At 41.6% G+C, this 57,671-nt stretch carries 43 protein-coding genes and 6 pseudogenes (1 of these 49 only partly in view); 26 read left to right on the top strand and 23 right to left on the bottom strand.

Going from position 1 to position 57,671, the window contains the following annotated elements; all coding sequences use genetic code 11:
* The 6 genes from OCV36_RS16575 to OCV36_RS16600 all read left to right on the top strand — a co-directional run.
* A protein-coding gene (locus tag OCV36_RS16575; protein ID WP_017075312.1) for an ABC transporter substrate-binding protein crosses the window boundary here: on the top strand, positions 1 to 403 show its final stretch. The gene continues 842 nt to the left of window position 1, outside the view; the window shows 403 of its 1,245 coding nt (coding positions 843–1,245); the start codon falls outside the window, past its left edge; its stop codon occupies positions 401 to 403.
* Between the two features lie 67 nt (positions 404 to 470).
* The gene (locus OCV36_RS16580) at positions 471 to 1,457 is read left to right on the top strand and encodes a carbohydrate ABC transporter permease (protein ID WP_135458845.1); all 987 of its coding nucleotides are present in this window, start codon (positions 471 to 473) and stop codon (positions 1,455 to 1,457) included.
* A 46-nt stretch (positions 1,458 to 1,503) separates the two neighbouring features.
* Positions 1,504 to 2,352 carry a carbohydrate ABC transporter permease gene (locus OCV36_RS16585; RefSeq protein ID WP_016792728.1) on the top strand — a complete coding sequence of 283 codons (849 nt, stop codon included), beginning with the start codon at positions 1,504 to 1,506 and terminating at the stop codon, positions 2,350 to 2,352.
* A 17-nt stretch (positions 2,353 to 2,369) separates the two neighbouring features.
* Positions 2,370 to 3,719 carry a GH1 family beta-glucosidase gene (locus OCV36_RS16590; protein ID WP_135458843.1) on the top strand — a complete coding sequence of 450 codons (1,350 nt, stop codon included), beginning with the start codon at positions 2,370 to 2,372 and terminating at the stop codon, positions 3,717 to 3,719.
* Positions 3,719 to 4,810, top strand: a complete 1,092-nt coding sequence (locus tag OCV36_RS16595; RefSeq protein WP_135458841.1) for an ABC transporter ATP-binding protein — start codon at positions 3,719 to 3,721, stop codon at positions 4,808 to 4,810. The genes OCV36_RS16590 and OCV36_RS16595 overlap by 1 nt, the downstream gene beginning before the upstream one ends.
* A 125-nt stretch (positions 4,811 to 4,935) precedes the next feature.
* On the top strand, positions 4,936 to 7,350 hold the full coding sequence (locus tag OCV36_RS16600; protein WP_135458839.1) for a GH36-type glycosyl hydrolase domain-containing protein: 2,415 nt from the start codon (positions 4,936 to 4,938) through the stop codon (positions 7,348 to 7,350).
* A gap of 154 nt (positions 7,351 to 7,504) precedes the next feature.
* On the opposite strand, the gene OCV36_RS16605 is transcribed toward OCV36_RS16600, so the two are convergent.
* The gene (locus OCV36_RS16605; RefSeq protein WP_135458837.1) at positions 7,505 to 8,452 is read right to left on the bottom strand and encodes an aldose 1-epimerase; all 948 of its coding nucleotides are present in this window, start codon (positions 8,450 to 8,452) and stop codon (positions 7,505 to 7,507) included.
* Between the two features lie 64 nt (positions 8,453 to 8,516).
* Here OCV36_RS16605 and OCV36_RS16610 point away from each other — a divergent pair, with 64 nt between their 5' ends.
* The 3 genes from OCV36_RS16610 (at position 8,517) to OCV36_RS16620 (ending at position 14,217) form a co-directional block, all read left to right on the top strand.
* A complete protein-coding gene (locus OCV36_RS16610) occupies positions 8,517 to 11,591 on the top strand; it encodes a GH116 family glycosyl hydrolase (protein WP_135458836.1) in 3,075 nt (1,024 codons plus the stop codon).
* A gap of 98 nt (positions 11,592 to 11,689) precedes the next feature.
* Positions 11,690 to 12,703: a LacI family DNA-binding transcriptional regulator gene (locus OCV36_RS16615; protein ID WP_135458835.1), complete on the top strand. Its 1,014-nt coding sequence runs from the start codon at positions 11,690 to 11,692 to the stop codon at positions 12,701 to 12,703.
* A gap of 545 nt (positions 12,704 to 13,248) precedes the next feature.
* The gene (locus tag OCV36_RS16620) at positions 13,249 to 14,217 is read left to right on the top strand and encodes a nucleoside hydrolase (RefSeq protein ID WP_017075303.1); all 969 of its coding nucleotides are present in this window, start codon (positions 13,249 to 13,251) and stop codon (positions 14,215 to 14,217) included.
* A 571-nt stretch (positions 14,218 to 14,788) separates the two neighbouring features.
* Here the strand turns inward: OCV36_RS16620 and OCV36_RS16625 are convergent.
* Complete coding sequence (locus tag OCV36_RS16625) at positions 14,789 to 15,118, bottom strand: winged helix-turn-helix transcriptional regulator (RefSeq protein ID WP_029225959.1); 330 nt, start codon at positions 15,116 to 15,118, stop codon at positions 14,789 to 14,791.
* An 89-nt stretch (positions 15,119 to 15,207) separates the two neighbouring features.
* Here OCV36_RS16625 and OCV36_RS16630 point away from each other — a divergent pair, with 89 nt between their 5' ends.
* Positions 15,208 to 15,495, top strand: coding sequence for a YciI family protein (locus tag OCV36_RS16630; RefSeq protein ID WP_017107603.1), 288 nt, complete (start codon positions 15,208 to 15,210; stop codon positions 15,493 to 15,495).
* Positions 15,496 to 15,962: 467 nt separating this feature from the next.
* Here the strand turns inward: OCV36_RS16630 and OCV36_RS16635 are convergent, their stop codons facing one another.
* The gene (locus OCV36_RS16635) at positions 15,963 to 16,979 is read right to left on the bottom strand and encodes an SDR family NAD(P)-dependent oxidoreductase (RefSeq protein WP_135458834.1); all 1,017 of its coding nucleotides are present in this window, start codon (positions 16,977 to 16,979) and stop codon (positions 15,963 to 15,965) included.
* A 101-nt stretch (positions 16,980 to 17,080) separates the two neighbouring features.
* On the opposite strand from OCV36_RS16635, the gene OCV36_RS16640 reads away from it, so the two are divergent.
* The gene (locus tag OCV36_RS16640; protein WP_135458833.1) at positions 17,081 to 17,689 is read left to right on the top strand and encodes a TetR/AcrR family transcriptional regulator; all 609 of its coding nucleotides are present in this window, start codon (positions 17,081 to 17,083) and stop codon (positions 17,687 to 17,689) included.
* A gap of 74 nt (positions 17,690 to 17,763) precedes the next feature.
* Here the strand turns inward: OCV36_RS16640 and OCV36_RS16645 are convergent, their stop codons facing one another.
* Complete coding sequence (locus OCV36_RS16645) at positions 17,764 to 18,666, bottom strand: LysR family transcriptional regulator (RefSeq protein WP_135458832.1); 903 nt, start codon at positions 18,664 to 18,666, stop codon at positions 17,764 to 17,766.
* Between the two features lie 158 nt (positions 18,667 to 18,824).
* Here OCV36_RS16645 and OCV36_RS16650 point away from each other — a divergent pair, with 158 nt between their 5' ends.
* Entirely contained in the window at positions 18,825 to 19,697 is an 873-nt protein-coding gene (locus tag OCV36_RS16650) for an SDR family oxidoreductase (protein WP_135458831.1), read from the top strand.
* Positions 19,698 to 20,040: 343 nt separating this feature from the next.
* Here the strand turns inward: OCV36_RS16650 and OCV36_RS16655 are convergent, their stop codons facing one another.
* Together OCV36_RS16655 and OCV36_RS16660 are read right to left on the bottom strand one after the other, a co-directional pair.
* Positions 20,041 to 21,669 (bottom strand): ABC transporter ATP-binding protein, encoded by a 1,629-nt coding sequence (locus OCV36_RS16655; RefSeq protein ID WP_135458830.1) that lies wholly within the window; start codon positions 21,667 to 21,669, stop codon positions 20,041 to 20,043.
* A gap of 12 nt (positions 21,670 to 21,681) precedes the next feature.
* A complete protein-coding gene (locus tag OCV36_RS16660) occupies positions 21,682 to 22,176 on the bottom strand; it encodes a hypothetical protein (protein WP_017075296.1) in 495 nt (164 codons plus the stop codon).
* Positions 22,177 to 22,416: 240 nt separating this feature from the next.
* Between OCV36_RS16660 and OCV36_RS16665 the strand changes: the two genes are divergently transcribed.
* Entirely contained in the window at positions 22,417 to 24,777 is a 2,361-nt protein-coding gene (locus OCV36_RS16665; RefSeq protein WP_017075295.1) for a Lon protease family protein, read from the top strand.
* Positions 24,778 to 24,943: 166 nt separating this feature from the next.
* Here the strand turns inward: OCV36_RS16665 and OCV36_RS16670 are convergent, their stop codons facing one another.
* The gene (locus tag OCV36_RS16670; RefSeq protein ID WP_135458829.1) at positions 24,944 to 25,690 is read right to left on the bottom strand and encodes a flagellar brake protein; all 747 of its coding nucleotides are present in this window, start codon (positions 25,688 to 25,690) and stop codon (positions 24,944 to 24,946) included.
* A gap of 270 nt (positions 25,691 to 25,960) precedes the next feature.
* Here OCV36_RS16670 and OCV36_RS16675 point away from each other — a divergent pair, with 270 nt between their 5' ends.
* From OCV36_RS16675 to OCV36_RS16685, 3 genes and pseudogenes are all read left to right on the top strand, one after another.
* Positions 25,961 to 26,245 carry a GNAT family N-acetyltransferase gene (locus OCV36_RS16675; RefSeq protein WP_029225088.1) on the top strand — a complete coding sequence of 95 codons (285 nt, stop codon included), beginning with the start codon at positions 25,961 to 25,963 and terminating at the stop codon, positions 26,243 to 26,245.
* Between the two features lie 10 nt (positions 26,246 to 26,255).
* On the top strand, positions 26,256 to 27,416 hold the full coding sequence (locus OCV36_RS16680; RefSeq protein ID WP_135458827.1) for a phosphotransferase: 1,161 nt from the start codon (positions 26,256 to 26,258) through the stop codon (positions 27,414 to 27,416).
* Positions 27,406 to 28,098 (top strand): annotated as a pseudogene (locus tag OCV36_RS16685) (MFS transporter); the annotation flags it as partial. The gene OCV36_RS16680 and the pseudogene OCV36_RS16685, both read left to right, overlap by 11 nt.
* A 246-nt stretch (positions 28,099 to 28,344) precedes the next feature.
* Here the strand turns inward: OCV36_RS16685 and OCV36_RS16690 are convergent.
* Positions 28,345 to 28,953 (bottom strand): annotated as a pseudogene (locus tag OCV36_RS16690) (IS5 family transposase); the annotation flags it as partial.
* Between the two features lie 255 nt (positions 28,954 to 29,208).
* On the opposite strand from OCV36_RS16690, the gene OCV36_RS16695 reads away from it, so the two are divergent.
* A complete protein-coding gene (locus OCV36_RS16695) occupies positions 29,209 to 29,616 on the top strand; it encodes a hypothetical protein (protein ID WP_048613261.1) in 408 nt (135 codons plus the stop codon).
* Between the two features lie 129 nt (positions 29,617 to 29,745).
* A pseudogene (locus tag OCV36_RS16700) lies at positions 29,746 to 30,398 on the top strand (IS982 family transposase); the annotation flags it as partial.
* Positions 30,399 to 30,480: 82 nt separating this feature from the next.
* On the opposite strand, the gene OCV36_RS16705 reads toward OCV36_RS16700, so the two are convergent.
* Positions 30,481 to 30,825, bottom strand: coding sequence for a helix-turn-helix domain-containing protein (locus OCV36_RS16705; protein WP_048613259.1), 345 nt, complete (start codon positions 30,823 to 30,825; stop codon positions 30,481 to 30,483).
* A gap of 104 nt (positions 30,826 to 30,929) precedes the next feature.
* On the opposite strand from OCV36_RS16705, the gene OCV36_RS16710 reads away from it, so the two are divergent.
* From OCV36_RS16710 to OCV36_RS16720, 3 genes and pseudogenes are all read left to right on the top strand, one after another.
* Positions 30,930 to 31,460, top strand: a complete 531-nt coding sequence (locus OCV36_RS16710; RefSeq protein ID WP_135458874.1) for a hypothetical protein — start codon at positions 30,930 to 30,932, stop codon at positions 31,458 to 31,460.
* Positions 31,454 to 32,317: pseudogene (locus tag OCV36_RS16715) on the top strand (DEAD/DEAH box helicase); the annotation flags it as partial. The gene OCV36_RS16710 and the pseudogene OCV36_RS16715, both read left to right, overlap by 7 nt.
* 61 nt (positions 32,318 to 32,378) lie before the next feature.
* Positions 32,379 to 33,529, top strand: a protein-coding gene (locus OCV36_RS16720; RefSeq protein WP_226980827.1) for an IS3 family transposase whose coding sequence is annotated in 2 segments (ribosomal slippage) — positions 32,379 to 32,622 and positions 32,622 to 33,529 — 1,152 coding nt in all. Because the reading frame shifts where the segments join, the coding sequence is not laid out codon by codon here.
* Positions 33,530 to 33,546: 17 nt separating this feature from the next.
* On the opposite strand, the pseudogene gspS2 reads toward OCV36_RS16720, so the two are convergent.
* The 3 genes and pseudogenes from gspS2 to OCV36_RS16735 form a co-directional block, all read right to left on the bottom strand.
* Positions 33,547 to 33,804: pseudogene (gspS2, locus tag OCV36_RS16725) on the bottom strand (type II secretion system pilot lipoprotein GspS-beta); the annotation flags it as partial.
* Positions 33,761 to 34,897, bottom strand: coding sequence for an alanine/ornithine racemase family PLP-dependent enzyme (locus OCV36_RS16730; RefSeq protein ID WP_135459313.1), 1,137 nt, complete (start codon positions 34,895 to 34,897; stop codon positions 33,761 to 33,763). The gene OCV36_RS16730 and the pseudogene gspS2, both read right to left, overlap by 44 nt.
* Complete coding sequence (locus OCV36_RS16735; RefSeq protein ID WP_065681693.1) at positions 34,894 to 36,099, bottom strand: DUF1611 domain-containing protein; 1,206 nt, start codon at positions 36,097 to 36,099, stop codon at positions 34,894 to 34,896. Before OCV36_RS16735 ends, OCV36_RS16730 begins: the two co-directional genes overlap by 4 nt.
* Before the next feature lie 514 nt (positions 36,100 to 36,613).
* Here OCV36_RS16735 and OCV36_RS16740 point away from each other — a divergent pair.
* Together OCV36_RS16740 and ltrA are read left to right on the top strand one after the other, a co-directional pair.
* On the top strand, positions 36,614 to 36,757 hold the full coding sequence (locus OCV36_RS16740) for a hypothetical protein (protein WP_165910097.1): 144 nt from the start codon (positions 36,614 to 36,616) through the stop codon (positions 36,755 to 36,757).
* A 234-nt stretch (positions 36,758 to 36,991) separates the two neighbouring features.
* Positions 36,992 to 38,464: a group II intron reverse transcriptase/maturase gene (gene ltrA / locus OCV36_RS16745; protein WP_198590918.1), complete on the top strand. Its 1,473-nt coding sequence runs from the start codon at positions 36,992 to 36,994 to the stop codon at positions 38,462 to 38,464.
* 248 nt (positions 38,465 to 38,712) lie between these two features.
* Here the strand turns inward: ltrA and OCV36_RS16750 are convergent, their stop codons facing one another.
* The 4 genes from OCV36_RS16750 to OCV36_RS16765 all read right to left on the bottom strand — a co-directional run bounded on the left by OCV36_RS16750 (position 38,713) and on the right by OCV36_RS16765 (position 43,577).
* Positions 38,713 to 39,744 carry an SIR2 family protein gene (locus OCV36_RS16750; protein WP_135459306.1) on the bottom strand — a complete coding sequence of 344 codons (1,032 nt, stop codon included), beginning with the start codon at positions 39,742 to 39,744 and terminating at the stop codon, positions 38,713 to 38,715.
* Between the two features lie 204 nt (positions 39,745 to 39,948).
* Positions 39,949 to 41,757, bottom strand: coding sequence for an ATP-binding protein (locus OCV36_RS16755; RefSeq protein WP_135459308.1), 1,809 nt, complete (start codon positions 41,755 to 41,757; stop codon positions 39,949 to 39,951).
* On the bottom strand, positions 41,754 to 42,962 hold the full coding sequence (locus OCV36_RS16760) for a hypothetical protein (RefSeq protein ID WP_135459309.1): 1,209 nt from the start codon (positions 42,960 to 42,962) through the stop codon (positions 41,754 to 41,756). Before OCV36_RS16760 ends, OCV36_RS16755 begins: the two co-directional genes overlap by 4 nt.
* A gap of 45 nt (positions 42,963 to 43,007) precedes the next feature.
* Positions 43,008 to 43,577, bottom strand: coding sequence for an SLATT domain-containing protein (locus OCV36_RS16765; RefSeq protein ID WP_210114743.1), 570 nt, complete (start codon positions 43,575 to 43,577; stop codon positions 43,008 to 43,010).
* A gap of 438 nt (positions 43,578 to 44,015) precedes the next feature.
* Here OCV36_RS16765 and OCV36_RS16770 point away from each other — a divergent pair, with 438 nt between their 5' ends.
* Positions 44,016 to 44,936: an SIR2 family protein gene (locus tag OCV36_RS16770; protein ID WP_048606956.1), complete on the top strand. Its 921-nt coding sequence runs from the start codon at positions 44,016 to 44,018 to the stop codon at positions 44,934 to 44,936.
* Positions 44,929 to 47,757, top strand: coding sequence for a hypothetical protein (locus OCV36_RS16775; RefSeq protein ID WP_135459311.1), 2,829 nt, complete (start codon positions 44,929 to 44,931; stop codon positions 47,755 to 47,757). The genes OCV36_RS16770 and OCV36_RS16775 overlap by 8 nt, the downstream gene beginning before the upstream one ends.
* 274 nt (positions 47,758 to 48,031) lie before the next feature.
* On the opposite strand, the gene istB is transcribed toward OCV36_RS16775, so the two are convergent.
* The 7 genes from istB to OCV36_RS16810 all read right to left on the bottom strand — a co-directional run bounded on the left by istB (position 48,032) and on the right by OCV36_RS16810 (position 56,622).
* Positions 48,032 to 48,772, bottom strand: a complete 741-nt coding sequence (gene istB, locus OCV36_RS16780; protein ID WP_135459317.1) for an IS21-like element ISVch3 family helper ATPase IstB — start codon at positions 48,770 to 48,772, stop codon at positions 48,032 to 48,034.
* A 10-nt stretch (positions 48,773 to 48,782) separates the two neighbouring features.
* Positions 48,783 to 50,315: an IS21 family transposase gene (istA, locus tag OCV36_RS16785; protein WP_135459315.1), complete on the bottom strand. Its 1,533-nt coding sequence runs from the start codon at positions 50,313 to 50,315 to the stop codon at positions 48,783 to 48,785.
* A 661-nt stretch (positions 50,316 to 50,976) separates the two neighbouring features.
* Positions 50,977 to 51,375: a hypothetical protein gene (locus tag OCV36_RS16790; protein ID WP_048613662.1), complete on the bottom strand. Its 399-nt coding sequence runs from the start codon at positions 51,373 to 51,375 to the stop codon at positions 50,977 to 50,979.
* 25 nt (positions 51,376 to 51,400) lie between these two features.
* The gene (locus OCV36_RS16795) at positions 51,401 to 53,665 is read right to left on the bottom strand and encodes a hypothetical protein (protein WP_135456918.1); all 2,265 of its coding nucleotides are present in this window, start codon (positions 53,663 to 53,665) and stop codon (positions 51,401 to 51,403) included.
* 212 nt (positions 53,666 to 53,877) lie between these two features.
* The gene (locus OCV36_RS16800; RefSeq protein WP_135456920.1) at positions 53,878 to 54,705 is read right to left on the bottom strand and encodes a hypothetical protein; all 828 of its coding nucleotides are present in this window, start codon (positions 54,703 to 54,705) and stop codon (positions 53,878 to 53,880) included.
* A complete protein-coding gene (locus OCV36_RS16805; RefSeq protein ID WP_135456922.1) occupies positions 54,705 to 55,079 on the bottom strand; it encodes a hypothetical protein in 375 nt (124 codons plus the stop codon). The genes OCV36_RS16800 and OCV36_RS16805 overlap by 1 nt, the downstream gene beginning before the upstream one ends.
* 259 nt (positions 55,080 to 55,338) lie before the next feature.
* Entirely contained in the window at positions 55,339 to 56,622 is a 1,284-nt protein-coding gene (locus tag OCV36_RS16810) for a site-specific integrase (RefSeq protein WP_050645893.1), read from the bottom strand.
* Positions 56,623 to 56,751: 129 nt separating this feature from the next.
* Between OCV36_RS16810 and OCV36_RS16815 the strand changes: the two are divergent.
* Positions 56,752 to 57,258: pseudogene (locus OCV36_RS16815) on the top strand (MFS transporter); the annotation flags it as partial.
* Positions 57,259 to 57,671 lie beyond the last annotated feature (413 nt).

Genomic DNA, 57,671 nt, shown 5'->3' on the forward strand with positions numbered 1-57,671 from the left:
ACCTGATGGTATCTACGGCAGCTGGGGCGGTTCATTCCTTTCAATTCCAACTCAATCAGACAACCCAGATGAAGCTTGGGCTCTTATTGAATATATGACGACTGATCGTGAAGTACAGCTTAAGCACTTCGAAACGATTGCTGCATTCCCTGCAAACGTAACGACGTATGACGATGAGTTATTCCAAGAAGAGATGGAGTTCTTAGGTGGACAAAAAGCACGTCTTATCTTTGCTGAAGTAGCACAGAACATTAAGCCTGTATCTCCAGCTCAAGGCGACCACGTTGCACGTTCTATTATTTTAGAGAACGCGTTGATGGAAGTGCTTGATGAAGGTAAAGACATTAAGACAGCGCTTAAAGAAGCGGAACGTCTAATCAAGCGTCGTACCCGTAATCTTTAATTTGTTATTTTTTTAAGTAAGTGAGGAAGCGTGGATAACGCGCTTCCTTTTCTAAGAGGTCGTTACTATGAATCATACAGCGAGCACAACGATAGAACCTTCGGAGCAAAGCCTTTTTTCTCGCCTAAATTTGAAAGCGCTTTCACCGTATGGATTTCTTCTGCCGTTTCTGATCATTTTTTCTGTATTTGGGATCTTCCCGCTGTTGTTCTCTGTTTACCTGTCGTTCCACGAATGGAACCCGGTAAGAGGCATGGATGCGATGGAGTTCGTTGGTTTTGAGAACTATTACATTGCATTGACTGACCCATGGTTATGGCGTTCGTTGAAGAACACATTGTGGCTAGCGGTTACATCAGGCGTGGCTCAGCACTTGGTTGCTATTCCAGTGGCTTACATGTTGGTTTCAATGGGTGACCGTATGCGTCACTGGCTAACATCGGCATACTTTCTACCGTTTATTACATCAACGGTCGCAGCGTCACTGATTTTCTTCAATATGTATTCTCCTAACTCAGGAATTATTAACCAAACGCTAATGGCATGGGCTGATAGCACCTTGTTTGGTTGGGCATTCGCTTGGGTTAATGATTTTCAACCGATTCGCTGGTTAGACGATGCCACAATGGTGAAACCGTCTATCGCAATCATGGTTTTCTGGAAATACACCGGTTTCAACATTGTTTTGTACACCACAGGTTTGATGACGATTCCTAAAGACATTTTAGAAGCAGCTCGTATGGATGGTGCTAATGCCTTCCACCGCTTCTGGAACATCTCACTACCCATGATTCGCCCGTTTATTTTCTTTGCTATCACGATGACCATCATTGGCAACTTACAGATGTTTGAAGAACCGTTCGTCTTAACTCGTGGTACGGGTGGTACGGGTCAATCTGGTTTAACTATTTCGATGTACCTATACAAAGTCGGTTGGGAATGGTTAGAAATGGGCACAGCATCTGCTATCTCGTGGTTACTGTTTGCACTTATCGCGACTTGTACATTGGTTCAATTTTTACTCTTCGGTAAAAAAGGTTTAGGGGAACATTAAGATGTCGACATCAATTAAGACAAATACCTCACCACTAAGTGGCCTAATGCCAAGCGAACGCACCATGTACATCATGACTAAGATCTTGATGGTTATGCTCGGCATATTACTGGTTGTTTCAGCGATTATTACGGTATTCCCGTTCGTGTGGTCAGCACTGCTTTCAACACGCGATCGCTCGGAAATCTTTGGCTCGGGCATTAGCTTTGCCATTGGCGATAGCTTAGCGGTTAACTACGCAAAACTGCTGGAAATCATGCCGTTTTGGAAAGCGATGTTTAACTCTATTTACGTGGCTTTCTTAGGTACAACCATCTCTCTACTGTTTTGTAGCATGGGTGGCTACGCGTTTGCTGTATTTAAGTTCCGCGGTAAGAACGTGTTGTTTGGCATGCTGGTTGGCTCTATGGCGATTCCGCCAGTGCTTAGCTTGATTCCTTACTTCATGATCGTGAAATTCCTAGGCTTGTTAGACAACCATATGGCGGTGTGGCTGCCGTTCACAACGACACCATTTGGTATCTTCCTGATGCGTCAGCACGTGATTGCATCGATTCCTAAAGAGCTATTGGAAGCCGCAAAACTGGATGGTGCTGGTGAGTTTAGAACGTACTGGAGTGTGGTACTTCCGTTGATGAAGCCTGCATTAGCAACGCTTGCCATTGTTCAGTTCGTTTTCTTCTGGAACATGTTTATGCAGCCTCTTGTGGTACTGAACAACCCTGACAACTATGTCATTACACAAGCACTACGAAGCGTGCAAGGTATACCGAATACGCCATGGGGCGCGGTAATGCTAGGTACCACAATTTCAATTTTACCTCTCGTTATTACTTACCTGTTTGCATCGAAGCAGATGATCAGTGGTTTAACGTCCGGCGCAGTTAAAGGTTAGGTTTAAGGGTTATAACAATGAATAAATTTCAACTTCCAAGTGATTCAAAGTTACGCAGTAAGGAATTTGTATTCGGTGTCGCGACATCTTCATACCAAATTGAAGGCGGCGCAGCAGAAGGCGGTCGTACACCGTCTATCTGGGACACGTTCTGCAATAAGCCGGGTAAGGTTGATAACGGAGATAATGGTGACGTGGCGTGTGACCACTACCATTTATGGAAACAAGATATCGAGATGATTCAAGGCCTAGGCGTTGATGCTTACCGCTTGTCGATTGCGTGGTCACGTATCCTGCCACAAGACGGCGTTGTAAATCAGCAAGGCCTTGAGTTCTACGGTCAGATCATTGATGAGTGTCATGCTCGCGGCATGAAAGTGTATGTCACGCTTTATCACTGGGATCTACCGCAATACCTTGAAGACAAAGGCGGCTGGCTAAATCGCGAAACGTCGTACAAATTTGCAGAATACGCAGAAGTGGTCAGCCACTATTTCGGTGACAACATTGATGTGTACACCACGCTAAATGAACCGTTTGTATCAGCGTTCCTCGGTTACCGTTGGGGCGAGCACGCGCCTGGTATCAAGGGCGAAAAAGAGGGTTACTTAGCGTCGCATCACTTGATGTTAGGTCATGGTTTGGCGATGCCGATTCTTCGCCAGAATGCACCAAACGCTAAACACGGTGTTGTATTTAACGCGACACCGGCTTACCCGTTAACTCCGCAAGACCAAGGTGCTGCAGATTACTGTGAAGCGGAAAATTTTCACTGGTTTATTGACCCAGTATTGAAAGGTGAATATCCGCAGTTGGTGGTTGAACGCCAAGCGATGAACATGCCTATGATTCTTGAAGGTGACTTAGACATCATCAGCGCACCGGTGGACTACATCGGCATCAACTACTACACCCGTAATGTGGCTCGTTTCAATGAAAACGGTGACATTGAGTCTGTAAAACAAACTGAAGCTGAACATACCTACATTGGTTGGGAAATGTACTCGCAAGGTTTAACTGATTTGTTGGTAAGACTGGATGCTCGTTACGAAAACATGCCGCCTATCTACATCACAGAGAACGGCGCTGCGGGCGATGACCAATGCGTTGATGGTCGAGTAAATGACGAACAGCGTGTTCGCTATTTCCAAACTCACTTAGAAGCCGTGCATAACGCAGTAGAAGCTGGCGTAAAAGTCGATGGTTACTTTGCGTGGAGCCTAATGGACAACTTTGAATGGGCGTTCGGCTACTGCCAACGTTTCGGCATTGTCCACGTTGATTACCAAACCCAAAAAAGAACATTAAAACAGAGTGCTATCGCATACCAAAATATGCTTCTAGAGCGCGCTGAGGAGAACAAGTAATGGCTAAAGTTGAATTTAAGAACATCAAAAAATCATTTGGCGACGTTGAAGTTGTAAAAGAGTTTGATTTTACGGTTGAAGACGGTGAGTTCGTTGTTTTCCTTGGTCCATCTGGCTGCGGTAAATCGACAACGCTACGTATGCTTGCTGGCCTAGAGAGCATCAGCTCTGGCGACATCGTAGTTGGCGGCAAAGTGATGAACAAAGTCGACGCGAAAGACCGTGACTTGGCGATGGTATTCCAAAGCTACGCACTGTACCCACACATGACAGTGTACGAAAACATCGCATTTGCTCTAAAGCTGAAAGGCATGCCTAAAGCTGAAATCGACGTAGAAGTGCTGAAAGCAGCGAAAATGCTAGAGCTTGATCCGTTACTAAGCCGTAAGCCGAAAGAGCTTTCAGGTGGTCAGCGTCAGCGTGTTGCGATGGGCCGTGCGATGGTTCGTACTCCTAAAGTATTCTTGTTCGATGAGCCGTTATCTAATCTTGATGCAAAACTTCGTGGTGTGATGCGTGAAGAGATCAAACACCTGCACCGTGAACTAAAAACGACCACGATTTACGTAACGCACGATCAGATTGAAGCGATGACACTGGCGGATCGTATCGTGATTCTGAAAGACGGTTATGTGGCACAAGTCGGTACGCCAACTGAGGTGTTCCAACGCCCTGCGAACAAGTTTGTCGCGCAATTCATTGGTAACCCGTCAATGAATATGCTGGAAGCGAAACTGACTGAGACTGAAGGCGAGTACTTCGTTGAAATTGGCGATGTTCATATCCCACTGCCTGAGCGCTTTAAGTCTCTGGCGTCTAAGAACCTAGCGCTGCACTTTGGTGTTCGTCCAACAGACATTCACCTACGTGCCGAGCAAGTGGACCACGATCGCGTGCTGCCATTCCCTGTGAAAATCAAAGACAAGGAACTACTGGGTGCAAGCATTCTTCTGAAAACAGAAATCGGTGGTCAGCCGTTAATGGTTGAAACTCAAGCGGCTGAAGTAGACGTGAAAGAACTGACACTTTACTTGGACTTGGATGCATTCCACCTGTTTGACGCGCTAAGTGAAAACTCACTAGCGAGCTAATTCGTTAAATAAAGCGAGTTCGAGAAAGCAGATTCAAATGGCTCAGTCAGCCATCGAGCTGATATCAACCAACTTACGACAAATTGTTTTGGCTCCTCCTGATTTGGGAGGGGCTGGGGATAGTGATGATGAAATTCGGATATTTTGACGATAAAAACAAAGAATACGTAGCAACCACACCGTGTACACCGATCAAATGGTGTAACTATGTGGGCACATTAGATTTCGGTGGCATTGTAGATAGCAACGGCGGCGTGTTGTTGTGTAAAGGCGATCCGGCACTCAACCGCATCACCAAGTACATTGCTCAACTGCCAAACTCTGATTTCAAAGGCTCGACCTTATACCTTAAGGTGCGTGATCAAGCGGGTAATGTAGAAGTGTTTTCTCCTTTCTACACACCAACTCTGAAGCCATTGGATAAGTTTGAAAACCACACGGGTTTGTCTTACACCACCATTATTGCGGAAGCATTCGGTGTGCGCTGTGAAGCGACGTTCTTTGTGCCAAAAGCTGACCAAGTACTGTTGCAAGACATCAAAGTCACCAACATTTCAGACAAAGCGCTGCACGTTGATGTGGTACCTGTGTATGAGTTCACTCACTTTGATGCACTTAAGCAACTGTTAAACGCAGACTGGGTTCCACAAACTATGACGCTTAAAGCGCATCAGCAAGAGTCTGGTCATACCGTGCTTGAGCAATACGCTTTCATGAAGCGTGATTACGCGGTGAACCTGATGACAGCGGATCGCCCTGCGACTTCTTTTGACGGTGATCGCCAGTCGTTTTTAGGTAATTTGGGATACGGTACATGGGCAGCGCCAGAAGCGCTAAACAATGATGAGCTGGGTAATACTGAGTGCTTGCGTGGCGATAACATTGGCGCACTAAATCTGCGCTTGGGTTGGTTATCACCAGAGCAGACAGAACGTACGATTGTACAAATCGCACAAGAAGAGAGTGTTGAAGCGGCGCTGCCATTATTGGCTAAATACCGCGACCATTCTGTTGTCGATGCTGCGTTTAGCGAACTATCTGAACATTGGGATTCTTACCTACAAACGGTTCAGGTTGAAACGCCAGATCCTGCGATGAACTCAATGCTTAACGTACATAACCCGCGTCAGTGTCATACGACTAAGAACTGGTCTCGTTACCTGTCTTTGTATCAGCTTGGCTATGGTGCTCGTGGTATTGGTTTCCGTGACTCGTCGCAAGATACATTGGGCGTTATTACACATATGCCTGAAGAAGCGCGCGAATTTATCGAGCGTCTGCTTTCTGTTCAGAACACTAACGGTTCAGCGATGCACCAGTTCTTCCCATCGACGATGGAAGCGAACGCGGGTGATTCTCGTGAAGAAGAAGATCGCCCTGATTACTACGGAGATGATCATCTGTGGATCATCTACGCGGTGACTCAATACGTGAAAGAAACGGGCAATGCGGACTTCTTGAATAAAGAGATCCCGTTCTACCAGAAAGACAAAGACGGCAACCCTGTTGAAACCGGAACCGTTTGGAACCACCTATGTCGCTCTATTGAATTTACCTACACCAATACGGGTGAACATGGCTTACCGCTATTAGGTTTCGCTGACTGGAATGACACGGTGAACCTACCAACAGGTGCTGAGTCAATGATGGTTGCCAATATGTACGGCAAAGCACTGCTCGATATGTTGGACCTATGTGAGTTGCGTGGTGAAGCGAAACTGACGGCTAAGTTCAAGGACCAATATCAGCAGATGCAGAGCACGGTCAATGAGTGTGGTTGGGATGGCGAATGGTTCGTTCGTTACTTCGATGAGCAAGGCTTGCCAATTGGTTCTCATAAAAACGAGCAAGGTCAGATCTACACTAATGGCCAAAGCTGGCCTGTAATTTCAGGTTTCGCGACTCAAGAACGTGCAACTCAAGCTCTAGATTCTGTTTACAACAAGCTGAACACCACCAATGGCATCAAGCTTTCAACACCAGGTTACAACGGCTTTGATCCGCAGCTAGGTGGCGTTTCAACGTACCCACCGGGCGCGAAAGAGAATGGCGGCATCTTCCTGCATTCAAACCCTTGGGTAATGATTGCAGAAGCGAAAATGGGCAACGGCGAACGTGCGTATGAGTACTACCGTCAAATAAACCCAGCGTCTAAGAACGATGACATTGATACCTTTGAATCTGAGCCTTACTGCTACCCTCAAAACATCTTGGGTGACGAGCACAAGCAGTTTGGTTTAGGACGTAACGCATGGCTTTCTGGTACTTCATCTTGGACCTACGTTGCCGGTACGCAATGGATCCTGGGTGTTCGACCTGAAGTTGATGGCTTGCTGGTGGACCCTTGTATTCCGTCTGAATGGCCTGAGTTCAAAGTGCGCCGTCAGTTCCGTGGTGCGACGTACCACATTCATGTGACTAACCCAAATAATGTTTGTAATGGTGTTGCACAAATGAAGGTGAATGGTGAGGTGATTGAAGGCAACAAAGCACCGGTATTCACGTCAGGTGAGCATACCGTTGAGGTTGTTTTAGGTTAAAAAAGAGAAGGGCGCTTTATGCGCCCTTTATTGCTTCTTTAGTTTGCTTTTCTCTTCTCTCTTGTAATGCGTTCTCTTGGGGGGCTGATTTTGCATTAAGTGGTGGCTTTGCTTTCTGTATTTTGCATTCAGCGGCTGCCTTACTTTGGTTGCTTTATTGTGGTTGAAAGATGGCTTGGCATTGCCAAGTGAAGGTTTGCGATTGATTAGCCCCAAGCGTTAACAAGCCGATTTGGTTGTTGAATGCGTCTGCAGGGCAAGTCATCGGTTCTATCGCAATACTTTGCTCGCTAGCGGGCGTGTATAGCTGAACGAATGGGTAGCTTGCATCTTGTTGATAACGAAGAACAGCTGACGAATCTGAGCGTGTAAACGCAAGTTGGTTGGTAGTTGTTGAATCAAACTCAAAGCAATGGTTGAGACTTTGACTGGTGAGTGAGTCGCCTAGTGACAAACAATCAAACACTTGTTTTTCATCATTGGGTAGGTCGTCCACGTGCACGACTTCAGAGCAAGGTGACATGGTTAGTTTGCAGTGCGCCAGATCTGTGCCTAGTGAAAAATAAGGGTGCCAAGCATCACCGAACGGGAATGCAGAATCACCAAGGTTAGAAACAGTTGTTGAAGACGCGAGTTTACCCGTGATGTCGACAGTGAAGGTGACTTCAAGGTTGAAGGCAAACGGAAAACCAGGATGCAAAGACGATGTTTGATACTGCAACGTTACACTGGCTGACTCTTCATTGGCTGCGCTGTTTGTGATTGAAAAAGGTTGGTTGTAGAGCAGGCCATGTACGGCGTGATCAGACCAAGGAAAGTTAGCTGGGAGTTGATGGTTTTGGTTATCAAAACTGTAACGACCTAAGTTTAAACGGTTTGGAAAAGGGAATAATTTAGCACTGCGGGAAAAGAACGGATGTTGGTTGATCAGTTCATCATAATTCTGATAGCCACAAATAAAAGAAAATGGACTGTTATTTACGATGAATTTATTAATAACAGCGCCAAATCCATTAATTATTTGAAGTTCGATGCCATGTTGGTGATTTATTAATTTGACAGAGTCAATATTTCCAAATTTTTCATTTATAATTTTAAACATGTTGATGTCTCCATTTTTAAAAGATATTAACAAGAAAAATAAAATATTCAATGGTGGTTTTAAGATGAAGAATAAAATTCCATACACAAGCTATTCAGGAAACTCAGAACATCTGTGTAAAAAAGGGGATGCTGTAGAATTTATTCAACCTTGGTACACACCGATTTCAACCACGCCCAAAAATACTGGCATGGCGGTGGGTGGAATTGGCAATACATTTACACTGACACCAAACGGCAACACACCAAATTTCAGCTTTATTCCAGGAATATTTGTTGATTGCTCAGAGCAAGTTATTAATTTTAATGATTTTTATGCTTCAGTGATGGATGTGCCAACCATTGATACACTTCAAGTTTTTAACGAACAAGAGCTGAGTGTCCATCTGAATTTTTATCCCGCTTTGTTTGATGGGAATAAAATTGACAACAAAGAAATGTCGAATGCGATTAGCCTCATTAAAACAGCATTAAAAAATGGCAATTTTTACCAAGAAAATAAAGATAACTTTATAAAGTGGAATGTTGAGTTCTCAAATAAGACTCAATTATTGATCGAGGAAAATTCATCTTCTATTGTTTGTCAATTATATGTAGCCTTAGATTTCTTTAATGGTTTGTTAATAAATGATACAACGAGATTATTATCACTTACTGTCGATGGTAATAATGATATAGATAGTGTTAACGGAAGCGATATAGAATATAAAGCTTTGTATCCATTAGCTGAATATAAATATAATAGCTTTGATGATATTAAGATAAAGCGGAAGGTCGTCTCTCCTATCGTAAAGGAAGATAAACGCCTTTGTTCTTTGCCAATGCACTGGAATCACTTCGAACTGACCAATAATTCAGATAAAACACGAGTCGTGACCTTGGTTCAGCCTTTGCAGAACTTGATTGGCTCGACGTACCAAAAAGGTCGTGATGGCATTCAAGATTCGGCATGTACTCTGTCTCAAAACCCAATCGCTCAGCAGCATGATGCGGTTAACTTAAAGGGCGAAAGCTGCAGTTTTACTGGTGTTCAACTCTACAGCCAATCGCCTTATCAAAGTGATATTGAAGGCGAGGTGGTATTCGGTGTCCAAGCTGATAATCGACTGACTGAATCTGGCAAAGTATCGGTGTCCGTGAAACCGACGTTTTATACATCTAAAACGGCGAAACAAACCGAATTTGCACTGAAAACAGGTCGCACAAACGGTGAGTTCCAAACGGGAATATATACAGGACGTGAAGCTCTGAGCGCATTGGTTGTGGTTCAGGTTGAGCTCGAAGCCGGTGAATCTGTTGACCTACGTTTTGCACAGGTGATGGCACACAGTAAAGTCATGCTAAATGGCTGGCATTCAGACAAGGCTTACACGCAATTCTACCCGCAAGCTAAGCCTGCTTTGCCGATGCTAGAGGATGTATTACCAGAGCTAGAAACGATTGAACAACAGATCATTGAACAGCAAACAGCCTTCCTAAAACAAGCTAACACTAAGATCTCTCAGCCTGATTCCGCACTTCGCTATGCGACGATGGCAATGAACTCACTGTCTTTCTTAGCGGAATCGACGGTGTGGGACAAAGAGGATAAGTTCCTAGTCAAAGAGTGTGTCGACTACCCATTCTTTAACTCTTTGGACGTGTATTTCTACGGCTCATTCTCGCTGCTTTATCTTCTACCTGAGCTTGATGGTTGTGTGATGAAAGAGTTCTCCAAGGCCATTTTGGCGGAAGACTTCACTCAGCGTCGCTATTGGGAATATGAAGCGACACCAAACGCAGAACTTATTGATGATAAATACCAAGGTGTGCGTGCCATTCGAGGTGCGGTAATTCACGATTTGGGCAGCCCATTCGACATCCAACCTGACGCCTACAGTTGGCACAATGTGAAAGAATGGAAGGACTTAGCGCCGAAATACATCTTGATGGTGTATCGCCATTATCAAAACACCCAAGATATCTCTGTGGTTAAAGAGTGCTGGCAAGCCGTGACTGAAAGTATCGAGTTCTTATCGAATCTTGTTGCTGAAGGCGACGACTTACCGTTAACGCGAGGTACAGATGACACCTTTGACAACTTAGCTTCTCACGGTATTTCTATTTACTGCGCGAGCCTTTGGGTCGCAGGCCTACAAGCCGCAAGTGAGCTTGCAAAATTAATGGACGAAAGCGAGCGAGCCGCGGGTTACTTAGCACGTTCGAAAAAGGCGTTAGCCACGGTAGAGCAAAGCTTATGGGATGATAAAGAAGGCTACTATCATTTCTTCGTCACTCCAGTTCAAGCCAAGCACTTAACGGGACAAGGCTACCAAGTATTGGAAACCTTGGGGCTTACGTTGACTGGCGATACGATTGCCGATAAGAACATTCTGAACGACTATCTTAACCAAACAGATATTTCAATTGATGTTAGTAAGGTATCTCAAAGAGTCTCCAAGAAACATTTGTTGAGTGAGACAGCACCTCACGCCTTTACACAAGAGTACTTAGATTTAGTGCCGGACTCTGACAACAGTTTTGGTGATGCGCTGTTAGCCGACAGTTACTTAAAGCTCATTGGTCTAGAGGGCATTTTCCCAGAAGACAGAATCCAACGTGCACTAGACTATGTTTATAAGCACAACTTTGAGATCAATAGCCCTAAGTTGGGTGTTGCAAATATGACGCTGGCTGATGGTTCACCACATGAAGCATTCCAAGCTCAAGATGTGTGGATTGGCGTTCAGTTTAGTGTCGCGACTGCGTTGAACTTGGCGGGTAAATCGCAGCAAGCGGAAACCTTGATGGATACCGTGTATACCGCGCTCTATGACTATTCGAAAATTCCTTTTGCTGCGCCAGAAGGGTTCAATTGTTCAGTCTCAATTGATGAAAAAGATCTGATTGAATGTTTTAAATTGTCACAAAATGATGCGAAAAGTTGGCTTCTTGCACTTAAATTTCAAAAATGTGTTCTATCTGACGGTCGAGTGAGCCCCAGCCTGACTAAAGACAGTGATAAGTTTGTTAGTATGCTGCAAGGCAAAATCTCAGCGGAATACGCCACTGTTCTTCATAAATGGCTACTGAGTACGGGATTGAAATATACCGCAGGTCGCTACTTCAGACCGGGGATGATATTCGCCTACTTGTATTAATTTAACGACACGATTTTTCAACTAAAGCAGTGGTATGCACGTTGAAACTGATGGGGAGCTTTTGGGCTCCCCAAACGTCACTTGATTAGGGTATCGAGATGCGTACAAAAACAAAAAAAACCACCGTATACGATGTAGCGAGGCTAGCTGGAGTATCTCCAAGCACGGTTTCTCGTTTTCTTAATCGAACGACTTATGTGTCGGATGATAAGAGCCAAAATATAGAACAAGCGATCAAAGACACCGGTTATAAACCTAACTTCCAAATGCAAGAAAACATCAACCGTCGCTCACTGACGATTGGTGTATTGGTGCAACACCCTGATAGCCCTTATACCAGCCGTATTTTAAATGACATGGAGAAAACTTTGATTGCTCAAGGTTACTCTCTAGTGATTGCGACAGGGCATTGGCAGAAAAAGCTGGAATTACATGCGCTGGAGTATCTGGCGAAAAGTAATGTTGATGGCATGATCATCGTGACTGGCAGTGTGACTAAAGAAGACATAACCAAGTATGCTCAAGACATTCCTGTCGTGGCGGTAGGATACGACATTGTTGACGACAACATCCGCACGATCAACATTGATAATGTGCTTGGAGGCTATATGGCCACTTTGCATCTCCTCCAGCAAGGACATGTAAATATTGCACATATCAAAGGGCTTTCTAGTCAGCCAGATTCTGGGAGCCGCTTCGAGGGCTATAAAAAAGCACTTCAAGAAGCGGGCATAAAAGTGATGCCAAAACTGGTTAAGCAGGGTGATTTTAGTAGTGAGTCTGGCTACGAAAAAACCGTTGAATTGATCGAGTCAAAGATTCACTTTTCAGCCCTGTTTGCAGCTAATGATCAAACGGCCTATGGCGCGATTAAGGCTCTGCATGATAATGGTTATAAAGTGCCAGAAGATGTGTCGGTGATTGGGTTTGATGACTTGCCAACCTCTAACTATTTCACGCCAGCGCTAACCACCTTGAGACAGCCTATTGAAGAAATTGGAGAGGTATGTGCTCAATCGATTTTGAACCTGTTATCTGGCGAGAGGCATGAGGCTCGACTGCCACCCATTGATTTGATTGTGAGAGAGTCGACCAAGTCTTTGTATCGTTAATTTCAAGACAAGCATCAAGGTGGTGCGCCCGTGATGATTCGTATTGATATCAATGCGAACCATGGTGCAGGAATGTCGCTGAGTAAAGCTTGCTTATATTTGCGCGTTCACATTGTTCAATATGGGTCAGGTCAGCTAAAACACTTCTGCCCCATTGTTTGCTTCGACCGAATGAACACATAGCTACACCCAAGTACCACTTAACTTACTTTTCGTCATATCAGTAGTGCTCCTATATAAACGAAGCTAACACCAGAGGTAAGAAAAGAATCTATTAGGGTGGGGATTGATGCAACTATCAGTGAATAGATGTGAAGCATTTGCAAAACTGTTCAAAGAACTTTCAGTCGATTAGTTAAAGGAATTAAAATTTAACTAATTTTTCCAGAACATACGGGAAAATGATCGTAGTACAATATTCATATGAACAATTCACACCTTGAGTGTTTAAGTTAATATGCTCTCATCATGAGATTCAAGTCACGTTTATCAGTGTTTTTTCTAGGTATTGTCTACTCTTTTCAACTGTTTAATTAGAGTCTGATATGACAAAGAAAATCATCCTAGATACAGATCCGGGCATCGATGATGCAATGGCAATCTTATTTGCAGAAGCGCATCCAGATATTGAGCTTATGGGGATCACCACTGTTTATGGTAATGCGACGATAGACAACGGGACTCAAAATGCCCTTTATCTGAAGCAGAAGTTTGGAATGAAGACGCTGGTGGCTAAGGGAACGGATAAGCCCCTAATAAGAGATCCCGTTGGAGCCACTGTTGTGGTGCATGGCGAGGCTGGATTTGGATATGTGAAAGCACCAAGTTCATTAGATGTTACAGCTATTGATAAGCCGGCTTATCAGTTCATTATTGACAGTGTTCGAGCTGAGCCGGGAGAGATTACTCTTGTGGCGGTTGGTCCTCTTACTAATCTGGCACTCGCACTTGAAGCTGCTCCTGATATCGTTGACTTGGTAAAAGAAGTGGTTGTTATGGGTGGCGCGTTCGGCGAAAACGACCACAGAGGGAACGTGACACCATTTGCTGAAGCAAATATCCATGATGATCCTCACGCTGCGGATAAGGTGTTTACGGCATCATGGCCAGTAGTCATTATAGGGCTCGATGTGACGGAGGAGAGCTTTTTTACCAGTCAATACCTTGATGAGTTGCGAGATGATGCTGGAGAAGTAGGGCAGTTTATCTGGGATATCAGCCGCTACTACTTAAAGTTTTATTCTGAAAAAGTAGGAATGGAGGGTTGTCATGTTCATGATCCATCAGCTATTGCTTATGTTATCCAACCATCTCTTTTTACAAGTCGTAGTGGTCCTGTCAGGGTAGTCACAGATGGACCTGCGGAAGGAATGACTATTCAGAAAGCTGATCAACGTAACTATATGAACGATGAATGGGGCTTATTTCCAGCACAACAGGTTGGTGTTCAAGTAGATAGCGACACTCTACTCTCACTCTACAGAGAGACATTAATACACTATTCACAACAGTAATAGTTGGTTCTGTCGCAAATGTTGGGAAATGTGCGGCAGGCTCATCCTCTAGATACAATGCGTAGAAACGCTCAAAGGTAATGTCAGCTTCATCTGTTTCAATTTAAACTGATTTGCACTATTAATACAAAACACCGAGCTAAGTGTCTTTCCATACTAAAAAGTAATTTCATTTACTAAATTCGCTAGCTCATTTATGCCCCAAAGTTTGTTTCAGCTGACCTACGACTCAGTTAACTGAACCACAATTTGACTTATTTTTTCTAATATCAAGTGTATGGCTGAAGTACTGCTCAATGCTTTTTCTGATTTGAGACTTTAACCTCGCATTCTCATTTATCGTCGGATTTCGTTCATCAACTTGCTTACCATCTTTACTTTCTTTCTTCTGTGTATACACAGTCAATTAGGTTTAAATGTGGCAGGTTTTGTTGGAACTGATAGCTCGTTTTTATGTGATGGTGAAATAAAAAAACAAGGTAATATACTCTACTCTTTAATGAGTTATGGTAGGTTAATTGAAAGTTAGGCTGGCGATAAAACAAGCCGGCCTGTTATTAAGAATGTTAGGCTACTTTGATATTTTATCTTCCCAACCAGCAGCCCAATCTCTCAAAGGGTTGAGTGTCTTCATTAGGGACAATCCTAATTCTGTTAGTTTATAGCCTTCTGATGTTGTAAAAACCAATTTAGCTTCAGTCAATTGCTTAATCCTAGTGTTTAAAACAGAAGGAGACATGCCGTCACATCGTTCTTGTAATCCTCTGAAACTCAAAGGACCAGAGTTAAGTTCCCACATGATCCTCATATTCCACTTTCGGCCTAACAGATCGAATAAAGCCATGATTGCTACACCCGAGCTCGACCCTCTTACTAATTTTTTAGGTAATGGTGTTGTCATAAATGTTGCGCTTCTAAAAAAGTAGCATTATAGTCCGCTACGAAATAAGTAGCGATTTTATATTAATCTATTTGAAAAGCGAGAATTATATGTATCTAGTAGACATAACTTTTACTGACATGGAAAAAATAACGCCAGAACTAACTGATAAACATAAGAATTATCTTGAACAAGAATATAAATTAAACAAGCTGATGTTTGGCGGAAGAAAAGTACCTAGAACTGGGGGCATACTGATTTCACAACATGCGAGTGAGCGAGAGCTTGAACAAGTTTTAAACTCAGACCCATTCGTTAAAAGTGGGGCTGTAACTTATTCAATCACTGAATTTATTCCTGTAATGGCTTCTAAAGCTTATGCGGATATCGTAGCTTAACAAAAGACCATGGCGTCAATAGTTAATTTGCTGACGCTATTCTGGTCCCACATTACACCGTCTCTGAGCATCTAATTTAAGAGCACAATCATCTTTCTCATGCAGGCAATTATCGTTTAAGTGTTAAACATATTTTGCCTAATCTGAGATAAGTATTTTAAAGCAACAGACCTAACTCATTTTTGTCCAGAGGCTTCATAGACCTGAAGTTTTACTCGTGGCACTTTTCTCAAAAAGTGCCAGCTAACTCAGATCTGCCACATACCAAGCTAGAAGCCTTTGCGCACACCATTAGAATATTTAATGATGCAGCGAATCGAATACACACTCACGACTTGATGATATGGGAAAGCTATTTTTAATTTTGCTAAAAGAAACGCACAAAGCTGATAATCACTTTGGGCGTCTCAGTATGTATAGGAAAGGTCTATAGCTATCTCTTATTGAATACCCATACAGCAAGAGGATTATGACTTTTCCTGAATCTTTATAATCGATTTTGCAGCATCAAGTACAGTTTCTGAAAACGGACGAGGACTCCAGTCAAATAGCTCTCGTGCTTTACTGTTGTCGGCACCGATATTCATACCCAGTAAACCCACCATACCTTTTGCTTCATTATCAAATAGAGACATAAAACGTATTAATAGGTTTGGAGCGATGCGTGTGCTTGGGCCTTTGTAGCCATGTTCTTTGAGTATTTTTGCAATCTCTGTAAGGTGAATTGACTCTGAACGAGAAGCCACAATGCGCTGACCTGCAGCCTTAGCGTGAGTCATCGCTTGTACGTGGACGCTTGCCACATCTCGAACATCGACCAACGGTATAGCCACATTGGCGAGCATTGGAATTTTTCCACGTAGCATCTGATCAATCATTGTCATTGATTGCCCAGTAATATCGTCACCCAATGCAGGACCAAATACGCCACCAGGGTTGACCGTCACAAGCTCCAAAGCAGAATCTTGTTTTTCCATAAATTTCCATGCCGCTTGTTCTGCTAAGGTCTTGCTTTTTGCGTAGGTGCCAATGTCTCTAGAGTTGGTATTAGCCCAATCATTGGGTCCGATTGTGCCAGTCTTCATTGTTGCCATCATCGTCATCGTAGAGCTTGTTAATACCACTCTTTTTACGCCCGCCTTTTTCGCAGCACGTAATGCGCGAAGTGAACCATCGACAGCAGGCTTGATCATCTCATCTTCATGTTTTGGCTCAGCTGCTGCATATGGCGAAGCAACGTGCATAACATAGTCACACCCCTCTGCGGCGTTATCCCACCCTTTATCTGACGTAAGGTCTAGTTCAATGAATGACAATTCACTTACATCTGCAGATGCTTTCTCTAACGTATTTTTAATGCTCTCCGCTTTTTTTAAATTACGAATAGAGCCACGAACGTGAAAACCTTTATCTAAAAGTTGTTTTGCAATGTGAAGACCAATAAAGCCCGATATACCAGTAAGTAAGACGATTTGTTTTGCCATAGTAGATGCCTTTGAAGTTTCTTGTGCAATTAAGTACTGGGTGGTATCTTAATTGCGAAGCATTAAGCTGTCAATAATAAAATACCACTCGGTACTAAAATATGAATGAAGAAAAAAAAGCATCACGTGGCCGTCCTAAAAAGTTCGACCGTGATCATGTGCTAGATATCGCACAACAAAGTTATTGGAAACTCGGTATCAATCAGGTATCGATAAATGAATTGTGCAAACTGGCAGGCGTATCAAAGCCAGGTATTTATCGCGAGTTTGGTGACGAAGATGGTTTGATGCATGCTGTGCTAGAGCGTTACGACAAGACAATACTCGGCCCGATGCTCAGTTTTTTGAGTTTGGACGCCCCATTCAACGACACCCTACAAAATCTAGCATTCCACAGCACGAGTGAGGATGAAACCTCTGAAATGCCCAAAGGGTGCCTGTTTGCGAATATGAAAGAATCGCGCTTGAGTCTAGGAGAATCAACGATCGAACAAATTGATAAAACCTATGAAAATGTCGTCAAGGCGTTCGAGCAGTGGGTTGATGCGGCAAAAGAGAAAGGTGAGTTCAAAACGATTGATATGGATAGCCGATTTGCTGCTATCTATATTTATGCCCAAATAAGCTTTGCTCAATTACAGATGATGAAGGGCGAAACCAGTAACGATGTTAGGGCAATATTGCAGGTTGCTCTCTCCGTTCTTAGATAGCGAACCAATAACTTCATAAATGTTTAGCTCCTTACGATGCCCATTTATTGATGAGCATCTTGGAGTTAAACAAATTAACCATTCAACAATACTGCAATTTCTTCGCGTTTATTTTTGATAAAGTGGATGAACTCCTTAGATTTTGAAGGCAAATGTTGTTTGTCAGTGTATACCAGATATAGCTCTCTACCTCGCGGGATCCATTCCTCACACAAGCTTATTAGTCTTCCTTCGTCGATATATTGTTGAACTAATCCGGTTGGCAGATGCGCCGCTCCTGCACCTTGCAAGGCCATTTGAACGGATATGATCAGATCATCCGATAGTAAGCTGTGATCCATATTAAGATCGATAGACTCTCCCTGAAACATGAAGCGCCAAGGCAATATCAAACCATCATTGTGGTTTAGAATGCAGGGCCACTTTAACAAGTCTTCTGGTCTACTGATTAGAGGATGTTTCTCTACGAGCTGTTTATGGGCAACAAGTGAATAGTGTAATAGTGATATGGGGATCGCAATGAGTGATGAATCATTCAGTGGTCCGAGGCGAAGGGCGAAATCGGCTCGTTCTGCCGTTAAGTCTTTTGTTCGACTTGAGGAGTCAAACTCTAGTTTGATACTTGAGTATTTGTTTAAAAACTCCGAAAACAGCGGAGCAAGAAGAGAAAATACCGTTGCAGGTGCAGAAATATGTAAAGTGCCTACTGGATTCGCTTTGTGAAATGTCGCTTCATCTTTCAATTCGCGCACAGTATCAACCACTAGCTTTGCCCTGGGCAATAGGCGCTCTCCAACCTCACTAAGAGATAGCGATCTGGTGGTGCGATTAAATAATCGAACATCTAGCTCTGTTTCAAGTAGTTGAATCTTCCGACTGATGGTTGTTGTGGGTAGGTTAAGTGAACGTGCAGCTTCTGCAAAACTGCCAAGACGTGCCACCTCAATAAAAGCAACTAACTCACTGCTGTATTTCATTCTGTTCTCCCGATGATTGAGAGTGATTTATTGACCCATTTTTCGGGATTATGCTACCCGTTTATCAGCGTACTAAAAATTATCGGTTTAATCTATAGTGGTTTTATTCACGAGCAGTCGGGCTCGTTATTTCGTTATAAACCACAGGATAATTCACGATGACAATTTTAGTTATGGGCGCAACAGGCAATACAGGTTCAGCCATTGTTAATCAATTGAAAGAAAAGCAAGCAGACTTTAGTGCTATGGCGGCAACATATGAAGAGGCATCAAAACTTAATTTAGAAAAAGAACGTATTCGTATTGGAAACTTCAATGATGTCTCTTCACTGATTTCCGCGTTTAAAGATATCCAAAGAATTTATTTGTTAACGCCTATTCATCCTTCAGCAACAACTTGGGTGAAAAATGTCATTCAGGCTGCAAAAGAAGCGGGCGTAAAACACATTGTTAAGCAGTCGGGCCTGAAAGCAAGTTTAGATGCAACTTCAGAAGTGATCAGAGAGCACGCATATACGGACAACCTGATCAAAAAATCGGGTTTAGAATATACCTTGATTCAACCCAACACCTTTTTTCAAAACTTCTACGCTAACCTACCAAGCATTAACGCTGAGGGCCGTTTCTATTCATCATTAGGTGACACTGCACTTAGCCTTGTTGATATTAACGATGTCGCTGCGGTTGCAGTTGTTGCATTGACTGAAAGTGGGCATGAAAGTAAAACGCTTCATATCACTGGCTCTGAAGCTCTAACCTCATCTCAGCATGCACAGTTATTGAGTGACGCAAGTGGTAAAGATATTACTTACACTGACATCCCTGAGGCCGCTCTTGTCGGTGCATTAAAAGACGCAGGTTTAGATAACTGGCTATCAGATGCATTAGGGGGAATGATCAATTGGTTCACTCAAGGTGACTACGGCCTAACTACCAATACCATTGAGGAAGTGACGGGCCGTAAGCCTCGTACCTTCTCGGAATTTGCTCAAGAACTTTCTCACTCTATTGAAGATCCTAAACATGACTAAATCACCACCAAATGAGCGACTTTTCATATCTGTAGTTATTCACTAGTTGCCAATTTCCTATTTTCCGAAACTCATTTCTGTCCAAAAACGAGTTGAACGAAGCTGCTCGGTGACTATAACCCGACTACCAGCTAACCCTGTTTAAAGTCCGTCAATTTTAGCAAACTTTCATAATCACTGAATTGATTTTTCATATACGCCAGAAACGAAAAATGTCGCATCCATGCGACATTTCTCTTTTGGCGGCCAAACCAGTTTTTGCTATATCCATTCTAGATTTCAATCCATTAGGAGATTATTCAGAATGTAGTTATAAGACGCTGTTAATGTTGATTAGTTCCCTTTACGCTGCATTTTTTTTCGATTTATTATCCAGGTCGAACGACGCTGAGATTAATTTCTTGGTGTAGTCGTTTTTCGGGTTGTTAAAAATGTCTTCTGCTGTCCCTTCTTCCATCACTTGTCCTTTTTGCATTACCAATACACGATCCGACAGCGCTTTTACTACCGAAAGGTCGTGGCTGATGAAAAGGAAGCCGATGTTGTGCTTGGCTTGAATATCTTTCAACAGGTCGATTACCGTGAGTTGCACCGAGCGGTCGAGTGCTGAAGTGGGTTCATCGAGAAGAATGAAAGAGGGTTCAAGAATCAGCGCACGAGCAATCGCGATACGTTGTCTTTGCCCGCCAGAAAACTCATGCGGATAACGGTTAATTGAACTCTGTTCTAAGCGAACTTCAGTCAGCGCTTTACGAGCTCTTTCTAAACGTTCTTGCTTGGATAGATGAGGTTGATGCACCGTTAAGCCTTCGGTGATGATTTCCCCAACTGTCATGCGTGGTGATAAAGAACCATAAGGATCTTGGAACACCATTTGGACATCTTTCTTGAGCTTGTGACGCTCTTTATCATTTAATAAGCTAACGTCTTGGCCTTTGTAAACAATACGTCCGGTACTTGGCAGCAAGCCGATTAATGCACGTCCAAGGGTCGATTTACCTGACCCTGATTCACCCACAATGCCTAGCGTTTCGCCTTGTTTAAGATTCAACGAAATGCCTTTTACGGCTTCGAAATACTGGCTTTTACTCTTGATGAAGTGCGACTTAACTAAGAACTGAACTCGGATATCATCTGCGGACAACAACTCCGAAGCTGACTCATGGACTGGAACCTTAGCACCTGTTGGAATTGAATTGATCAACATGCGCGTGTAATCGTGTCTTGGGTTGTCGAACAAGGCTTGAGTCAATCCCTCCTCCACTAGTTCGCCTTTACACATCACCAGAACTCGGTCAGCAAAGTGTTTTACGACACCAAGATCGTGGGTGATGAACAAAATCGCCATGCCCATCTTGCTTTGGATCTCTTTGATCAAAGAAAGCACTTCAGCCTGAACCGTTACATCTAATGCTGTGGTGGGTTCGTCGGCAATCAAAATATCGGGCTCGTTAATCAGTGCCATCGCGATCATGATACGCTGCAGCTGGCCGCCCGAAAACTCGTGCGGGTATTTGCTATATGCTTGCTCTGGCATGGGTAAGTGAACCAGTTCAAATAGTTCCAGCACACGTTGTTTTGCCTTCGACTTCGATACCTTACGGTGACACATAATCGCTTCAGCCACTTGAGTCCCAACACGCAGGTATGGGTTCAACGATGTCATCGGCTCCTGAAAGATCATGCCAATCCTGTCGCCGCGAATTGACTGCATTTCTCGCTCGGTCTTTCCAAGAACCGATTGCCCCTCAAACACAATTTCAGATTGAGCATCAATAATGGCGTTGTCTGGCAGTAAACGCATGAGTGCGTTGGAAGACACTGATTTGCCAGAACCCGACTCACCAACAATGGCCAAGGTTTCACTGGAATTAAGGGTAAAACTAACCTTTTTAACCGCATCAATGATTCCATCATTGGTTCTGAAACTAACGGAAAGGTTACTGACTTTGAGAATGGCCTGGTCCGACATGATATATCCTTATCAATTTAAGACATTAGGTGAAGATTGAACTTCTGACGTAGATTTAAGCTGCCCGAAATGGTGATGAGCACGTTGAATTTGTTCAAGCTCAAGCATCCAGTGTGAGCTGCGCTGAGCACTGCAAAAAGCAATCAAGTGATTGAGTAAATCTTCACTCTGCTTCTCTAAAAGCGAATAGGTCCGTTGAATCAGTTCAGTGTTTTCGAGGGAGATGAATTGCATCAGCGCGTATGACTGGTTCAAAGTGTCGAAAGCTTTCTGTTGTTGGCCTAGACGGTTGAGAATCTCTGATTGGGCAACGCTTGCATCTCTAAGCCCTGCAAGTAAGCAAGCAAACTGGCAAGGTTTGATGTCGCTTTGATATGCAGCATCTTGGATGTGATGGGGAAGGGAAATAAGAACATCATTGTAAAGACGCTGTGCTTCTGGCCAGTGGCCTTGTTCCATTAACTGTTCAGCTTTTAGGTAGTGCATCCAGCATCGTTCAATTTCCATATCCACATCCTCAATCTATAGTATTTGGAAATGTTAATGATATTTATTATCAATTGCAAATTAAAATCATTTACATGTTAAGTTGATGAATAAAATGGTCTCTTATTAGTAAAAATGGCTCAAATTGTGTGTTATTTGTTCGGTTGAACAGCGGTGCAGCGTAAGTCACTAAATTGATAGGAAATTACATCTACACTGATTTTATCTACACCCAAGTAATGAAGGATTAAGGAGGCGGCGATGGCGATGCAAAGACTCAATACAGAACAGCTGTATAAGGTAGCCGATCTAGAAAAGCTACCCTGTAAGTCGACCAAAGAACTGGCTCCAATTGACGAAATCGTCGGGCAGGAACGGGCACAAAAGGCCGTTGAGTTCGCGATGTCAATCAAGGAAAAGGGTTACAACATTTATGCGATAGGGCGAAATGGTCTTGGTAAACGCACCATGATTTTGCGCTATCTAAACCGACACCCTCACGAAGTTAAGGAGCTTTTTGATTGGTGTTATATCGCGAACTTTGAAGACATTCGTACACCGAAGGTACTTAAGCTACCCAGTGGTGTAGGCAGCAGCTTAAAGCAAGATATTGAAAAGTTGATGCGTAAACTGCTCAAAGCTATGCCACTCGCATTCGACAATGAGATGTACTTTAGCCGCGCCGATAGACTTAAAAATCAATTGGCTGCTAAACAGCAAGCTGCACTAGAAGCGATTAGCCAAGAGGCAAAAGACAAAGGTATTAACCTGACGATTACTACTCAGGGTGATTATCAGTTTGTCGCGATGAATGGTGATGACCTTCATACCGAAGAGAGTTTTGATTTGCTTTCGCAGGAAGAACAAGATCAGTTCGACAAAACCATTGATGGGTTAGAGATTGGCTTAAGAACCATTTCTCGTGAATTGACGGAGCTTGAAGAGACCTACACAGAGAAAATCGAGAAGCTTAACGATGACACCGCGAGAGACGTAATCACTCACTTCATCAAGCAATTGAAAAAGGATTACAGTCAATATCCTGAGATCAAAAAGTACCTCACTGCGCTTCGTAAAGACATTGTTGATAACGCTGATATTTTCTTAGAGGAAAGCACGGAGCAAGCTGAAATTGCCACGGCTTCTCTTGATAAGAAAATGCCACGTCGTTATAAAGTTAACGTAATTGTCACCCAAAAAGAGCAGTCCCTGCCGATCGTGGTAGAAGAGAATCCTAACTACCATTCTTTGTTTGGGCATGTTGAAACCGCGACGTTTAAAGGCACGGTATTTACCGATTTCTCTTTGATTAGAGCGGGCAGTTTGCATCGAGCTAATGGCGGTGTATTACTGATGGATGCGGTGAAAGTACTCGAACAACCTTATGTTTGGGAAGGCCTGAAGCGCGCGCTACGTTCGCGTCAATTGAGCTTCACTTCATTAGAAAAAGAGGTAACGTTGACCGGTGCTGTTTCACTCGATCCAGAACCCATCCCATTGGATGTGAAGATCATTCTGTTTGGGGATTACCGTACTTATCAACTGTTGCAACACTACGATGCCGAGTTTGGTGAACTGTTCCGTGTAACTGCTGATTTTGAAGATGAGATGAAGCGTACTGCGGATTCTGAAATGCATTATGCGCGCTTCATTTCAAGCATCGTGCACGACAACAACATGCTGCATTGTGATCGCAAGGCGATTGCTCGCATCATTGAACACAGCTCACGTCAGGCAGGCGACCAAGGTAAATTATCGTTGCACTCAGCACACATTGCTAATCTGCTTCGTGAGTCAAACTACGTAGCGAGAGGCTCAAAATCGAACTTGATTCGTGCAACGCACGTCGACCAAGCGTTATCTAACCAACAGATGCGTGTCGGACGACTGCAAGACAGCGTAATGGAAACCTTCACTAACGGTACAACCCTGATCCATGTCGATGGTCAAGCGGTTGGTCAAGTGAACGCTCTGTCTGTGTTAAGTACGACGGATCATATGTTTGGCGCTCCGAACCGAATCACGGCTACCACGGCTTACGGTGACGGTGAAGTGATTGATATTGAAAGAAACGTAGACCTAGGTGGCAGTATTCACTCGAAAGGGGTGATGATCTTGTCTGCTTATCTTTCTTCAGTGTTTGGTAAGACAGCGAAAGTCCCGCTCACTACCAATATCACCTTCGAGCAATCGTATGGTGGTGTGGATGGTGACAGTGCGAGTATGGCTGAGTTCTGTGCGGTAGTGTCGGCATTTTCTAAACAACCAAACCGTCAAGATATCGCAATTACTGGTTCGATGAACCAATTCGGTGAATCTCAACCTATTGGTGGGGTGAACGAGAAAATTGAAGGCTTCTTTGATGTATGTGAAATCAAAGGACGTTCAAATGAACAAGGGGTGATCATCCCGCGTTCGAATGTTCATAACCTAATGCTGCGTAGTGACATCGTGAAAGCGGTTGAAAAGGGTGAGTTTAATATCTGGGCGATTGACCATGTGACAGAAGCCATTGAGCTGTTCACTGGTAAAGCAGCAGGTGAAGCTAGCGACGAGGGAAGCTACCCTATTGATACTGTCTTTGGTATTGCTCAGGCTAAATTGAATGCTCTACGTAAATAGATAAATAGATAAATAGATAAATAGATAAATAGATAAATAGATAAAGCGCAAAAGCCATCGATTTAGAGTCGATGGCTTTTTTATTTGGTGGCGACTTAGCGCGCGAATAAGCGGGTTGTACTTGGTCAGCTAACTGCATTAAATAACGATGTGGTGTTAAACGAAGTTATGCGTTTCGTAAGCAGAGCTTGGTTCCATTAAACTTCAGTTTTGCCAACAAGTGCTTAGCATTTGCTCGACCAATATCATCAAACTCCACGCCATATCGAGCGTAGTGCGTCGACTTTTGCAAGTTACAGATAATGCCTCTCAATGGTGGAATAAGTGGACCATTGTAGTTCTCAGGCGTTATCTCTATCGACACTCGGTCGGCAATTTGAATCGGACGAGAGGTTGGTGAAGTAACAAAGCGACAACCACTTTTAGATAAATCTCTTATCTCACAATTTGCTCGTTGGTCGTTGAAGATAATTCTTGAAGCTAAGTTCACTTCGTAGCGTGTTTCTTTACGCAGTTGAGTCACTTGCATCGTACTTGGTGTTGAAAGTACGAGGATAGGGAAGGGTTCACCAATTTTATGGTGAATTTGGCTCCTAAAGTGGATAAGCGCGCCTTCGCCTCGTAGGGAATAAGCACGAGCTGTCATCCAAAAACCTTCTTGAAAGAAAAAGTTCAGGTCTTCGTTAGATACCTCGGGTAACTCAACCACAATACAGTTATCACTGTGCGTACCAATAAACTTAGTGGTCGCGAGAAACTTAGTGCCAACCGGAGTCGAGACATTCAACGTCAGTTCACTGCCGTGTTCAATCATGGCCAGAGCATCAGTGCTGTTAATCGTAGAAACGGTGCGGTTACGAGGGTCTTGAAGTGCCTGATTATGCTCCAAAGGCTTCTTCAGTGGTGCGTTCATTTTGTGTTCTCCATGCGCCAACATGCGTCTGTTAGATATTGATAACTTGCTAACAAGGGGTTGTTACGTGCTAGATTTAATGTAAGTACTTTGAATTATTTATAGAGTGTTATTCTTTGCTTTTGATTTTATGTAAATCAGCGATCTCTAAAAATATCCGTTGTTTGAAGTACTTAGTTTTGTTTATATGCACTTGCGTTAGTTTATTACATGGAACTCATACTTCAAACTTTAATTGTTTGTCGTATCAATTATTTGTAGGAGTTGAGAATGAAGGCCACAAAATGGGTTCAAGACGAGAACCTGATCACAGTTGAACTCGAACCAAACCAATTTGCAGTCGTTAAGTACCAAAAACAGGGTGATGTACTCCATATAACTTCGACTCGTATCCCTGATGAACTGCAAGGTAAAGGCTTTGGCAAAGTTATGATGGAGTCTGTATTAATTGAGATTGAACAGGCGGGTTTTAAAATTGTGCCAGTGTGCAGTTATGTGGTGCACTACATGAACAGGCAAAAGCAATGGTCGCATCTTTTAGCATCTGAGGCATAAAACAGTATTTATGTCTCGAACGATAGTGTCCCAATCAATGTCATCAAAACAGCTTAACCAAACTGAAGCCAGTTCGAATAAATCACTTCCTGCCCTTTATCAAAAAATAGCGGCTTCACTGGGCTGTCATGAGGGGGTTGATGTTCAAGTCATTCAACGTTTGTGGGGCGGATATGGTGAGTTAGTTCGCTTAGTCTTTTGTTACGAAGGCCATGCTGAACTGAAGAGTGTGATTGTTAAACATGTCGCACTGCCAGATAAAGCCGAACACCCTAAAGGTTGGAACACCAAGTTATCTCATCAACGAAAGGTGCACTCTTATCAAGTGGAAACGGCTTGGTATCAGTCGTTCACTCAACAGTGGGATGAGCGTTGCCCTGTACCTGTAGGGCTGCATTGTGAGTTACAAGAGAACGAGTGGTTGATTGTGATGCAAGACTTAGCCGAAATCGGTTTTCCGTTAACTTCTCAGTTTGATGTGCTTGCTGTTTCTGACAATCTAGCAATCAAAGGTACTCAGTCTGAACTGGCGTCTGGTTACACACGAGAAGAGCAAAAACAACGCGATGCTTGCCTTAAATGGCTCGCTAATTTTCACGCAAAGCACATCAGTGACGATCAAGAACAGTCAGCCTCATTGTGGCAAGTCGGCACATACTGGCATCTAGACACACGCCCTGATGAGTTTAATGCCTTGGCTGATTTACCATTGAAGAACCAAGCCAAGCACATCGACCGTTTACTAAAAGAATGTCCGTATCCAACTTTGGTACATGGCGACGCCAAGCTTGCCAATTTCTGTTTTGATTCAGAAAGCCAAAACGCAGCTGCCGTCGATTTTCAATATGTGGGTCATGGTTGTGCGATGAAAGACGTAGCTCTGTTTATGAGCAGTGCGGTGAGGCCGCAAGATTGCGCAGAGCTTGAATCACAGATGTTAGAGATTTACTTCCGATACTTGGAAGAGGCATTGGCGTACTATCAGCCACAGCTTTCGTTTGATGACATTGAAGCTGCGTGGCGACCTATGTTTTACGTGGCGTGGGCTGATTTTCAACGTTTCGTAAAAGGTTGGAGCCCAGAGCACTGGAAGATCAACCCGTATACTGAGCAATTGACCTTACGAGTGCTCACTCAATTAGACGAACAGGAGTCCGTCAATGTTCGATAAAACCGCGAGCTGGAAAACGCCGCAAAACTTTTTATTACTGATTTCGATTGTTGTCCCTGTCGCGTTTTCAAGCTGGATGGCTCTGCTGAATAACTTCGTGATAGAGAAAGCGAACTTTGATGGCGCCGATATTGGCTTGTTGCAAAGTGTTCGTGAGATCCCTGGTTTCTTAGCGTTTACCGTGGTGTTTGTTTTGGCATTCATTCGTGAGCAACGCTTTATGTTGATATCGCTGGCGATGTTAACCGTGGGCACGGCGATTACCGGTTTATTTCCTACACTCACAGGCTTGTTACTAACTACGATTTTGATGTCGACGGGCTTTCACTATTTTGAAACGCTTAAGCAATCTTTATCTTTGCAGTGGCTGAATAAAGAAGAAGCACCAGAGATGCTGGGTAAAATGATCTCTGTGGGCGCGCTCGCGTCATTGATAACGTACGGATCTATCTGGGTGATGTTGGAACAGCTTAAGCTGGATTTCGCTTGGGTGTACGGCATTACTGGAGGCATTGGTTTTATTCTGGTTTTAGTGATGACCTTTGGCTTCCCTGAGTTTCAAACCAAGACTCAACAAAATAAGAAATTGGTGCTGAGAAAGCGTTACTGGCTCTACTACGCACTCACGTTTATGAGTGGTGCAAGAAGACAAATCTTCACGGTATTTCCAGTATTCCTAGTAAAGAGTCAATCTGAAAATTAAATTTTCCCATATCCGATTGTTAAATAAGTAATTACTGCCTTTTTTATGAGTAAATTTATTACAATATAGTTCATTTATGTAACGAATAAGATTTCACACCAGAAAAATGGGAATATATTATGTTTCAAACGTAATTATTCTTTACAAAAAAATTAGTAAAGATAGAGGCTTTGTTGCGTAATTCAGACAAGAGAGCAAATCGCCTAAAGTTGAGCTATTTTTATACAATATACTGAGTTCAAGCATACCAAGTCTTGTAAGCTTGTTGAGCGCTTTAATCATTACGTAAGTCTCACCAACCTGATCGTTGTAAATTCGGAGGCTGAGTTTTCCACCCAACAACTGTTTCACTCGATAAATTGCCGTTTATGATAGCCATACCGCTTTTTGCACTTGTTGTTCGAGCCGTAAAGTTTCTGACAACCTACCGCTAAATTGCGAGGATGACCCCGTTCCCAGAAGGCCGCCTCTTCTCGTGGCAGGATGAGCGGAACCGCTCGCTTGATTTTTGTATAGCATCATAGCAACCCTTCGTGTCATAAGCACCATCACCTGATATCTCAATGATTTTACGACGTGTCTGCTTTAGTAAGTTTGGGAGCACTTCGGCATCGGTTACGTTAGATAAACTTAGCTCTGTTGTGACGATTTCGTGGGTGCTTATATCTACTGCGATGTGCAGCTTACGCCATACTCTGCGCTTCCCGTCAGTACCATGCTTCTTCACTTTCCATTCACCTTCGCCATAAACCTTGAGACCAGTTGTATCAATGGCTAAGTGTTTATTGCTCCTTTGGTTTTAAATGAAACCTCAACTTCCTTAGCTCTACGACTTGCACCATGAGTGCTGTACACGGTTAGATCGTAACTTCCTGATTTAGTTCCATCGAATTACGCAACAAATCTCCTTCCCTTTATTGTCTTCGAAGATTTTTTTAAATTTCCTTATCAATCATTGCTTTTCGTAAGTATATGATTTTATTGATAAATTCCCCTTAAGATGGAAGTGTGCCATAAACGGTTAATGATTCTATGTGATAACTTATCTGATAGTTAAACAAAAGACGTTAGTAAGGATTGACTTGGGCCATGAACAAATATGATTTAAGTAAGCAGTTTGGTTCTATCGAAAAGACTACCAACAGTGATTTAAGTAAGCATTTCAGTTCTATCGAAAAAATTACTCGTGGCGGTTTAAGTAACCAGTTTAAGTTTATGGACAGAACTTGCCTGACTTTCAGATCTCCTTTGCCCTCCTTTCATGAGGACAATCCGATTAACATTGAATACACCGACACTAAGCAAAGGGGGGAACAAGTGAACAATACCTATAATATAAATTCAGAAGCAGTACAGGTTGGTGATCACAACATACTGGTCACAACGAGTGGTGCTCCCAAGCTTAAAAGTGTGTTAGGAAGTAATATTGTTGCGGGTATTTTGTCGGCAGTGGTTTCTACATTACTTGCATTTACATTGCAGAAATATTTAATGTGACATTTCTAATTTGGCTTTGCCATACATGAGTTAATTAATAGATTGCGAAACTAGATAAGTCGGTAACAAGCTTTTGTCGATTAGACGACACCTGTTACAAAGTGTCGTCTCTCTAAGAACCCAGAGTGCAACTTCCCAACATTGCTCAGTTACACGCGATTTTTGGAGGTCATGCCTTCAGTACTTGTACCGCTAAGCTCTTTCTTTACCCATGTTAAAGGTGAGCCGGCAGGCATTGAATTCATTGACTCTACAAGCATTAAAGTTTGTCATAATTTACGTATTCCTCGGCATAAGGTTTTCAAAGGAACAGCGGCAAGAGGTAAAGGGACAATGGGCTGGTTTTATGGATTTAAATTTCACATCATCACCAATCACCTTGGTGATATCGTTGCCGCTAAGCTAACGCCAGCTAATACTGATGAGAGAAAACCTGTCCGTGAGCTACCCAAAGGTCTGCTTGACAAGCTCTATGCAGATAAAGGCTATACCAGTAAAGCCCTTACCGACAATTTAAAAGAGGATGGAATCACCCTGATTACAACTCACCGTAAGAACATGAAGCCGAAAGTAATTGCTGCCTGGGACAGAGCGATGCTGTCCAAAAGGTTTATTATCGAGACCATCAATGAGCAATTAAAGAACATCTCTCAGATAGAGCATTCTCGCCATAGGAGCTTGCATGGATTCTTGGCGGATTGATTGCGTACTGTCTGAAGCCAGAAAAGCCATCGCTAAACATCACAAGCATTGAAAAGACAGGCTTGATGGCAATAGCTTAAACCGATCTGAGGTTAGATTACCTCAATAACAAATAGTATTTAAAAGACAAATAGAGCCATTGTTCTTTCGTGGCTCACGCAGCTAGTCCTCTTTCGGACTACTATTTTCAAATGACTCTTCAATAAGTCGCGCTGTCACCTCAAGAACCTTCTGCTTATCCGTTTCAGAGAGCTTATTTAGATTCACAGCTAACTCCGCAGAAATCTCATCTTCACAAAAGAAGTAACTCAAAGGCACACCAAGCTCATCTGCAATTGACTTTAACGTACTGATATCTGGTGTATGTTTTCCCTTTTCGTATTGATTCATTCTCGGGCTTGCGGAGCTTTCATCCATACCTATACGCACTCCCAAAGCTTTTTGGGAGAGTTTCGCTTTTTTGCGCGCTTCTTTAAGGCGCTCAGGGATTGGGTTAGTAAATGACACTTATAGTTCATGTCTCTGATCTCAAGGTAACTAAGATTTTCTTAGTTTTACTGATTTCTGTATACTAAGCAATCCTTAGTTTTTTGGTTGGTGTAATTTTGGAAATGAAACGGGCTCGAAGAATTAGTGCGGTCATGCACAAGTTGTTGATAGAAAATGGGTTAGATGGATTCACCGTGCTAGAAGCCAGAGATTTATGGCTATCCCTTGAGAATGTAGACTCCAATTCTGCCGAAGCTCGCAAAAAGGTGTACCGAGCAATTTTTCACTTTGAAAAGAAAACTTGGTTGCGGAGTGAGGGCTCTGGTCGGAAAAAACGTTACTTTAAAGCGGAACAATTTAAAGAGTTACATAACAATGTAACCACGAATAACCAAGCGGATAGAAAACCTAAAATACCCATTCAAAACTATTCCATTTTAAGTAATGAACGTAACGAATATAAGGGTGAATTGGAAATAATACTTGGGGAGATTGACGAGTATCAGTCAATCGTATCTCGATTCCCTGAGCTAGAGAATAAACTGGCCCCTTTGCATCAAGAGGCTAAAGAACGCGCCGCGATATTGCTCGGTAAAGTGAACGTTTTAACAAAGGTTCTTAATACTCTCTATGAAGGAAATGAACCGTGTTAAGGGGGTGGCAAAGTGAATGCTCTGACAGAGCGTTGGAAAAATATCAATCCAACTGCTCCCATTTTTTTTGCCAAGCTACACCTGGAGCAGGTAAGACAGTACTTGCCGCTAATATTGCGTCAAGGTTGTTACAAAGTGACATGGTAGATCTTGTATTGTGCTTCTCACCATCGTTGACGGTTTCTGATGGTATAAAAAGAACCTTTTCGTCGATACTTAAGTGTACGTTTAATGGTGGCATGGGATCTGTCGGGCAATCTTTAACATACCAATCTATCCAATTCCTCAATGACGAATTTTGGCAAACATTGCGGAATCACAGGGTCTTTGTTGTCTTTGATGAAATACACCATTGCTCTGGCTCTGAGGTTGAAAATGCGAACATTTGGGGGCAGCAAGTTCTCACTAAGATTCAAGGGCTTGCTACTTTTACCCTTGCACTTTCAGGTACACCGTGGCGTTCAGACTCTTTACCCATTGTGATGGGTGAGTACAGCGACCCAGACGGACAGCTTCTTGTCGATTACCAATACACTCTTAAACAAGCTATAGCTGATGGTGTTTGTAGAGCGCCCAAAATCGTCTTGGTTGATAATGAACACTTGTCTGTTAGTAGTAGCGAAAAAGTCGAATCCTTTTCATCAATATTAGAGATGCTTAAACAGACAAAAGCATCTTACCAGAGTGTTATTCACAACCAAGAGGCGATGGAATATCTACTCGGTTTAGGATGTGATCAGCTAGAAAAAGTACGTCTCAGATCACCCAATGCCGGTGGGCTGATTGTTGCAGCGTCGGTTCAACATGCGCAAACAATCAAAGAGATATTATCTCAAAAGTTTGGGCAAACCGTTTCTGATCCGCACCAGAAGTTTTGGACACTGAGTTAAGTGAGTACAATCACTAACGAGGTGAACAATGACAACTAAGAAAACACGAATTAAACATGCTCCTGAATTTAAAGCCGAAGCGCTTAAGTTAGCAGAGAAAGTCGGTGTCGCTGCCGCCGCACGACAGCTTTCGCTATATGAATCTCAAATTTATGGGTGGCGTAAAGCCGTCAAAAAAGATGCGAAAATCAGCGATAGAGAAAAGGAACTAGCCACTGAAAATGCCAAACTCAAACGATTATTGGCAGAGCAAGCTGAAGAGCTAGATATCGTAAAAAAGGCCGCCACCTACTTCGCGAAAAATCTAAAGTAGATTGCTATGAGTTTATGCTCGAACACCTGATGCAGTATAAGGTTGTCCGTATGGCTAAGGTGTTTGGGGTTTCTCGAAGTGGGTTTTATTATTGGATTGATAATCGGCATAAAGTCACCCAACGCAACGAACACCGAAAGCAGCTTGATAGCAAAGTTCGTGAAGTCTTTGATGATAAAAAGGAGCGTGATGGTGCAAGGCGCATTCAAAAAGAACTTGAAGAAAATGGTAATAAACACGATGTAAAAACCATCGCCGCGAGCATGAGGCGTCAGGGGTTAGTTGCGAAGGCCGCCCGTAAATTCAAATGTACGACAGACAGTAAGCATAGACTTCCTGTAGCCCCGAATTTGCTTGAGCAAGACTTTAATGCGACAGCACCAAACCAAAAATGGGCTGGAGATATCACTTATCTAGCGACAAGCGAAGGCTGGATGTATTTAGCCGTTGTTATCGACTTGTACTCACGGCAAGTAGTTGGTTGGTCAATGAGTACCAGAATGACCGCAACTCTGGTCTGTGATGCGCTATCAATGGCATTGTTCCGCAGAGGCATGCCAGAAGAAGTGATTATCCATAGTGATAGAGGTAGCCAATATTGTTCAAAAGACTACCGCGACTTAATCGCAGCTCATAATCTAAAGCAAAGTATGAGTAGGAAGGGAAATTGCTGGGACAACGCTTGTGTTGAAAGCTTTTTCCACTCAATGAAAGTAGAAGCCGTCCAATACGAGTCGATAATGACCCGAGAAGAGATGCGTCAAGCACTCTTTGAATACATCGAAGTTGATTATAATCGAACAAGAAGGCACAGTGCTCTTGGGTATCTAAGCCCAGTTAACTTTGAAAAACAATATGTCGCTTAATGCGGTGTCCAGTCTTACTGGAGCAGATCACAAAAAATAACGGCGACTTTTTCTACTAAGCGGTCCATATTCAAAGTTTTCTTTTTTACGAAAACAAGAGTGACACTATCGCCCTCTGACTGTGCATTTACGAGTGTGATTGAGCCTAACTCTTGTGGAAGTTGGCTTGAAATAACTGTCGCTCTATAATCGGCAAGTCCATTAGATTTTATTGGGCTTATCTGACAACCGTTAAGCATGACACTGACGAAGAGAATTACAGTTGTTCGTAGCATTATGCGCTCCTTCTTCCTTTCTTCTCCATTTAGGTGCCTTAAAATATTTATGGATATAACGTGAAGACATAGAAGATAAGAGCGCACTGTAATCTAAACTGAATGTGACTTTTTCCCCTACAAATAGTGGTTTCTGTGAGGATTCAAGGACAAGATGATCACTGGTTGAAGACATGATCTTAATCCCATTCGGAGCCTTAAGCCCGCTGACACAAACATCTTGGCGGCCTAATGCTAGAATAGCTTGTGAGACCTCCCCTCTATCTTGAAGGTTTTCTTTTTCACCAAAAGCATTTAACCCCCGACTCCCCCAAGGCAAAGTCGGTTTAGTCTTGGATTCAATCACTTCAGCGGTCAAAGAAACCGCATCCGTATGTAAGCCTTTGATATTTTCGTGCTCTAAAGGCTCACAGCCTAAAAAAATTGCTTCTCCTATACGAAGGTTATTTACTCGAGTTAAGCCTGTTCTCTGAAGAGCCCAGTTAACTGAAGCAGAATTACCCCCTGAAATAATTTCTAGACTGATCCCAAATGTAGCTTCAATTCCATCGGCAAGCTCAGAAAGAATATTCATATTTTGATCATCTGGAGCGACACCATACCGACAGGCCAAATTCGTACCAATTCCTTTTATCGTGATGTTTGGTAAAGAAATAACTTCTCGGATAAAATCAATAATATGATGGGGCATCACACCTTCTCTGAGATCGCCAAGCTCAACCATAATAATGATACCGTGACAGCAATTTTGTTGTTCTGCTGCATGTGAAAGCCTCTGAATCACTTCAACTTCAGAGTTTAAACTCATATCACTGTATTTTATTACGCTCGCCACTTGACTGAGCATGGGTGTACGTATCAGCATTTTAGGGATAGCAATGCCAGATTCAGTCATCTTTTGAAGATTTTCGATTCTTGAATCGGCTAACATTGTTGCGCCAGCATCAATAAGAACTTGTGCGATGATAGGGTGGCCGAGGAAGGCTTTTGTTACAGGCGTAACGGATATATTTTTCAGTGAGAGCTGAGAAATCAGGAACTGAGCGTTATGATGAACTTTCCCACAATCGATGTCTAACCTAGGGTAGTTCACCCTTTTTCGGCCAGTTTACTTGCTATTATAGGAAAGGCTGACGTTACGATGTGCAGTAGATGTTCAACAGGCTGTGACAAGACATCAGTAACCGGTAAACCAAATTCGGTAGTGTAAGTGTCTATCGCACAACGTGTTTCATCCAACGACATATCTTCATGATTCAGTGTTAGTCCAATAACATTGGTATTAGAAAACGTTTCGATAAGATTGATTTCTGAGGCAATCGAAGGCATTGGGCAATCAGGAAAATCACTACGATATAAACGTTTAGGGGCATGTTGCAGTATCACACCCGTTGGACAACTGCCACGTAAGATAAAAGCGCTGGTTGAAAACGCAGGGTGACTCAAGGCTCCTTGCCCTTCAATAATAATCAGATCCGGATTTTCTTTTTCATAGGCCTGTACAATGACAGATTCCAACTCACCGGCACAAAATTGTGAAGGAACAGCATCGAGTGCAACGCAGTATTGTGCGCCCTGCATAATGCCTGTTTGACCAGTGGCAATCAGAACGACGTTAAGGCCTTTTTTAGTCAGTTCATTCGCCAATATTGTTGCTGTTGTTCGTTTTCCTAGCGCGCAATCCGTCCCCATTACAGCAATTCTCGGACATTTAACGTTGTGTATTTTCCCGCTAAACGTTTTCAGATCGCCTTTATTTTTGGGTTTGCGAGTATCGAATATTCGAACGTTATTCTTTAAGCTGGCTTCTAAAAATAGAGGATCATCGGTTAGGAATTCATGTAAGCCATTTACGATGTTCATTCCTAGTGACATGGCATTTAAAATGATGCTTTTATCTAAGTCAGATAAAAAGCCACTTGATGGCGCAATGCCAAAAATGAAGTAATCAGGAATGCTTTCTGCGTGAATGATAGCTTCTTCAGCATTAGCAAGGATAGGTATTCCATTGGCTTTGTTATCAAGAACTTCACCAGCATCTAAGCCAGCAGACTCACTATCAATAACCGATAGAATACGATAGCTTAACGAATGCCTCACTAACCCGTTAGCGGTTTTACCATCAACTTTACCAAAATTACCTTCGCAATATATAATCGCAGAAGGGATGACAGGATTTACTTTTTGAGCAAGTGGTAACCAAGGTGCGAAATGGGGTACGTCGTTGTTGATTTCTACATTTTCAATTCTAGTGAGTTTGAAGATGTTTCTTAACTTTTGAGTTGAAATGGACATAATTAAAGCCTGCGGTGAGGCTTAGGAGGGCAACTAAGGAGTGCCGAGATGCGAGTTCGGAAAAGAAAAGAAGTCCCCACTAAGCGGTAGGGATAACAACCAAGGTAACACACTCACCAGACTTTTGTTGGTTATTATTCATACGCTTTCTAAGTCTATCATTTTCAGGCTTCACCCATACTAACGTGACTGATTAGAGATCTAAGACTCATTGTTCAACGTCGCCGTAGCAACCTCTCAGCTTTAAGGTTTCAAGATACTTTTCCTAATATCAGTTAAGTGAATTAGAGTTTTTGATCTAACGCGTTTTTGTCCGTGCGACCTGAGGTCGTATGAAGCGTTGTTCACCGCTTTATGAGTGAACCGTCTGTATCACCAGATGAACCTACGAGCCTGAATAAAGCAGCGGCTCGGACAATGTAACGAAACTTGGCCGTTGGGCTGAGTGGGAAAAGAATCGTGAGAGGACGTTCCTCCTGAAAACCACAATTCGGGTAAGTGCTAGGTAGTCAGTATGATGAACGTATGTGAATCCATTCAAGGTGCGTTATACGTTGAAGCAGCGGAAGTGGTTAATACGCTGTGGCCAAAAGGCAACGAGAGTTGGAAAGAGGTTGGACAGTACTTTTTCGTGATCGCCGTACTCTCCGCACTATAGTGGGCATCTAAGCTGACATTTTACGTAACATACGGAACAGGGTAAGCCTGTATCATTCCCTTTGGGAAAGCCTTTGTGGCCGATAGTGATGCAGGTATAGGAGGTCGGAAAAAGCGAAAGCTACATTGTAATGATGCAGATACAGACTTATGTCTGATCACGAAAGTGAGCCCACTTCCGACTGGTCTCCCATTGCGAGAGAATTTGAAGAACTTAATTCAAGGAGAAAAGCAAATGGTGATCTCGAAAGAGATTAGTGCATCTTCTGACGGCGCTCAATGGCAGTCCATCGACTGGAAATCCGTTGAAGCACACGTATTGAAGCTTCAAATGCGTATCGCAAAAGCAACTAGAGAAAAGAAATACAGTAAGGTGAAGTCCTTACAGTGGCTCTTGACTCATTCTCGCTCAGCCAAGCTTCTTGCGGTTAAGCGAGTCTCTCAGAATAAAGGCAGTAAAACGTCTGGAATAGACGGTGTCACCTGGAACACAGATGTACGCCGTATGAAAGCAGTCAATCAACTGAGCCGCAAGGCTTACTCTGCAAAACCACTCAAACGTATCTACATTCCCAAAAAGAACGGTAAGCTCAGGCCATTGGGTATTCCATGCATGATTGATAGAGCGCAACAAGCCCTCCACCTTCTAGCATTAGAACCAGTGTCCGAAACGCTTGCCGACCTCAATAGCTATGGGTTTAGGACAAATCGCAGCACGGCTGACGCCGTCAGTCAGTGTTTCAAATGTTTGGCTCTAAAGCGATCAGCGAAATGGGTTCTTGAGGGAGATATTAAGGCTTGCTTCGACAAAATCGGGCATCAATGGCTTATGGACAATATCACGGTAGATAAACGTATGTTAGAACAATGGTTAAAGTCTGGCTATGTGGATAAGGGTCTGTTCTATGATACCGATGAGGGTACACCTCAAGGTGGAATAATCTCTCCAACCTTGATGCTAATGACTCTCGCGGGAATAGAGCAACAAATAAAATCTACAGCCCTGAAAAAGGGGGCTAGAGCCAACTTTATCGGTTACGCGGATGATTTCGTGGTTACTTGCTCTTCAAAGGAAGTGCTAGTGAACGACATCAAACCGTTGATTGCTGGCTTTTTGGCAGAAAGAGGGTTAGCCCTCTCCGAAGAGAAAACGAAGATCACTCATATTGATGATGGCTTTGACTTTCTAGGCTTCAATCACAGGAAGTACAAAGGGAAATTGCTCATCAAGCCGAGCAAATCCAACACGTTGTTATTCTTGAGAAATCTACGAGAACTCATTAAAAAGCACGCAACCATCCCTGTTAACGATCTTATCAAGTTGATAAATCCGAAACTCAGGGGATGGGCGAATTACTATCGCCACTGTGTTGCTAAACAAATATTCGGGTATGTCGGCCACAAACTATTCCAAGCGCTATGGCACTGGGCAGTTAGACGTCATCCAACCAAGTCCAAAGACTGGGTTGTTCATAAGTACTTCCTCAATCGTAAAGGCCAGTGGCAATTTCACGGTTGGCAGAAAATCATGAACATGGACTGTCACTTCAATCTGTTCCAAATAGCGAAAGTGCCTATCGAAAGACACGTGAAAATTAGGAGTGCTGCGACCCCTTTTGACCCTCAATACCAAGAATACTTGGCGAAGAGAAAACCCAAAAGGCTAGCTCGTAACTCTTGGAACGAACCTGCTTCGACTGCTTTATAAGTTGCTGGGTATCAATGATGCCTTAGTGGAGGCTTGAGCCGTATGCAGTGAAAGTTGCACGTACGGTTCTTAGAGGGGCGACACTTGGTAACAAGTGTCGTCTACTCGACAGAACCCTCATAGGTTGAATTTTTACCTATGGAACTTTCTAGCTCAAAAGCGCCCCAAAATGAGTTGGTCTTACAAGTGAGACTAGTTTTCTTTGGTATCTATTGACCTACCAGTGCTAATTGTTGATTGGTATTTAATCACCTGTTTTTTAGAGTTATGTAGCTGTCTTTGTGTTCATTTTCTTCTTCGACTAAACGGCCAACGACATTACGCAAATCTGAGAACGTCATTGATTCAGAGAACGGTGTTTCCGGAGATGTCCAGATACAGTTTTGTGTACGATCAAACAAATCCTCAGTAGTGCGTCTAGGAAACCTAGCTAAGCTGGAATTGAAAAAGTCATTGGTATATGTGTAGTGATGAGTATGAACAAACTCTTCCCACGTATCGACCAGTGCATCTTCTTGTTGGATATCTACAAACTCAATGTCCTCCATGTTCCTTTTGTTAATGTCACCCCAAGCATCTTTAAGCATATCAATGGCTTCAACGTCGGTCTTGGGAGCACTATATCCAAAAATGGTCACTAAATACGCTTTACTTAAGTAGTTTTTTAGTGCTTTCCAATTGTTCTTGGTATAAGGATCATCATTGTAATTCTTCTTTGCAATTGGATATAAAAGCCTGCTGGGCGAAAACCACTCGTCACATTCTGGGCATCTATTGTCTACATTTCCCCCGTGCTGATGTTCCAGGCAGTATCCAACCAAGACATTGCCGTGTAAGAACGCTAAATCTGGTAAATAGGTAGTAATTTTGACGGTTCTTTGATAAGCCTGAAGTAGCAGAGGGTCCCAATTGAATGTTGCTATTAGATCCTTTTTTCTCAAAGAAAGAAGTAGAAAGTCATAGATTGTGGGTTCATCGGGGATTTCAAACTCACTGAAATAGTTCCGAATTCTAGTATCCAGTTCACTTCTTACATCTGCATATTCATCTCTTTCAGCAATTTCAGAGTAAATATCTTCTAAATTATCGCTTTGAGTGACAAGGTTTAAATCTTCGATAGCTTCACTCAACCCCAGTTTTTCCAAAAAACCATCCATTACAGAAGTTTTCATTCCGTTTTTGTCACCCCTTGGAATAGCTGCCACACTAGCGCCAGCACCAAGTAGCACGACATGAGGACGGCTTTTATAATCTCTTTCATATTCAAAGTACTTGTCCATGTTACCTCTGATATAACCTATTAAAAATCAATGTATTAGTCGCATTTCAGCTTGTTAACCAAGCTCCCTTAGCTGAAAGCTTTTTGTTTGCTGTTGTTCTTGCATTGTAAACTCTTAATAATTTGAACAATATTCGTATGACTCATTGTGTCCAGTCTATTTGGTTTTGGCATGTTGGATTTTACACCCTATAAGGTAAAAAAGTTACTCGTCTTCTTTTTTCAGTCCCCATAGTTTTGCTAAATCAACGTCATCGCTTGCAGGTCGACTTTTTTTCTCTTTTATGTAGTCAATTTGCATTACTAACGGCAAGTCAAAGGCTGTACCTGTGACAACACATGCCCCTTTTGAAAGGTTAGGTATCAAGCTCTTTGACATACGATCTAACGTGCTAATGGTGTTATCAATAAGAAACAAGTCTTTGTCATTCACTAGCCGATGAATGAAGAAGTTATGAAGTTGAGACATTATCGTTGGTGATATATCTGCTGGCCTTTGGCTGGCAAGCGTTAAGAACATGCCAAATTTACGACCTTCTTTAATAATCTCCTCAAACATTTCAAGTCTGTAATCTTTCCAAACCTCATGTTCACGGCTCGATTGTTGGGAAAGGATGTTATGAGCCTCATCGATTATGAAATGAAGAGTACTGCTTACTTTTTCCTCAACTTTCTCTCGGTGCTCTTGATAGAACATTTTCGCAAGTATCAAAGGAACGATTTTTTTGGTTGCTTGATTACATCTTCTCAGGGAAATAACATTTAAAAGTTTGAACTCGTCTCTGACGTCGTCTTTAACATCAAAAATCTTTCTAAGGTCATTAACTGCACTTTCTACTCTCTTTAATAGAGGTTGAATGTGATCAAATTGAATGTTTCCGAACAGTAAATCCCTTAATAGCTGAACATTTATCCGTACAATTAGCTCATCAAAAGCGTCAAGCTTGTCTACATCTATTTCGTCTAAAATAGGTCTTAGGTTCGTGTCAAAGTCAGCTTGTGTGTCAAAGAAGTGCCAATTGCCAGGAGCTTTAGGATCTGCGAACTTGGCTTTATCTTGATGCTTATCAAACCAAATGAAATTTTTCAGTTTATTTATAAGGGCATCATTCTGAAGATGTTTGGCGATAACTTTTAGGTGAATCAAAGACTCTTTATTTTGAGCCGGGTTAACAAGACATAAGTAGAATGTACCTACGACGAAATCTTTAACATCATCATTGTTCTTTAGCTGACTTTTTCGCTTTTCAATCACTCGATTGATGAATGGTGTTTGTGTGTTTGCAGTTGCTTGAAACAACAATGCCAAGATCTCGGTGTTCCAAATATGATCGCTTGCTAAAGGCAGTTTTTGCCCCTCTCTTTTTCCTGTGCTCAGATTGAAGGACTTCTTATTTTCAGTTTTTTTTATAAGTTGGTCACCAGTGTACTCTCCGTTGAAATCTACGAGAAGAAACTGGCTTTTACCCACTAATTGATCTTCAAAGTTACGAAATAGTTCAGCATAAAGCCTTGTTAGCGTGTTTGATTTACCACTACCAGTGTTGCCAAAAATGCCAATATGACTGTTGAAGATTTTGTCCCAAGGAAGTGAAACAGGTAGTTCTTCTTTAAGCATTGAACCAATTTTGAATCTACCATCGTTTGCCTGACTAAAGACCTTGGTTACTTGAGACTCATTAAGCAGGTAAGCTTCATCCTTTATCATGGGCATTAATTTGACACCCTCTTTGAACTGATTCTGTTCAAAGTAACCAATAGGTTTGGCTTCTACTTTTCGGATGTATTGAATCTTGTTGTCGTCAAATTCGAACCTTTTTTCATCTAAGTACTCACCCTCGACGATACAAACAATTAGGCAAAAACCTCGTTTAATCCCAATATACTCGCGTATCGAAACACCTTTGTATTTCTTTCCGTCATAGAACATCGTTTCAAGACTAGACTCATCAAAGATTCGCAGCGTAATCTGTGTCCCACGAACCGCAATGACCTCACCTACGTTAATACTCATTGCGTCACGTCCCTTAAGATTTCTGCGTTAAACACGTCTGTATTAAATGCGGTGAAATCTAAAACTTTATCTTCAAAGTGGATTAAGGCTACGTTTTTATAGCCACCAAAGAACTCCTGCATAGTTTTATGCTCTTTTTCGTTGAAGCAACAAATAAAAACTTGCAGTGAATGGTTGGATAATGAACGCTTAACTAGATTGCGAATGTGCTCATCTGCGAATGAAAAAGCGAAACTGATTAAAACTGAGTTCTGTTCTTCCAAGCTGTAGCTAAGCAATCGCAGCATTTGGTAGTAGTGCTCTTCAAAGACTGTTTCGTGAAACTTCCACTTTGTAGGGTTAACAATGGGTAGCTTATTGTATGTATTCCAAAACGCATCTCGGTTATCTTCACTTAATTCAAATTGAGCTTCTAGTAGATCTGTTGTTTTCTTACCCTTATGGTTAATAATCTCATCAAACTGTTCTAGAGCTTCTTCAGCCGCTTCTGGGATCACAACTGTACGTTCGAGATTGTTATAATCAACTTTAATGGTGTCTTCCGATTTCTGCCAATAGCCGGAACCATGTAGATTGATAAAGTTGATTTGTGGTATATCAGACGAGTTTCTACCAAATACACCAGTTTGGCATAGGTAGTAGTTGAAATTTCGAGCAGAGAGAGTTCGTTCGATAAAACCGCTAGCTCCGTCATTTATATGGAATTCTAAATACCCTTTCTTGATTAAATCATCGGCAATCAGGGGGATACAACCATCATAATTTGTAGTAAAGAGGTTACAACGCTTCTCAAAATGTTTCTTATGCTGAAGAAGACGAACAATAGACTCAATAAAAGCTTCGTAGTTTATTAATACACTCTTTTTTGTATCAAACTCTTTACATATCTCACAACTGGGCTCCCCAGAGCATTGATGCTCTCGAACTGCTTGAACATCACTGGTCTTGAACTGACATATTGGCTTAATGATCCGTTCGTAGTAGTACATAAACAACAATGTATGATGATTCTTATATCGGGAGTCTTTCTCCGCAAGCTTGTCTAGCTTGGTTGCTAGTGTCTCGATAGTTTCTTTTTTAGTTTCATCATCTGAATCTATTAGCGGTAACCAGAGAGTAGGGAACAAACCACTAGAGGCGCCGGAACCAATAAGAAAATTGAGTTTACGTTGGTAGATTTCTGTTAAATGTATGCTTGTTGCCATTTAGGGTGATTCCTCTTGGCGAAATATAATGCACTGTAATCAGTGTCAGGCTGCCACGGAGAAAAACATTATGATGAAAAATAACGTTATCAAAACGTGACCATACTGGTTTGTTCGAGTTGGGTTGTGTGGAGTCAACAACGAATCTTCTGACAGGTTATTCCACTCTTTAATAACTGAGTTAATGTGCGTAGACAGCTCACTGTTCTGCAGTAGACCCATCTTTTGTTTGAGTTGTAGCTCTTCGATATCCCGAGCTAAGTTGGCGTAGCGAGCTCCTGATGAACGATGCATTTCAGCCCTTTCTCCGAATCTAGCTTGGCTCACTATTCCTGAGATTACCGCTGCGATACACCCAATGAAAATGACAATGTGTTGTTTAGTAATACACCAAAACAAAACTTGTTCAGGATTGTGAGTGAAAAACGAAAAAGCTGTAACAAATATAGTTGAATAGATGAGCACGTAGCCAAGGAGTTGCGACAAATCGAAGAGCTTCTCTGCTCTCTTATAATGACCATCACGAGCATCTTTACAACGTTGTAGCCACGACACCAATGCGCTCTCAACCGGAGGCGCTGTATTTTCACTTTGTTCTATAACTTCTTCTTGCATCGTTTATAACTTGTTGAACTTAAAAGAGGGCAGTTTACTAGATGTTCAGTTCTTTTGATATGCAATCAAGTTAAAATGCCATCTATTGTCTATTCTGTTCGACAAAGTGAACTTATTGCGAGGGATATTCTATGGCGGTATTAAGTGATGATGTAGATTGTGTGTTGATAAATCTGGTATTTGGATTTTTCACTTGAAAAAACGGGAGTACCATACATTCTTTCCAGGTTTGTTACAGTCGGCACTTTGCTAACTTCAACGTGCCTTAAAGCTTTCGCATGTAACATTTCAGATAGCTGTTCTTTGACCAAATTTTACTAATCCTGCATTATGCGCATAGTGGCTATTAACAGACATAGAAAAACAATAGCCTGACTCTAGACAAACCTTTAAAAAGGTCTAATTGAATGTTCAATTTTCTGGGAAGATTTGTGTAAAATGACAGACCAGCTTGAAGCCCTCCCTCCAGTTCCAGATGAAATAGTTAATGCCGCGCAAAATGGGAATTTAGTACTTTTTGTTGGAGCTGGCGCTTCCATGATGGTTGGAATGCCATCATGGGGAGGCCTTGCTTATGATGCCCTTCGTAGCTTAGTCGATAATGGATTTATTGATTATGCAGAGCTTGAACAGCTAAAGAAATTAGACCCCAAGAAACAGCTTTCCATCGCTGATTTCATTAGCCAAGAAAATGGTCAAAATTTAGATCTTAGATCTAACCTTAAAGCTCGATTTGAAAGCTCTATTTACCCCAATATTAATTCAATTAAGGCCACATGTGTCACTACGAATTATGACCATGAACTTAATCCTGATCCTCTTGAAGAACAGTCTGAAAAAGAGACAAAACAAAAGGTTAATCGAAAGTCTGGCGTAGCAAATTTAAATGCAGCAGATCTCAAAGAACCAGGGACAGTTATTCATTTGCATGGTGATATTGAAAAACCTGAAACTATGATAGTTACGACTCGTGATTATCTCGCTCATTATGACGAGAAGAATGTACAGCATTTCTTAGCAGAGTTGTTTGAAAATTATGTGGTGCTATTTATTGGCTATGGTCTTGAAGAGTCAGAAATTCTAGAACATATTTTGAGGCGTTCAGGTGTCAAAGAGCTGGACAATAAACGACAACGTTTTTTGCTTCAACCATTCTTCAGAAGTGAACAACCTCTTTATGATAGGTTAAAGGTTTACCATCAAAGGTCATTTGGTGTTCACCTGATTGGTTATACGAGAGATGAAAAAGACTATCAGCAGCTTGAACATGTAGTAGAGCATTGGTCTAGTAAGTTAAGTGTTCAGCCACCCGCTTTGGTTGATGATATTGCGTTGATGGATAGGATATTAAATGATTAGTGAGCTATCACAAGATGAACTAATGGTTCTAGAGCGAGTCATTGCAAAGCCTGAATTGCAGCCGCATTTTTTCTCTAAGGTAAAGAGCCTGAAATGGTTTAAGGCCTTTAGTGAAAAAGGGCTACTGGCCCCACCTCTAAACCCTAGTCCCGTAAATACCGAAGGAAATTACTGGAACACTCCTTCTTGGCCTATTACTCAATACTTAGTTTCCTCATCCCAGCACCTTTGCGATCAGGATAATGAGGGTTATGCCAAGTTATATTTACAGTTAATTGTAGATGTAACGACATATGCTTCTGAGCATAGCTTTAGCAACTATCGTACGTGGTGGCAATTTGCAAAGATATTAAGAAATATTCCGTCAGATTTAATATCGATTTCGGAAGTAGAGATTATCTCTTACTGGCTTTCTGATCGATTTGATAGTCGACTAGTAAGTAATGAAATTGGCGACTGGGTCGTTGACTTACTAGAAGTACCAAATGCGCATAACAACAAACTTACACTTAAAATTTTTGATTTTTTATTTGATATTTCTTCTACAGAAAGCAAAATATCTTCAGAAAAAAGTGAGCCTAGACTTAATATGGATGGTTACACGGCCAACTCAATCGCTGAAAAATCAGCGAAAAAAGCGGGGGAACTTTTAGGGCTTGAAGTTGTTGAATTGTTTGAAAGTAAGTTTAAACAAGCTATTGATATTGAAGGAAACGACCAATGGTCTGTTATTTGGCGACGTGCTGTTGAAGAGCATGAACAAAACTCAAGTCGTAATGATGTTGAAGCAATTACGCTCAAACTTTTTCGAGATGCATTACTAGGTTACTGCAATGTAAGCCATGACGAAGCTGTAAACATTAAGCTTTGCAGTATGCTGGATAATAGATATCAAATAATTCAACGTGTTGCCATCTACATTGCAGGTGAATTTTTCATCAAACTATCAAGAGAATTAAGAGGAAAGCTCCTTAATGAAGGCTTTTTCAGTGATCACTATCGTCACGAGCTTTGGCATTTCTTAAAGGGTAATTTCATTAACTTGACGGCTGATGAAAAAAAACAAGTTCACGATGTGATTTCCAAACTGGTTTATACAGATGAATCGGGTGGTATCGAATCGAAGCCAACGGCATATCGACAGTCTATTTGGTATTATTCTATTAAAGAACAAGACGAAGAAGCCAAAGTCTTATATGAAATATGCACAGAAATAACAGGTAAAGAACCTGATCACCCTGATTTTTCAAGTTACATGAGTGTTGGAACAGTTCAACACGAGTCACCTATAGAGATTAATGAGCTATTAGTACTGCTGAAAACACCAGAGGAGCTGGTTAAGTCTCTTAATGATTACAAATCAAAAGGACACTTTCGTGAACCTGGAATCGAGGGGTTAGTAAAAAAATTCGGCGAATTAGTCACGCTAGAATGCGATACTATTTTAAGTCATTCTGAACACTTGATTCAATTGAAGCCTTATTACTTACATGAGCTATTTTCAGTATATTCAAGCCTCTGGGAAGCTAAAAAAACGTTAGATTGGGATTCTAGATGGAATGAAATTTTAGCATTTTCAGAAAAATTATTGGTAATAGATAACTTCTGGAATGATGACGGCAGTAACAGCGAAGGCGCTTTCATCGGTAATGTTAATTGGGTTATTGGCACATTAAGCAGATTGATTGAATCGGGATGTAAGAGTGACTCCCATGCTTTCGGAATAGATAAATCTAGTCGTGCCAAACGTGTTCTTGAACTGATTTTAGAACGCCAACCAGGGGAAGAGTTTAATCTTGATTCAGATGCTGTATCTATTGCTATCAATAGTCCGCGGGGACGTTGTTTAGAGGCTTATGTCAACCTAGCGCTATATGAGTGTAGAAACTCAAACAAAGAAACGACTCAACATTCAGAAGTATGGGGCGCCTACGAACCTATTTTTGCTCGTGAATTAGATAAACCAGACTCCGTAAATGAGTATGAGTTTGCTGCGATTGTAGGAACCTATATTTCTAACTTTATCTATTTATCAGAAGAGTGGACTCTTACAAATCTAGATAAGATATTTGACCGATCGAATTTGCAACGCTGGCTGTGCGCGATACAGGGTTACAGTTATGTAAGTCACTTGAGGCCAGAAATTTATGCTCTATTTAGAAAGCATAATTATTTTGAACTGCTTCTAGACAGCAAATACCTTAAAGATGAAACCAAGAATCGATATATCGAATTTGTTTGTGTGGCTTGTATTCATGAATTAGAAAAGGTTGATGAACAAGCCGGATCGATTGCTCTCCTGATAAGACGAGCTAATTACTCTGAGTTGGAGACGATGGTTTGGTTTTTTTGGACACAAAGAGATAGTCAAGAAATAAAGATTAGAGAAATAGTGTTCTCCTTGTTCCCTTCATTAGTTGCACTGATAAATCCTAGTACGAATAAAGGGAAACAATTTGCATCAAGGTTGTCATTGTGGTCTGAATTCATTGACGAAATTGATAAGCAGTCAAAAAACTGGTTGATGAGCATCGCCCCTTATGCTGGGTATGATTACAACGCTGATACATTAGTTGAAAATTTAGCGCGTCTAAGCGACAAGTATCCGCAGGATACATACGAAGTTTGGAAGGAGGCGCTTTCTCGTCCTTGTTCTATATATTCGGATGAAAGCATTAAAAAACTGTTTGTTAATCTAATTAACATGGGCGCAGATGGTGAGCGTTACGCCAAAGATATTGCTGATGAATATTTAAGACTAGGCGACTCTAGGCAGGTTAGTTTATATCAAGAAGTAGTAAATGAAATTGAGGGTGAATAGTTATCAACTTAGTATGTCCAGCGGAATACTGAGGTTGGCCGCGAGGTTAGACGTTTTCCAATACCTTAGGAAATCCGTTAAGTGCTAATTTATCAAAGCCGCAAACTCAGTTTTGTCCAAAAGCTTCTTAGGTTGAATTTTCATCCGTTTGTGATTTTCATCCGTGGTGCTTTTGGGCTCGAAAGTGCTCTAAAATGCGTATTTCGGTGATTGCGATCGCTCGTTTCGGTTTATTCCGATCACCTGATCCTACCGTTTTTCTCTCTTCTTATTTTTACTCTAAGTGATCGGATTGCGCCAGTTTTCTCATTGACTCACCTCCCAGTTCTATTCTATGACTATTGTGTACTAACCGATCCATTAGCGCGTCCGCGACGGTGGCGTTGCCGATCATGTTGTACCACTCCCTTACAGGTAACTGGCTGATGACGATTGTGCTGCTGTTTTGATAACGCTCTTCCAGCACTTCTAATAAGTGACCCGCATGCTCTTGAGTGAGTTTTTCCATCCCCCAGTCGTCGAGGATCAGTAAGGTTTTCTTAGCCAGCGATTGGAGTTGCTTTTGATAGCTACCATCCAGACGACCAGCGGTCAGGTCGTCAAGCAAGCGAGTTAATCGGTAGTACTTAACCGTTTGTTGTTGGTCACAGGCGCTGGTTGCCAGTGCGCAGGCAAGATACGTTTTGCCTGCGCCTGTTGGGCCTGTAACCAAGATGTTCTGGTGTTTGTATAGATAACTGCCCGTCAGAAGTTCGCTCATCTGTTTACGATTGAGGTTTCGTCCCTCCTTATAGATGAGTTGGCTCGGCTGCGCATCTACTCTCAGCTTGGCTTGTCGTTTTAAGCGTTGGATTTTGCTCTGATTGCGATTCAAGATCTCGCTTTCCAGAAGTAGGCTTAGCCTTTCCTCGAAGTCCAGTTCTGCGTAGGTGGTCAGTTGCTCTTGCTGCTGCTCTAATGCTTTCGCTACATGGCTCAAGCGTAGGGTTTTGAGTTGGTCGTTCAGTGCATTCATATCCTTTCTCCTAGTGATAACTGTTCGGGCCACGAACATTGCTATGAACAAGATTTGGCGTACTCGTGTTGTCTTTACTCAGTTGTCCTTCACGATTGTTTTTCAACAAATTGCTGATGAAGGTGTAATTGGATTTTGTCAGCATCAGCGCATCTTTACAGGCTTGCTCTAGGCGCGATTCGCCATAGGTTTTACTGAGGCTGAGCAAGCCAAGGCAGGAACGATAAGACTGCTCTGGATGAGGCTTGGAGTTCAGCATCTTATTGACGACTTCTCGTGTGGCTGGGCCGATATTGGCTCCCCAGCTAAGCAAGCGCCCTGGCGACCACTTCTGATGTTGATGGTTGCTTGGCATGTGCTCTGGTTGGGTGCTGTTTCCTCGCTCTCTTTGGCTACGTGGATGCTGGGCCACCAAGTTACCTTGATGGTAGATCTGCACCAGGCGATTAGAGGCTTCCAACTCGACATGGTGACCAACAAGTTGATGGGGAACCGAGTAGTAATGACGGCGATATTCGATGTGATAGTCAGGGCCAACTTTGGCTCGTTTAGTTTCGGTATACAGGTAACGCTGCCTAGGCAGTGGCTTTAATGCAGGTTTGTCGAGTTTATCGAACAGCGCTTGGCGGCTGGCGCCATACTGTTTCATCTCACGCTGATTTAACTCATTCATGAGTTCACGGATGGCGAGATTCAACTCTTTAAAAGTGTGGAAGGCTTGGTGTCGCAACCGCATCATGATCCAGCGTTCTACTAGGAGCACGGCATTCTCTGCCTTGGCTTTGTCTTTCGGTTTGTAGGGGCGAGCAGGCATCACGGCTGTTTGATAGTGATTAGCCAGCTTTTGATAGCTGTCGTTCAGTCTCGGCTCATAACGATTGGCTTTGGTGACTGCGCTGCGTAGGTTATCGGGAACTAAGAGTTGTGGTACGCCACCGAAGTGTTCGAACGCATTCGCATGCGCCTCTAACCAGTAGGGCTTCCCTTGGCTGGGGAAGGCTTCAACATAAGTGTAATTGGACGCGCCTAAAGTCGCGACGAACACCTCCGCTTCGCGCACTTCGCCTGTGTCAGGGTTGACCACCTGAAGCCGAGGCCCACAGTAATCGATAAACAGTTTATCACCTGCAACATGAAGCTGGCGCATGCTGCGTTTTTGGGTTTTGAACCAACGAGTGAAGTGCTCGCAGAACTGAGTGTAAGCGTAAGCTTGCTCTTGATATTGCTCATGATACTCCTGCCAGAGCAGCATCTTTGTCATACCTTTACGCCTGAGTTCGACTGCGTATTGAGTGAAGTCTGGCATAACTTTATCTCGACTGACTTTCTTGCCGTGATACAGCGTCTGTGTGAGATCTGCATCGCTGCAACTGTCGGGTAGAGGCCAACCAAGTTGGCTTTGTTTAAAGCGAGTAAGGAGTTCTGATACGGTGGACGGGCCGAGTTTAAGGCAAGAAGCGATACCACGATTTGAGAGACCGCAGTCGTATTTAAGGCGTAATACCTCTTTGATTTTGTTCATTGGAGTTCTCTTTTTGGCCATTGTCGCTTCCTTTCCTTCTTGTTTAAGAAGTAAAGAATAGCGAGCTATTGATTTAAAAGAGAAAAAGGAAGGATTTCGGCCATTACGATCGCGGTTTTCGCTATTCCGATCACCGATTTCGGAGTTTGACTAAAAGTGATCGGATAATCGCGGAATCAGTGATCGGTTTAAACCGAAATGGGTGATCGGATAATCCCGAAATGACTGATCGGAATGCTCCGAAATATGCACTCTAAAACACGTCAGGTACATTACTCATATATTCGAGAAATATAAAAACGATACACATGATACGTTAACTTTGAGTACCGTTTTTATGGATGTAAAAACTAAATCGAAAGAGACAAACAAGCCCAAAAAGAGAAACTAGAACCCCAAGGCCATTAGAATCGTCATGACTACCTCTACCAGAGTTGGACGCAGGTTCACATCAACTTAATCAGATAAGCCAAAGTTCATCGTTTGACCATTTGAGGACAAGATTTCGGCACTGCTCCGAGTCCGATACTATTTGTAATGATGCTATTCTTCTAGTCATTCCTTCTAGGTTACAAAAGTGCTCTAACCGACGTTGAAAATACTCTGTAATTGAGCAAAGGCAAGTCTTGAGAGATTTGCCTTTCTTTTCTCAGCTACTACTACTTTCTTTTCTCAGCTACTACTACTTTTGTTGCTCAGCTTTAATCTCGCGCAACAGTTGCATTAGAAGTGGGGATGTAGAGGCTTTATCAATAAGTTGAGTATAAAAAGCTGTAAAGGTATCTATCTTATGTTGAAGATGCTCAATTTCATGGTGCTGCCTTTCAAGACGCTCAAGTTGTTCAGCTTCACTTACAGTTATACTTACAAACTTTTCTTTCACACCTCTTAGGCGTTGTTTAGATAGGTCATAGGCAGATTTTATAGAGCTGTAGGTATTCAACGTCTGCCGTGTTGTTTTTATTTTTAAGTCGGACTCTATACTTTCAATAAGTAACACCCATGTTAGTTTACCATTCCATGTTGCGATCAGTCGCTCGATTTTTCTGACTTGTGATGTATTGAGTGAAGGTAATGCCATTGTAATTTCCTTATATACGCTCTTTTTAAATCAAATCCAATAACTCATCCATAAAGCTATCGTTATGATTTTCTTGCACGACCTCAGAAAGGGCCTGCTTTAAATCTGAATCAGCATCTCTCAGTGTGAATTTTTTCGTATCAATGGTTTTTAGCTGCAAATCTGAAATTCGAAATTCCAGCCTATCTAGAATCACTCGAATAATTGCCCCTTTAGGAATGTTTGTAGATTCCATCACTTCAATTAATTTGGATAGTAAGGCTGTATTTTTTTTGTGGTTTTTATATGCTTGTTTTTTTGCAGTGCTTGAAGGAAAACCTGAACTGCAAAGCAGTTTTTCCAGCCTGCGAGTCTGAAATAAAAGATCGTCTTTTAAAAATTCTATAGCTTTGGTGTCATGTGCTATGTGGCAGGCTTGTTTGCAAAATGTGCACTGTGATATGAAATCATTCATATACATACAAGGCATTATTGATAGGTCTTGCGTACAGAATCCAACACTTGTAGTTGAAGCTATATGTGGGCTTTGTTCACGTAGTTCTTGATACTTCGCCATTGATAATAGCCGTATAGACTTCTCCTCCTCCAAGTCTTCTTTGAACATGATTCCTGCGATCTCACTAGAACGTTCCTCTTCTGAAGTGTGTATATAGTGAAGTAGGTGCTCGGGAGAGGATCTTCCAGCCCACAAGTTTAATATTCTGTGAGGAATCCCTTTTTTCTCTCCATAATCGCTTAGATAGTGTCGAAACTGATGCGGGGTGATTGAAAATGAAGAAGCAAATCCATGTCGTTCAAAAATTGACCTGTGATTTTTCATCGTTTTTAGTTCGCGTGAAATTATATTTGATAATGATACTCCTTTCACTATCGAATAAAATGAAGCTGCACCAGGGTAACTAGCTCTAGCGGAGAAAAAAAGCTGGTTACCAGTAAAGGTAAATAATGCTTTGTCGAGTTTAGTTTGATTACTTGCAAAACACATGAAAGGAAACGTCTCATAGTTACGCTTAAAGAAACAGATCCAAGCATCCTGTAACTCTTTGATTGTTATGGTTGACTGCTCCTTTCCTACTATTCGAGTTATATCCCTTTTTTTTATCATGCAGCCAAAGAGCAGGTGTGATGACTTTTCGGAGAGCGTAATCACATCATGGTCGCCTAATGTTGAAAGAAACGACAACTTTGTACTAACTCCCTTCCCGAGGTTTTCATGGGACAATTTGGGTACAAAAACAGAATGATCTAATGGATAAAATCCAATGATCAAACCTAACTGGAATAAATTTAAGGGCTTATCTATAGATAGGTTTAACTTATCAATTCGGGAGCTTTGCTCTCTAGTTTTAATGGGCATTATTTCAGAAAGCTTCGCCGAAGGATCGTTATAATATCGGGCTAAAATTCTTCCTGGCTCTGTAGCAAACGTAATGTACTTCAATACACGCTGAACAGGATCACTCATACCACTCAAAATATGAGTGAAATTACCAATAAAACCTTTAGAGCCTTGTGTCCCAAGCTGATGAATAGTATTACCTTTCTCATCAGTCACTGCTTGTAGCTGCTGTTTCGGCAATGTAATAAATTCAGACGCTAAGCGAGTAGGTGTACTGATACCCAACGTTGATATTGTACAAACAAAAGCATCGCGTTGTTGAGTAGTGGCGGAAACGTCCCACTTTTTATTATTATTTGGAATGACTTGGTTAGTAATTTCTGAAAGTGCTATTATTATTTCTTCATTTGGTTTTTTCTTCTGGTTTTTATATAGCTGATCATATCCGTCATTAGTATCTTTAAAACTAGGAGCCTTAATCGATGGATTACAAAGCTTATTTGATATAGCCCATCGTAAAAATGCCGCACAATCTTTCTTATGTTGAGTTCTTAAACTGGAATTATTATAAAACCTATCTACGTCATTTAGTGTGAGATTTCCGATGGTTTTTTTTACATGTGAAAAAAAACATCGTAATGAAAGAAATATGGAACAAACTCTACCTGCATGATTTACACTATTGTTTACAGTTTTATTAATATATAAAGCTATGATTTTTCTATATTCTAGGCTTAATTCCCACTCAGTCTTGAAGTTTGACTTTTTTATTCTGTTTGTCGTAGCCTTGCTGTCGTCAGTAAAAATAAGATTAACCTTAATATGGTTATCACTTTGATATACCCAAATAAGCTCATCCAAAGATGCTGGTTCTCCATTGAAATTTGTAAGCTTTTTCGACCAGGAGTTTATTGTTAGAATTTTTTCAAAGTTATTTTCGTATTTATTCATAGTTACTACTCTCAATATCTACGGTAATTTAGTTTTCATTTATACTTTTACGTCGGTCGCACTCTATTATTATATATTTTATTGTTGTAATAACCTCTTCTAGTAGGCGTAGTGACCGCTTGGGCTGACCATTTTGTATGTTTATTTCATACTTCTGTTGAGCCTTTTGTAACTCTTGCTTGTGATTAGCATTAACTAGAGGATGAAAATTGTCACAAGTATAACAACCTAGCGGTTTTGATAACTGAACTTTCAAGTTCACCAAATAACTCTCCAAATTCATTTGTTACGCAGAATTCTGGCTTACTAAGAATGTCTTGAATTCGATTAGTATCAAATTTACTTATTATCTCGTTAGACTCAAAGGCATGGTTTATTTCTTGCCTTGCCTCCATACTAAAATCAATATAATTCTTAATAGCTTTTAACGTTACCCCTGTTATGGCAGCAATTTCAGCACCGGAGGAGCCATTTAGTGCTGCGTTGGTCAATATTGTATGGCGAATGCGATTGTTACCAACAGACATTTTTGAGGGGGTGGATATTCGATCTGATTTATAATACTTTGCCAAAACTTGTTTGCTATATCTGTTTAATTTATTTAAAGAATTGTCCCGACTCCAATGGCCAAATTCACTACTTTCATTAAAGCATTGGCGTAAATTATTTTTATCTTTAAAGGCTGACTTAAATACTGTATATTCTGGAAATATTGGTAATTGTGAAATTAAATGTGATTTTTCATCTTTGTTAAGTTGTATTCCATTTTTTTTCAGGTTTTTAATGATTAAGTTAATGTAAGAATTAATATATTTAGAGAATATATAGGAAAGTTCTCCATTTAATACCTGTGGGACTCTCTCTGCATCCTCTCTGAATCCATTAGAGCTTTTACCTTTGAAAGTCCTTATAATAAGTTCATCATAACCAACTAATTGAGGGATTATTATGTAATCGTTATTGTATGACTGCCCACACAAACGGAAGTCACCTATTTTTAATTCTCTTATTTGAGTGGGTCTTCGTAAAATTGAAAACATTAATACAAATGCAAGATGAATTGATACTTCACTGAGATTTTTTCCGTTATCTTATGTTTGAATAATATTGAGTTTATATGGTTGCCTTGTATGCGTAACGACTCAAAAATGCTTACAAGTTCATGCTGGGTGTGTGCTCCTTTGTCTGGATCTACAATAATGTTTTCACGATCGTATTTTATTCTTTTGAAATTATTTTTATTTTCTTTTAATATTTCCAAGAAATCAATAAAACATACACTTGTGAGGTGTTTTATTCCTTCTTTATCAAACTCCTTCAAAACGGTAGTTACAAATTCATGTTGATATTTACTACTTAATTTAGATAATGAAGATAAATATGTATTTTTTTCTTTTCCAATCATTACTTCCATAACCCAGGCCCTAAGTGCTAAATGCGGCCCTTCGAAAGTACTCGGTTTATTTCTTGTAGCTACAGTAACTAAACTATTAATTAGAAAAATTATTATATCTTGTGCTAATCTCGACTCATGCAAAAAACATACATTGAATGTATTTGTCTTTCCAATTCCAAGTTCCCAACTGTCACTCGAAGGTATAAATTTGAAGTTTTTATCTCTGGCATGAACACTTATATTTAGGCTGTTGGGGTGAGTTTTATATTTTTTTTCATTATTTATTTTCCTCTTGATCTATGTTGATGTTTGATATCTTGTCTTGAGTTGAAAATTTTATTTCTCTAGCTTTTTCATGAATTCTTTTTTCATTATAAAGTTGTCCCATCTTTGAACGACTAGAGTGTGTCATTATCAACTTTCTCATATCTTCTTTTGATTCCCCTGTTATTCCAGCATCTTCAGCTTTTTTATCAAAGTCTTCTGAGAACCAATATCGAACTTTATGCGGGGTAATTGATATGTTTACATGTTTAGAAATTACGGTAAATAAGTACGCGTACGCCTTAAGGGAAAGAGGTCTTCCAGCACTTTTACCCTTCTCAGAAATAAATATAAAATCATGAAGGCTAGCCTCTTTATATTTAGATCGAACATTCTTTATATAATTAATTAATAGTTTACTTGTAGTTTTTGATATTGGAACAACTGCTGGCTTTGTTTTCTGAGCTGGCTTATGTCGCCTTATTTCATCGGGGTCATTTGGAGTGCGAGTGATATGGATTCTCGGTTGATTATCATCACGTAGGTCGGATATTTTTAATTTCGCAATGGCTCCATTCCTTGCTCCTGTATCTACGAATAGATTAAATATACATTCGTTTCTCAGTTTCGAACCTACAAAAGGATTTAGAGGACTGTTTTCCTTCAAATTATTTTGTAGTTTGGTCATAATATTATTAGGTATTTCCGATTCAAATGGGTCAACTATGGTTCTATTTATCTCTCTTAATTTTTTGATTTCAAGTGCAATTTGGTTATCAAATGAAATATATCTTTGTATAACAGCTGACTCTTCATTAGCAGATGCGTGATGGATTTCTTTTAGATAACTAACAAACCAACGAAAGGATTTTAATCTAATCTTCGCCGTACTAGTCGAAACCAACTTATCTGTGAAGTTAACGTGATTGAAGTGTGGTAGTTCAAGAAGTTGCTTCTTTGATATGTGAACAACAGAATTGGAGTTGTTTTTAGAGAAGATGTCAGCGCTAAAACTGCATTGATAAGCCAATTTATCGAGCTGCGTGTAGGTCATAAACTCTCCATTCTCGACTTTCTCTACAATAGAAATCTGGCGAGAATATAGATGCTTAAGTACTAGCAACAGAGCTCTGGCATAAGCAAGTTGAGAGTTGAAAGATAATGCTGATGCATGATGAGTTAGCCAGCCGTTAGCAAAAATAACATCAGTAATGTGTGAGATAGGATGATGCTCACTATCTACAATAATTGCTTGTTGTCGTCCCCTTAATTGGGTGGGTATTACTTTTAAATTCATTACAGTTTTTCCTAGTAAATAACGATTTGTTATCTTTCACCCTTTTGTTATGAATTCCAAGAGTTAAGCTACTGAAATTAGAGGTGAAACTTGTCTTATGATGTTTGACAATAACAATACTAGGAATAGTTCGCAGGCTTCTTGATGGTAGAGAAGTTCGGTTACTCGGCTGCTGATATAACGCTACTGTTCTTAATCAACTATCTGTTTAATTTCTTGTTTGCCAAACGTATTGGTCGATTTATTGGTGTAGTCGGTGAGCGTAAAGCGCTGATCTTCGAGTATGTCGGTTTGATTGGTGTGTTCGTTGGGTATGCTTTAGTACAAACGGCGGAGTGGGCAGCCGCGCTGTATGTGGTCGATCATCTGTTCTTTGCGTTGGCATTAGCGATCAAAACCTACTTCCAGAAAATTGCAGATCCTGCTGATATGGCCTCAACCGCGGGTGTCTCTTTCACCATCAACCATATCGCCGCGGTTGTTATTCCAGTCGCGTTTGGTGTGATTTGGTTGTCTTCCCCTGCGACAGTTTTTTACATTGGTGCAGCAATGGCAGTGGTTTCTCTGGCGCTGTCTTTAAACATTCCTAAGAAGCCTGAAGAGGGTAACGAAGTCTGGATGTTTAGCTGGCGCTAATGTGCATTTCAATCTGATGAGATAAACAAAAAGCTCCAATAGTGATATTGGATCTTTTTTGTATGCGTTGTTTGATGATCAAGAAGCGTCACGCTCTAAACGTATGATTTTGAAGGCTCGGATTTACGAACAGTAGGGTAAGGTGTGATATATTTCATCAACGCGAGATAAAATAAGCAGTTTTCGCTTCAAGCTCTCATGTTCAAAGGAATGTGTATAGCAGCCTAATGGACAAGTCTCGTATGTTGGGTTCGAATCACGATGATTTATAATTGGATATAATGTGATAGGTCGAGCGTAGGCTCGACCTTGCGACTAAGTTAATACACGTAAACGGTTTATTTAATAACCGAGAAAAAGAGTGCAGCTATTGATAGTACTGTGGGAATTATCATCCCGAAGATCAGAAATTT

It is taken from the genome of Vibrio echinoideorum (assembly GCF_024347455.1).
Classification (GTDB): Bacteria; Pseudomonadota; Gammaproteobacteria; order Enterobacterales; family Vibrionaceae; genus Vibrio; species Vibrio echinoideorum.

Bases quoted from the DNA above. Each gene is read 5' to 3' on its own strand.
- OCV36_RS16580 (WP_135458845.1), top strand. From the start codon at position 471: ATGAATCATACAGCGAGCACAACGATAGAACCTTCGGAGCAAAGCCTT.
- OCV36_RS16585 (WP_016792728.1), top strand. From the start codon at position 1,504: ATGCCAAGCGAACGCACCATGTACATCATGACTAAGATCTTGATGGTT.
- OCV36_RS16590 (WP_135458843.1), top strand. From the start codon at position 2,370: ATGAATAAATTTCAACTTCCAAGTGATTCAAAGTTACGCAGTAAGGAA.
- OCV36_RS16595 (WP_135458841.1), top strand. From the start codon at position 3,719: ATGGCTAAAGTTGAATTTAAGAACATCAAAAAATCATTTGGCGACGTT.
- OCV36_RS16600 (WP_135458839.1), top strand. From the start codon at position 4,936: ATGATGAAATTCGGATATTTTGACGATAAAAACAAAGAATACGTAGCA.
- OCV36_RS16605 (WP_135458837.1), bottom strand. From the start codon at position 8,452: ATGTTTAAAATTATAAATGAAAAATTTGGAAATATTGACTCTGTCAAA.
- OCV36_RS16610 (WP_135458836.1), top strand. From the start codon at position 8,517: ATGAAGAATAAAATTCCATACACAAGCTATTCAGGAAACTCAGAACAT.
- OCV36_RS16615 (WP_135458835.1), top strand. From the start codon at position 11,690: ATGCGTACAAAAACAAAAAAAACCACCGTATACGATGTAGCGAGGCTA.
- OCV36_RS16620 (WP_017075303.1), top strand. From the start codon at position 13,249: ATGACAAAGAAAATCATCCTAGATACAGATCCGGGCATCGATGATGCA.
- OCV36_RS16625 (WP_029225959.1), bottom strand. From the start codon at position 15,118: ATGACAACACCATTACCTAAAAAATTAGTAAGAGGGTCGAGCTCGGGT.
- OCV36_RS16630 (WP_017107603.1), top strand. From the start codon at position 15,208: ATGTATCTAGTAGACATAACTTTTACTGACATGGAAAAAATAACGCCA.
- OCV36_RS16635 (WP_135458834.1), bottom strand. From the start codon at position 16,979: ATGGCAAAACAAATCGTCTTACTTACTGGTATATCGGGCTTTATTGGT.
- OCV36_RS16640 (WP_135458833.1), top strand. From the start codon at position 17,081: ATGAATGAAGAAAAAAAAGCATCACGTGGCCGTCCTAAAAAGTTCGAC.
- OCV36_RS16645 (WP_135458832.1), bottom strand. From the start codon at position 18,666: ATGAAATACAGCAGTGAGTTAGTTGCTTTTATTGAGGTGGCACGTCTT.
- OCV36_RS16650 (WP_135458831.1), top strand. From the start codon at position 18,825: ATGACAATTTTAGTTATGGGCGCAACAGGCAATACAGGTTCAGCCATT.
- OCV36_RS16655 (WP_135458830.1), bottom strand. From the start codon at position 21,669: ATGTCGGACCAGGCCATTCTCAAAGTCAGTAACCTTTCCGTTAGTTTC.
- OCV36_RS16660 (WP_017075296.1), bottom strand. From the start codon at position 22,176: ATGGAAATTGAACGATGCTGGATGCACTACCTAAAAGCTGAACAGTTA.
- OCV36_RS16665 (WP_017075295.1), top strand. From the start codon at position 22,417: ATGGCGATGCAAAGACTCAATACAGAACAGCTGTATAAGGTAGCCGAT.
- OCV36_RS16670 (WP_135458829.1), bottom strand. From the start codon at position 25,690: ATGAACGCACCACTGAAGAAGCCTTTGGAGCATAATCAGGCACTTCAA.
- OCV36_RS16675 (WP_029225088.1), top strand. From the start codon at position 25,961: ATGAAGGCCACAAAATGGGTTCAAGACGAGAACCTGATCACAGTTGAA.
- OCV36_RS16680 (WP_135458827.1), top strand. From the start codon at position 26,256: ATGTCTCGAACGATAGTGTCCCAATCAATGTCATCAAAACAGCTTAAC.
- OCV36_RS16695 (WP_048613261.1), top strand. From the start codon at position 29,209: ATGAACAAATATGATTTAAGTAAGCAGTTTGGTTCTATCGAAAAGACT.
- OCV36_RS16710 (WP_135458874.1), top strand. From the start codon at position 30,930: ATGAAACGGGCTCGAAGAATTAGTGCGGTCATGCACAAGTTGTTGATA.
- OCV36_RS16735 (WP_065681693.1), bottom strand. From the start codon at position 36,099: ATGTCCATTTCAACTCAAAAGTTAAGAAACATCTTCAAACTCACTAGA.
- OCV36_RS16740 (WP_165910097.1), top strand. From the start codon at position 36,614: ATGATGAACGTATGTGAATCCATTCAAGGTGCGTTATACGTTGAAGCA.
- ltrA (WP_198590918.1), top strand. From the start codon at position 36,992: ATGGTGATCTCGAAAGAGATTAGTGCATCTTCTGACGGCGCTCAATGG.
- OCV36_RS16750 (WP_135459306.1), bottom strand. From the start codon at position 39,744: ATGGACAAGTACTTTGAATATGAAAGAGATTATAAAAGCCGTCCTCAT.
- OCV36_RS16755 (WP_135459308.1), bottom strand. From the start codon at position 41,757: ATGAGTATTAACGTAGGTGAGGTCATTGCGGTTCGTGGGACACAGATT.
- OCV36_RS16760 (WP_135459309.1), bottom strand. From the start codon at position 42,962: ATGGCAACAAGCATACATTTAACAGAAATCTACCAACGTAAACTCAAT.
- OCV36_RS16765 (WP_210114743.1), bottom strand. From the start codon at position 43,577: ATGCAAGAAGAAGTTATAGAACAAAGTGAAAATACAGCGCCTCCGGTT.
- OCV36_RS16770 (WP_048606956.1), top strand. From the start codon at position 44,016: ATGACAGACCAGCTTGAAGCCCTCCCTCCAGTTCCAGATGAAATAGTT.
- OCV36_RS16775 (WP_135459311.1), top strand. From the start codon at position 44,929: ATGATTAGTGAGCTATCACAAGATGAACTAATGGTTCTAGAGCGAGTC.
- istB (WP_135459317.1), bottom strand. From the start codon at position 48,772: ATGAATGCACTGAACGACCAACTCAAAACCCTACGCTTGAGCCATGTA.
- istA (WP_135459315.1), bottom strand. From the start codon at position 50,315: ATGGCCAAAAAGAGAACTCCAATGAACAAAATCAAAGAGGTATTACGC.
- OCV36_RS16790 (WP_048613662.1), bottom strand. From the start codon at position 51,375: ATGGCATTACCTTCACTCAATACATCACAAGTCAGAAAAATCGAGCGA.
- OCV36_RS16795 (WP_135456918.1), bottom strand. From the start codon at position 53,665: ATGAATAAATACGAAAATAACTTTGAAAAAATTCTAACAATAAACTCC.
- OCV36_RS16800 (WP_135456920.1), bottom strand. From the start codon at position 54,705: ATGTTTTCAATTTTACGAAGACCCACTCAAATAAGAGAATTAAAAATA.
- OCV36_RS16805 (WP_135456922.1), bottom strand. From the start codon at position 55,079: ATGGAAGTAATGATTGGAAAAGAAAAAAATACATATTTATCTTCATTA.
- OCV36_RS16810 (WP_050645893.1), bottom strand. From the start codon at position 56,622: ATGAATTTAAAAGTAATACCCACCCAATTAAGGGGACGACAACAAGCA.